This window comes from Alteromonas sp. AMM-1 (assembly GCF_047290655.1).
Lineage (GTDB): Bacteria > Pseudomonadota > Gammaproteobacteria > Enterobacterales > Alteromonadaceae > Alteromonas > Alteromonas mangrovi.
Genome location: NZ_JBLBUE010000016.1, coordinates 1 through 51,234, shown reverse-complemented (window position 1 = coordinate 51,234; position 51,234 = coordinate 1). Strand labels below are relative to the sequence as shown.

Annotated in this window: 49 protein-coding genes and 2 pseudogenes; 34 read left to right on the top strand and 17 right to left on the bottom strand. The window is 49.2% G+C overall.

Features of this window, described 5'->3' with window-relative positions; all coding sequences use genetic code 11:
* Positions 1-499: 499 nt before the first annotated feature.
* Together ACLR2L_RS05425 and ACLR2L_RS05420 are read left to right on the top strand one after the other, a co-directional pair.
* A pseudogene (locus ACLR2L_RS05425) lies at positions 500-1,117 on the top strand (SPFH domain-containing protein); the annotation flags it as partial.
* 5 nt (positions 1,118-1,122) lie between these two features.
* Complete coding sequence (locus ACLR2L_RS05420; protein ID WP_413366364.1) at positions 1,123-1,584, top strand: NfeD family protein; 462 nt, start codon at positions 1,123-1,125, stop codon at positions 1,582-1,584.
* A gap of 11 nt (positions 1,585-1,595) precedes the next feature.
* On the opposite strand, the gene ACLR2L_RS05415 is transcribed toward ACLR2L_RS05420, so the two are convergent.
* The gene (locus ACLR2L_RS05415) at positions 1,596-2,939 is read right to left on the bottom strand and encodes an MFS transporter (RefSeq protein WP_140961116.1); all 1,344 of its coding nucleotides are present in this window, start codon (positions 2,937-2,939) and stop codon (positions 1,596-1,598) included.
* 176 nt (positions 2,940-3,115) lie between these two features.
* Between ACLR2L_RS05415 and uvrA the strand changes: the two genes are divergently transcribed.
* The 3 genes from uvrA to ACLR2L_RS05400 are packed head-to-tail and all read left to right on the top strand — an operon-like array spanning position 3,116 to position 7,051.
* Positions 3,116-5,947: an excinuclease ABC subunit UvrA gene (gene uvrA / locus ACLR2L_RS05410; RefSeq protein WP_413366361.1), complete on the top strand. Its 2,832-nt coding sequence runs from the start codon at positions 3,116-3,118 to the stop codon at positions 5,945-5,947.
* Between the two features lies 1 nt (position 5,948).
* Entirely contained in the window at positions 5,949-6,353 is a 405-nt protein-coding gene (locus tag ACLR2L_RS05405; RefSeq protein WP_140961120.1) for an acyl-CoA thioesterase, read from the top strand.
* A gap of 5 nt (positions 6,354-6,358) precedes the next feature.
* Entirely contained in the window at positions 6,359-7,051 is a 693-nt protein-coding gene (locus tag ACLR2L_RS05400) for a 2OG-Fe(II) oxygenase (protein ID WP_413366359.1), read from the top strand.
* 268 nt (positions 7,052-7,319) lie between these two features.
* On the opposite strand, the gene ACLR2L_RS05395 is transcribed toward ACLR2L_RS05400, so the two are convergent.
* Positions 7,320-8,606, bottom strand: a complete 1,287-nt coding sequence (locus tag ACLR2L_RS05395; protein ID WP_413366357.1) for an ammonium transporter — start codon at positions 8,604-8,606, stop codon at positions 7,320-7,322.
* A gap of 411 nt (positions 8,607-9,017) precedes the next feature.
* On the opposite strand from ACLR2L_RS05395, the gene ACLR2L_RS05390 reads away from it, so the two are divergent.
* On the top strand, positions 9,018-10,646 hold the full coding sequence (locus ACLR2L_RS05390; protein WP_413366355.1) for a family 43 glycosylhydrolase: 1,629 nt from the start codon (positions 9,018-9,020) through the stop codon (positions 10,644-10,646).
* A gap of 21 nt (positions 10,647-10,667) precedes the next feature.
* Here the strand turns inward: ACLR2L_RS05390 and ACLR2L_RS05385 are convergent, their stop codons facing one another.
* From ACLR2L_RS05385 to ACLR2L_RS05370, 4 genes are all read right to left on the bottom strand, one after another.
* The gene (locus ACLR2L_RS05385; RefSeq protein ID WP_413366353.1) at positions 10,668-11,201 is read right to left on the bottom strand and encodes a PH domain-containing protein; all 534 of its coding nucleotides are present in this window, start codon (positions 11,199-11,201) and stop codon (positions 10,668-10,670) included.
* A gap of 80 nt (positions 11,202-11,281) precedes the next feature.
* Entirely contained in the window at positions 11,282-11,707 is a 426-nt protein-coding gene (locus ACLR2L_RS05380) for a DUF3299 domain-containing protein (protein ID WP_413366351.1), read from the bottom strand.
* A 128-nt stretch (positions 11,708-11,835) separates the two neighbouring features.
* Complete coding sequence (gene ppa / locus ACLR2L_RS05375) at positions 11,836-12,369, bottom strand: inorganic diphosphatase (RefSeq protein WP_413366349.1); 534 nt, start codon at positions 12,367-12,369, stop codon at positions 11,836-11,838.
* 118 nt (positions 12,370-12,487) lie between these two features.
* Positions 12,488-13,456, bottom strand: coding sequence for a class 1 fructose-bisphosphatase (locus ACLR2L_RS05370; RefSeq protein WP_413366347.1), 969 nt, complete (start codon positions 13,454-13,456; stop codon positions 12,488-12,490).
* Between the two features lie 202 nt (positions 13,457-13,658).
* Between ACLR2L_RS05370 and mpl the strand changes: the two genes are divergently transcribed.
* From mpl to ACLR2L_RS05355, 3 genes are read left to right on the top strand one after another with little or no spacing between them, the layout of a single operon-like run.
* Positions 13,659-15,011, top strand: coding sequence for a UDP-N-acetylmuramate:L-alanyl-gamma-D-glutamyl-meso-diaminopimelate ligase (gene mpl, locus ACLR2L_RS05365; RefSeq protein WP_413366345.1), 1,353 nt, complete (start codon positions 13,659-13,661; stop codon positions 15,009-15,011).
* A gap of 11 nt (positions 15,012-15,022) precedes the next feature.
* A complete protein-coding gene (locus ACLR2L_RS05360; protein WP_140961133.1) occupies positions 15,023-15,643 on the top strand; it encodes a flavin prenyltransferase UbiX in 621 nt (206 codons plus the stop codon).
* 21 nt (positions 15,644-15,664) lie between these two features.
* Positions 15,665-16,462 (top strand): S1/P1 nuclease, encoded by a 798-nt coding sequence (locus tag ACLR2L_RS05355; RefSeq protein ID WP_140961134.1) that lies wholly within the window; start codon positions 15,665-15,667, stop codon positions 16,460-16,462.
* Here ACLR2L_RS05355 and rraA read toward each other — a convergent pair.
* Complete coding sequence (gene rraA / locus ACLR2L_RS05350; protein WP_140961135.1) at positions 16,459-16,944, bottom strand: ribonuclease E activity regulator RraA; 486 nt, start codon at positions 16,942-16,944, stop codon at positions 16,459-16,461. The genes ACLR2L_RS05355 and rraA overlap by 4 nt on opposite strands.
* A gap of 196 nt (positions 16,945-17,140) precedes the next feature.
* Here rraA and ACLR2L_RS05345 point away from each other — a divergent pair, with 196 nt between their 5' ends.
* From ACLR2L_RS05345 to ACLR2L_RS05310, 8 genes are read left to right on the top strand one after another with little or no spacing between them, the layout of a single operon-like run.
* The gene (locus ACLR2L_RS05345; protein WP_181405237.1) at positions 17,141-17,659 is read left to right on the top strand and encodes a phosphatase PAP2 family protein; all 519 of its coding nucleotides are present in this window, start codon (positions 17,141-17,143) and stop codon (positions 17,657-17,659) included.
* A 1-nt stretch (position 17,660) separates the two neighbouring features.
* Positions 17,661-18,728, top strand: coding sequence for an MJ1255/VC2487 family glycosyltransferase (locus tag ACLR2L_RS05340; RefSeq protein WP_413366342.1), 1,068 nt, complete (start codon positions 17,661-17,663; stop codon positions 18,726-18,728).
* A gap of 52 nt (positions 18,729-18,780) precedes the next feature.
* Positions 18,781-18,933 (top strand): LPS translocon maturation chaperone LptM, encoded by a 153-nt coding sequence (gene lptM / locus ACLR2L_RS05335; RefSeq protein WP_219993925.1) that lies wholly within the window; start codon positions 18,781-18,783, stop codon positions 18,931-18,933.
* Positions 18,933-20,183, top strand: a complete 1,251-nt coding sequence (gene lysA / locus ACLR2L_RS05330) for a diaminopimelate decarboxylase (protein WP_413366339.1) — start codon at positions 18,933-18,935, stop codon at positions 20,181-20,183. Before lptM ends, lysA begins: the two co-directional genes overlap by 1 nt.
* Before the next feature lie 36 nt (positions 20,184-20,219).
* Complete coding sequence (dapF, locus tag ACLR2L_RS05325) at positions 20,220-21,050, top strand: diaminopimelate epimerase (protein ID WP_140961138.1); 831 nt, start codon at positions 20,220-20,222, stop codon at positions 21,048-21,050.
* Positions 21,047-21,745 carry a DUF484 family protein gene (locus ACLR2L_RS05320; protein WP_413366336.1) on the top strand — a complete coding sequence of 233 codons (699 nt, stop codon included), beginning with the start codon at positions 21,047-21,049 and terminating at the stop codon, positions 21,743-21,745. Before dapF ends, ACLR2L_RS05320 begins: the two co-directional genes overlap by 4 nt.
* Positions 21,745-22,665 carry a tyrosine recombinase XerC gene (gene xerC / locus ACLR2L_RS05315; protein ID WP_413366334.1) on the top strand — a complete coding sequence of 307 codons (921 nt, stop codon included), beginning with the start codon at positions 21,745-21,747 and terminating at the stop codon, positions 22,663-22,665. Before ACLR2L_RS05320 ends, xerC begins: the two co-directional genes overlap by 1 nt.
* A 21-nt stretch (positions 22,666-22,686) precedes the next feature.
* Positions 22,687-23,406 (top strand): HAD-IA family hydrolase, encoded by a 720-nt coding sequence (locus ACLR2L_RS05310; protein WP_413366332.1) that lies wholly within the window; start codon positions 22,687-22,689, stop codon positions 23,404-23,406.
* A gap of 144 nt (positions 23,407-23,550) precedes the next feature.
* On the opposite strand, the gene cysE is transcribed toward ACLR2L_RS05310, so the two are convergent.
* Complete coding sequence (gene cysE / locus ACLR2L_RS05305) at positions 23,551-24,360, bottom strand: serine O-acetyltransferase (protein ID WP_140961142.1); 810 nt, start codon at positions 24,358-24,360, stop codon at positions 23,551-23,553.
* A gap of 311 nt (positions 24,361-24,671) precedes the next feature.
* Between cysE and uvrD the strand changes: the two genes are divergently transcribed.
* The 4 genes from uvrD to ACLR2L_RS05285 all read left to right on the top strand — a co-directional run bounded on the left by uvrD (position 24,672) and on the right by ACLR2L_RS05285 (position 30,118).
* Positions 24,672-26,840 carry a DNA helicase II gene (gene uvrD, locus ACLR2L_RS05300; protein WP_413366329.1) on the top strand — a complete coding sequence of 723 codons (2,169 nt, stop codon included), beginning with the start codon at positions 24,672-24,674 and terminating at the stop codon, positions 26,838-26,840.
* 10 nt (positions 26,841-26,850) lie between these two features.
* Positions 26,851-28,089, top strand: a complete 1,239-nt coding sequence (locus ACLR2L_RS05295; protein ID WP_413366327.1) for a diguanylate cyclase — start codon at positions 26,851-26,853, stop codon at positions 28,087-28,089.
* A 178-nt stretch (positions 28,090-28,267) separates the two neighbouring features.
* Positions 28,268-28,720: a MarR family winged helix-turn-helix transcriptional regulator gene (locus ACLR2L_RS05290; protein WP_140961146.1), complete on the top strand. Its 453-nt coding sequence runs from the start codon at positions 28,268-28,270 to the stop codon at positions 28,718-28,720.
* A gap of 69 nt (positions 28,721-28,789) precedes the next feature.
* Positions 28,790-30,118 carry an MATE family efflux transporter gene (locus ACLR2L_RS05285; protein WP_413366325.1) on the top strand — a complete coding sequence of 443 codons (1,329 nt, stop codon included), beginning with the start codon at positions 28,790-28,792 and terminating at the stop codon, positions 30,116-30,118.
* A 58-nt stretch (positions 30,119-30,176) separates the two neighbouring features.
* Here the strand turns inward: ACLR2L_RS05285 and ACLR2L_RS05280 are convergent, their stop codons facing one another.
* From ACLR2L_RS05280 to ACLR2L_RS05270, 3 genes are all read right to left on the bottom strand, one after another.
* Complete coding sequence (locus tag ACLR2L_RS05280) at positions 30,177-30,629, bottom strand: nuclear transport factor 2 family protein (protein ID WP_413366323.1); 453 nt, start codon at positions 30,627-30,629, stop codon at positions 30,177-30,179.
* Positions 30,630-30,767: 138 nt separating this feature from the next.
* Positions 30,768-31,649, bottom strand: a complete 882-nt coding sequence (gene rarD / locus ACLR2L_RS05275; RefSeq protein ID WP_413366366.1) for an EamA family transporter RarD — start codon at positions 31,647-31,649, stop codon at positions 30,768-30,770.
* Between the two features lie 38 nt (positions 31,650-31,687).
* A complete protein-coding gene (locus ACLR2L_RS05270; protein WP_413366321.1) occupies positions 31,688-33,025 on the bottom strand; it encodes a magnesium transporter in 1,338 nt (445 codons plus the stop codon).
* A 126-nt stretch (positions 33,026-33,151) separates the two neighbouring features.
* Here ACLR2L_RS05270 and recQ point away from each other — a divergent pair, with 126 nt between their 5' ends.
* From recQ to ACLR2L_RS05255, 3 genes are all read left to right on the top strand, one after another.
* Positions 33,152-35,005, top strand: a complete 1,854-nt coding sequence (gene recQ / locus ACLR2L_RS05265; RefSeq protein WP_413366319.1) for a DNA helicase RecQ — start codon at positions 33,152-33,154, stop codon at positions 35,003-35,005.
* A 201-nt stretch (positions 35,006-35,206) separates the two neighbouring features.
* A complete protein-coding gene (locus ACLR2L_RS05260; RefSeq protein ID WP_413366317.1) occupies positions 35,207-36,826 on the top strand; it encodes an LruC domain-containing protein in 1,620 nt (539 codons plus the stop codon).
* Positions 36,827-36,838: 12 nt separating this feature from the next.
* Positions 36,839-37,372 (top strand): hypothetical protein, encoded by a 534-nt coding sequence (locus tag ACLR2L_RS05255; protein ID WP_413366315.1) that lies wholly within the window; start codon positions 36,839-36,841, stop codon positions 37,370-37,372.
* Between the two features lie 137 nt (positions 37,373-37,509).
* On the opposite strand, the gene ACLR2L_RS05250 is transcribed toward ACLR2L_RS05255, so the two are convergent.
* Positions 37,510-38,184 carry a glutathione S-transferase gene (locus ACLR2L_RS05250; protein WP_413366313.1) on the bottom strand — a complete coding sequence of 225 codons (675 nt, stop codon included), beginning with the start codon at positions 38,182-38,184 and terminating at the stop codon, positions 37,510-37,512.
* A gap of 126 nt (positions 38,185-38,310) precedes the next feature.
* Here ACLR2L_RS05250 and ACLR2L_RS05245 point away from each other — a divergent pair, with 126 nt between their 5' ends.
* The 4 genes from ACLR2L_RS05245 to ACLR2L_RS05230 all read left to right on the top strand — a co-directional run bounded on the left by ACLR2L_RS05245 (position 38,311) and on the right by ACLR2L_RS05230 (position 42,180).
* Positions 38,311-39,735 carry a protein adenylyltransferase SelO gene (locus ACLR2L_RS05245; RefSeq protein WP_413366311.1) on the top strand — a complete coding sequence of 475 codons (1,425 nt, stop codon included), beginning with the start codon at positions 38,311-38,313 and terminating at the stop codon, positions 39,733-39,735.
* Entirely contained in the window at positions 39,723-40,052 is a 330-nt protein-coding gene (locus ACLR2L_RS05240; protein WP_413366309.1) for a DUF3630 family protein, read from the top strand. Before ACLR2L_RS05245 ends, ACLR2L_RS05240 begins: the two co-directional genes overlap by 13 nt.
* A gap of 88 nt (positions 40,053-40,140) precedes the next feature.
* The gene (ribA, locus tag ACLR2L_RS05235; RefSeq protein ID WP_140961171.1) at positions 40,141-40,758 is read left to right on the top strand and encodes a GTP cyclohydrolase II; all 618 of its coding nucleotides are present in this window, start codon (positions 40,141-40,143) and stop codon (positions 40,756-40,758) included.
* A gap of 120 nt (positions 40,759-40,878) precedes the next feature.
* Positions 40,879-42,180 (top strand): DUF3300 domain-containing protein, encoded by a 1,302-nt coding sequence (locus tag ACLR2L_RS05230; protein WP_413366307.1) that lies wholly within the window; start codon positions 40,879-40,881, stop codon positions 42,178-42,180.
* Between the two features lie 75 nt (positions 42,181-42,255).
* Here ACLR2L_RS05230 and ACLR2L_RS05225 read toward each other — a convergent pair whose 3' ends face one another.
* Positions 42,256-43,122 carry an ATP-grasp domain-containing protein gene (locus ACLR2L_RS05225; protein ID WP_413366305.1) on the bottom strand — a complete coding sequence of 289 codons (867 nt, stop codon included), beginning with the start codon at positions 43,120-43,122 and terminating at the stop codon, positions 42,256-42,258.
* Between the two features lie 4 nt (positions 43,123-43,126).
* Complete coding sequence (locus tag ACLR2L_RS05220) at positions 43,127-43,648, bottom strand: DUF1439 domain-containing protein (RefSeq protein ID WP_181405238.1); 522 nt, start codon at positions 43,646-43,648, stop codon at positions 43,127-43,129.
* Positions 43,649-43,764: 116 nt separating this feature from the next.
* On the opposite strand from ACLR2L_RS05220, the gene ACLR2L_RS05215 reads away from it, so the two are divergent.
* The 4 genes from ACLR2L_RS05215 (at position 43,765) to ACLR2L_RS05200 (ending at position 47,870) form a co-directional block, all read left to right on the top strand.
* On the top strand, positions 43,765-44,643 hold the full coding sequence (locus tag ACLR2L_RS05215) for a mechanosensitive ion channel family protein (protein WP_140961178.1): 879 nt from the start codon (positions 43,765-43,767) through the stop codon (positions 44,641-44,643).
* Positions 44,640-45,611 carry a zinc transporter ZntB gene (locus tag ACLR2L_RS05210; protein ID WP_413366302.1) on the top strand — a complete coding sequence of 324 codons (972 nt, stop codon included), beginning with the start codon at positions 44,640-44,642 and terminating at the stop codon, positions 45,609-45,611. Before ACLR2L_RS05215 ends, ACLR2L_RS05210 begins: the two co-directional genes overlap by 4 nt.
* 253 nt (positions 45,612-45,864) lie before the next feature.
* On the top strand, positions 45,865-47,343 hold the full coding sequence (locus ACLR2L_RS05205; protein WP_413366300.1) for a methyl-accepting chemotaxis protein: 1,479 nt from the start codon (positions 45,865-45,867) through the stop codon (positions 47,341-47,343).
* Complete coding sequence (locus ACLR2L_RS05200) at positions 47,343-47,870, top strand: DUF6436 domain-containing protein (RefSeq protein ID WP_140961184.1); 528 nt, start codon at positions 47,343-47,345, stop codon at positions 47,868-47,870. Before ACLR2L_RS05205 ends, ACLR2L_RS05200 begins: the two co-directional genes overlap by 1 nt.
* 28 nt (positions 47,871-47,898) lie before the next feature.
* Here ACLR2L_RS05200 and ACLR2L_RS05195 read toward each other — a convergent pair whose 3' ends face one another.
* On the bottom strand, positions 47,899-48,819 hold the full coding sequence (locus ACLR2L_RS05195; RefSeq protein ID WP_413366298.1) for a LysR substrate-binding domain-containing protein: 921 nt from the start codon (positions 48,817-48,819) through the stop codon (positions 47,899-47,901).
* Between the two features lie 124 nt (positions 48,820-48,943).
* Between ACLR2L_RS05195 and ACLR2L_RS05190 the strand changes: the two genes are divergently transcribed.
* Positions 48,944-49,819, top strand: coding sequence for an SDR family oxidoreductase (locus ACLR2L_RS05190; RefSeq protein WP_413366296.1), 876 nt, complete (start codon positions 48,944-48,946; stop codon positions 49,817-49,819).
* A gap of 25 nt (positions 49,820-49,844) precedes the next feature.
* Here ACLR2L_RS05190 and ACLR2L_RS05185 read toward each other — a convergent pair whose 3' ends face one another.
* Positions 49,845-50,393 (bottom strand): YaeQ family protein, encoded by a 549-nt coding sequence (locus ACLR2L_RS05185; protein WP_413366294.1) that lies wholly within the window; start codon positions 50,391-50,393, stop codon positions 49,845-49,847.
* A 295-nt stretch (positions 50,394-50,688) separates the two neighbouring features.
* On the opposite strand from ACLR2L_RS05185, the gene ACLR2L_RS05180 reads away from it, so the two are divergent.
* Positions 50,689-50,973: a hypothetical protein gene (locus tag ACLR2L_RS05180; protein WP_413366292.1), complete on the top strand. Its 285-nt coding sequence runs from the start codon at positions 50,689-50,691 to the stop codon at positions 50,971-50,973.
* A 13-nt stretch (positions 50,974-50,986) separates the two neighbouring features.
* Here ACLR2L_RS05180 and ACLR2L_RS05175 read toward each other — a convergent pair.
* Positions 50,987-51,234: pseudogene (locus tag ACLR2L_RS05175) on the bottom strand (histone deacetylase family protein); the annotation flags it as partial.

The window sequence follows — 51,234 nt, the reverse complement described above, 5'->3', positions numbered from 1 at the left end:
TGGTTCAACAATAGAAGACTGCTGAGTTCAATCGGTGATATCCCGCCACTGGAATATGAGGAAAACTATTATCGACAATTAGCCGAAGATACGGCAGCATGACTCAAACAAATCCGCCTCCGAATTTACCGGCGCGATTCAAGATGCTTTGGGGAAACAGTGAAAGCTGCTCACCGACCCATTCTTATTAAAAATAACTAGGAATAAAGGCAGGTAATGAGTTAAGTACCGACCGACTAAACAATGTACATCGTGAGAGGTTTGAAAATTATATTGGTGAACATAGCTGTCACTTTAACAACAAAAATGGCTACTAGTTTTACTGTTAGAAACATCCAACATAATCTGATTGTAGTTGAATTTAGAAGAAATTTTCCCATTTTTTTTCTAAAGCGTAACTGAAAGCCCCTGCCTACATAGTTTTATTATAAATTTCAATGCGTTAATTAATCACCCCTTAGAATAGTGGCGAATTCTAGAAAAAAATTTTAGGAGATAAGGCAATGATGACTACGTGTTTGCGGTGACCCAACTGGCCCAAACCACCATGCGTTCCGAGCTGGGTAAAATGGAGCTGGATAAAACCTTTGAAGAACGCGACCAGTTAAATACCAACATTGTTGCTTCGATTAACGAGGCCAGTGGCCCCTGGGGAATTCAGGTACTGCGTTACGAAATCAAAGACATTGTGCCACCCAATTCTGTAATGGAAGCAATGGAAGCCCAGATGAAAGCAGAGCGTGTTAAACGCGCGCAAATTCTGGAATCAGAAGGCGATCGCCAGGCAGCCATTAACCGCGCAGAAGGTGCCAAACAGTCGGTGGTTCTGGCCGCTGAGGCAGACAAAGCCGAGCAGGTATTAAAAGCCGAGGGTGAAGCCCAAGCCATTTTGGCGGTTGCAGAAGCCCAAGCCGAAGCCTTGCGCAAAGTGGGTGCGGCTGCCGATACCGAAGAAGGTCAAAAAGCCATTCAACTGGATTTGGCAACCAAAGCCATTGAGGCCAAACAAGCGATTGCCCGTGAATCGTCAATTGTACTGCTGCCTGATGGGTCAACCGATGCTGCCAGTATGGTTACACAAGCCATGGCAATCATTAACAAAATGAATAAAGGGTAACGGATATGGATTGGTTATCAGACAATTTGGCCTCTACGCTGGCAGTGATTGGTCTGTTACTGTTGGCCATTGAGATTGCCGTTCTGGGTTTTGCTACTTTTGTGCTGTTATTTGTTGGGATTGCAGCGCTGATCACATCCGGACTATTTTACCTGGATATTGTGCCTGCTACGTATCTGAATGCGTTTATCAGCGTCGGGATCCTTACTGCGGTGTCGGCCGCATTGTTGTATCGCCCGTTACTGCAAATGCAACAGCAGGTAGAGAAAAAGCCCGTCACCAGTGATCTCAATGGCGTTCGTTTTGTCTTAGCGGAAGCCATTGGCCCTGCAGCGGTTACTACCCACGCCTATTCCGGCATTCACTGGACGGTGAAGAGTCAGCTTCCCATTCCAGCAGGAACAGAAGTGGAAGTAGTGAATGTGGAAGTGGGCGTGTTGCATGTTGTGCCTGCCCCAGCGGCCTGATTATGTAATGATCAGGCCCACTGTTTGATAAGCGCGCGGGCCTCTAGTTCGTTAAAGTCGCTATCGACTTTCAGGAACAACAGGCCCTGTTGTGCGTCATATAAGCATTCAATAACGCCGGAATGACGCTCAAGTAATTGCAGTTGAGCTGCTGCAACCTGCACACCATTGTCGAGAGTAAGGGTAACCCGCTTAAACTTGTCGGTAGTGCGCAGCCCCATCATAATAAAGGCCCATAAAATCGCCACCACGATGCCACTGATGTATGCCCCTTGGGCACCAAACTTCGTAGCAATTGAACCTGACACCACGCCACCCAGGAAGGCACCGAAGAACTGGAAACTAGCATAAATCCCCATTGCGGTGCCCTTCTGGCCGGCAGGTGCAATACTGGAGACCAGCGCAGGGAGGTTTGCTTCAAGGTAATTAAAGCCGGTAAAAAACACTACCATAGCGGTAACCACAAACCACCAATTCAACATACCGCTGCCCAGCATGGCAAAAGCAACCAGCAGCATGGCAATGGCCGACATCAGCATACGCCTTGGCGCTTTGCCCCGGCTGCTGCGCATCATGCCACCGAGCAACACAACAGATACCAGCAGTACAGGTAAATACAAAGTCCAGTGACTGTCCAGTTGCATACCTAACGCCACCAGCGACAGTGGGATCTGCACAAATAACAGGGTAATCATCATGTGCAGAAGCATCACGCTTACGTTTAAGCGCCATAACTGCGAAGAGACAAACATAGCCCACACCTGGTCACCGCGTGGCAGGGTTTCAGCGCTAACACGCTGCGGGCTGTCTGGCACCGCCCACTTCACCATGGGCAAGCATGCTAAAGCCAGCACACCGGTTACCCAGAAGATACCGGCAATGCCCCAACTATCGGCAATAATGGGGCCGATCAGTACAGCAAGATAAAACGAAAATCCAATGGCAATACCGATAATCGCCATCACCTTGGCGCGTTGTTGTTCGCGCGCAACGTCTGTTGCCAGCGCCATAATTGCACCGGCAATGGCACCCGCGCCTTGTAGTACACGCCCTGCAATCATCCAGGCCATCGTATCAGCCAGTGCCGCAACCAGACTACCCAGAGCAAACACCGACAGACCAAGCAAAATCACCGGCTTACGCCCCCAGCGATCAGACAACATACCCATTGGGATTTGCAGCGCTGCCTGGGTGAGCCCGTACCCCCCAATGGCAATGCCTACCATCATAGGCGAATAATCAGGAAACTGCGCTGCGGCAACGGCCAGTACTGGCATTACCATAAACAACCCTAACATACGCAATACGTAAACTAGCGCCAGTGTGCAAGCGGCCCGGACTTCTAAAGCATTCAAGGCAGTGGATTCTCTGTTGCTTGGTTAAAATGGGCGCGCAGTGTAGCACATTTTACCACTGTGTACCTACCACCTGCCCTTTGTGTACACCTACTGATCTGATTTCGGTAAAGTGGCATATTCAAGAGGTCGCCGGTTATGGCATACTGTTTCTTTTGTCTCGCAATCAGGTTCGAATGGATAACATAGAAGTTCGCGGTGCCCGCACCCACAATCTGAAAAATATCGATATCACTATTCCCCGTGACAAACTGGTGGTGATCACCGGCTTGTCAGGCTCAGGGAAATCATCTCTGGCGTTCGATACATTATACGCTGAAGGCCAGCGACGTTATGTTGAGTCGTTGTCAGCTTACGCGCGTCAGTTTTTGTCGATGATGGAAAAACCCGATGTTGATCACATTGAGGGGTTGTCTCCAGCGATATCCATTGAGCAAAAATCCACCTCGCACAACCCGCGTTCAACCGTGGGTACGATTACCGAGATCTACGATTATTTGCGTTTAATGTTTGCCCGGGTAGGCACGCCGCGCTGTCCGGAGCACGATGTAGCGCTGGATGCCCAAACCATTTCTCAAATGGTCGATCGCGTACTGGAATTACCGGAAGGCACCAAGCTGATGCTGCTAGCACCAGTAGTGCAAAACCGTAAGGGCGAACACGTTAAAACCCTGCAGTCGCTGGCGGCACAAGGTTACATTAGGGCACGTATCGACGGTGAAGTGTGTGATTTGTCGGATCCACCCGAATTAGATTTGCACAAAAAGCACACCATCGAAGTGGTTATCGACCGCTTTAAAGTACGCGACGACTTGCAACTGCGTCTTGCTGAAAGCTTTGAAACGGCGTTGGCGCTGTCTGCAGGAAATGCCAAAGTAGCGTACATGGACGAACCGGATACGCCGGAAATTATCTTTTCAGCTAACTTTGCCTGTCCGCATTGTGGCTACAGCATTAGTGAACTTGAACCGCGTTTATTCTCGTTCAACAATCCGGCCGGTGCCTGTGGCACTTGTGATGGTCTGGGTACACGCCAGTTTTTCGACCCGTTCAAAGTGGTTACCAATGACGAAATCAGTTTATCTGGCGGCGCCATTCGTGGCTGGGATAAGCGCAGCTACTATTATTTTCAAATGCTACAGGCGGTAGCGGATCATTACGGCTTTAGTCTTACGGTACCCCTTAACGAATTATCCGATGAACACAGAAACATTGTGCTGTTCGGCTCTAAGGGCAAGTCGATAAATTTCCGCTATATCAACGATCGCGGCGATATTATGGAGCGCAAGCATCCATTTGAGGGGATTATCCCCAATATGGAACGCCGTTACCGTGAAACCGAATCCAATACCGTTCGCGAAGAACTCTCCAAGTTCCTGAGCCAGCAACCTTGTAACAGTTGCGGCGGCACGCGCCTGCGCACAGAAGCTCGTCATGTATTCATTGAAGGCACTAACTTACCTGCTATTGCAGATATGTCGATTGCCGGTGCTTACGACTTTTTTGAGCATCTGAATTTGTCGGGTCAACGTGCACAGATAGCCGACAAGATATTAAAAGAAATTCTCGACCGCTTGCGCTTCCTGGTAAACGTGGGTCTGAACTACCTGTCTCTGTCGCGCAGTGCTGATACGCTTTCCGGTGGCGAAGCGCAGCGAATTCGTCTCGCCAGTCAGATTGGAGCGGGCCTTGTCGGGGTGATGTATGTACTCGACGAACCCTCAATTGGTTTGCACCAGCGCGACAACGAACGCTTGCTGAAAACCCTCACCCACCTGCGCGATCTGGGTAATACCGTATTGGTGGTAGAGCACGACGAAGACGCCATTAAAGAAGCCGATTATATTATTGATATTGGCCCTGGCGCGGGTGTGCATGGCGGCCAAATCATTGCCCAGGGCACACTGGAAGACATTCTGAATAACGAAAACTCGCTAACCGGAAAATACTTGTCTGGCCGCGAGAAAATTGAAGTACCTGCCGAGCGCAACAAAGCGAAAGACGGCCAATGGCTGGAATTAACCGGCGCAACGGGCAACAACCTGAAAGACGTGACATTGCGTATCCCGATAGGCGTGATGACCTGTATAACGGGTGTATCGGGCTCGGGTAAATCTACCCTGATCAACGATACCTTCTATCGCATAGCACACCGTGAACTTAACAACGCCACTACCAGTGAGCCAGCGCCGTACAAGTCAATTACCGGCCTGGATAAGCTCGACAAAGTGGTCGATATCGATCAAAGCCCGATTGGACGCACACCGCGCTCAAACCCGGCAACTTACGCTGGCATATTCACACCCATTCGCGAAATGTTCGCCGGCACGCAGGAAGCCCGCTCACGCGGCTACAAGCCTGGCCGCTTTAGTTTCAACGTAAAAGGCGGTCGCTGTGAAGCCTGTCAGGGCGATGGGGTAATAAAAGTTGAGATGCACTTCCTGCCCGACGTATACGTGCCGTGCGATGTCTGTAAAGGCAAGCGCTACAACCGCGAAACGCTGGAAATTAAATACAAGGATAAAAATATTCATCAGGTACTGGAAATGACCGTTGAAGACGCCCGCGAGTTCTTCGACCCGATTCCAGCGATTGCCCGCAAGTTGCAAACCCTGATGGATGTTGGTTTGTCTTACATTCGCTTAGGTCAGGCTGCTACCACGTTATCGGGCGGTGAAGCTCAGCGTGTAAAACTGGCCAAGGAACTGTCTAAACGCGATACCGGCCAAACTCTCTATATTCTGGATGAGCCGACTACGGGTTTGCACTTCCACGATATTAAACAACTGTTGGGTATGCTGCACCGCCTGCGCGATCACGGCAACACTGTAGTAGTCATTGAGCACAACCTGGACGTAATTAAAACCGCCGATTATCTGGTAGATTTAGGACCGGAAGGCGGCTCAGGCGGCGGACAGATCATTGCCGAAGGCACGCCGGAAGACATTGCTGAAAGCCCGGTTTCGCACACTGGCCGTTTCTTAAAACCACTTCTTAAGCAGGTGTAGTATGTTTGAAATGACAACCAATGTGCGTTTCAGCGAAACTGACGGCGCAGGACATGTAGGGAATACCGTTATGGTGGTGTGGTTTGAAGAAGGCCGCACCCCCTTGTTCAAAATGTTTACCCCCTCGCTTGAGCTGGAAAGCTGGCCACTGATACTGGCCAGTTATCAGGTAAATTTTCACGCGCAAATTTTCTATGGCGAACCCGTTACCATTAAAACCTGGGTTAAACGCATAGGAAACAGTTCTTTCGAGGCTTATCAGGAAGCCTGGCAGGGTGGTAAGCGCTGTAACTCTGGCACTACCACCATGGTGCACTACAATTACGAGACACAGAAAACCGCAGCAATCCCCGACAATATCAAAGCCGCATTAAGCGAGCACCTGCTGCCAGAAGGCCACGAGTAAGTAACATGACCACATTCATTGAAGTGATTGATAATGCGTTACCCGCCCAGTTGTGCAGCGACATTATTAATACTTTCGATGCCAGCGGGCAATTAGCGCCGGGGCGCACCGGTGGAGGTGTAGACACCGACAAGAAGCGTTCAATGGATGTGTCTTTTTCACAAAACCCGGAATTTCAGGCCTATCACCAGCAGGTATTTCAGGTATGTGGCAATGCCATTTTTAATTACCTGAAAAAGTACTACTTCGCCATTGTAGGGCCGCTTGGACTTACGCTTCCTGATCCCAATACTGGCCAACCGGTAAAACTCACGTCAGAGAACTTTGAAACTCTGGGATTACCGCAATTGCCGATGTTAATTCAGCACTTGTTCCGATTGGGCGATATCAACACCCAGCGCTACGAAAAAGGCCATGGCGGCTATCCTTACTGGCATTCAGAGGTGTTTCCGCAGGCACCACACAACGAAGCCCTGCACCGCATTCTGCTATTTATGTTTTACCTGAATGACGTAGAAGAAGGCGGCAGTACCGATTTTTATTATCAAAATGTATCGATTCAGCCAAAAGCTGGCCGCATGGTGATCGCCCCTGCCTATTTTACTCACACTCACCGAGGCCAAATCCCGGTTTCAGACAACAAATATATCCTCACCTCCTGGGTGCTGTTTAATCGCGCTGAACAGTTGTATGGTTAGCACTGAGAACCCGACTTTCACTCCACAATCTCAGTCTCACAATCAACAGTACACCGGTATTTATACTTAGAGTTCCAGCCCATCGCTGGGCCGTTTGCCTGTTACCTTTTCCATGCAGAAACATCATATGATGTGATTGCGCTCGGTAATCAAATCAAAAAATGATTTGATTAAACACTCAAAGCTCGGCTCAGAATTAATGCCATCGTCTAAAACAACAATGCACCGGCTAGCGGTGCATTGACGAAAAGGAATAACCACAGCTGAATTACAGGTTGTAACCGCGCTCGTCGTGACTGGAAATATCCAGGCCCTGATGTTCTGTTTCGGTATCCACGCGCAACCCTTTGGTTAACACCGATACCACTTTCAGCAGGATCCATGACACCACCGCGGTGTAAGCAAATACGCTTACAATGCCAATGATTTGCACAGTTACCTGATCACCAATACTGGTGTTGTCGCCACCGAAACCATAGCCGCTGAACAGGCCTAGCTCTGGTGAACAGAATACACCGGCAAGCAGTGTGCCTAAAATACCGCCCACACCATGCACCGGGAATACGTCCAGCGAATCATCGATTTTCCACTTTTGCTTAATCAACACAGTACAGTAGAAGCAAATTACGCCAGCCGTTAAACCGATCACCAGACCCGCTGCCGGACTAACAAATCCCGATGCCGGCGTAATAGTGCCTAACCCCGCAACCATACCGGTTACAATACCCAGTACAGACGGCTTACCATATTTCACCCATTCCAGTGTCATCCACGCCAGCGAACCTGCCGCTGCGCTGATGTGCGTAACCAGCATAGCCATGGACGCGTCACCGTTAGCTGCCACAGCACTCCCGCCGTTGAAGCCAAACCAACCTACCCACAGCATACCTGCACCACCAACGGTCATGGTTAGATTATGTGGAATCATAGACGAGCTGCCATAACCGTTTCGGTTACCAATAACCAGTGCGGCCACCAGCGCACCCACACCTGCCGTAATGTGCACAACCGTACCGCCAGCGAAATCCAGCAGGCCCATTTGCGCTAACCAACCGCCGCCCCACACCCAGTGACACACAGGTAAATACACCAGCACCAGCCACACAAGCGCAAAAATCAGCACGGAAGAAAACTTCATACGCTCAGCAAAGCCCCCTACCATCAGCGCAGGCGTGATAACGGCAAAAGTAAGCTGGAACATAAAGAACAATGGTTCTGGAATAGTACCCGACAAACTGTCTTTGGTTACGCCGTCCAGAAACACCTTAGAGAAATCGCCAATAAAGCTGTTGCCTTCAGTGAAAGCCAGGCTATATCCCGCAATTAACCAAATGAGTGATGCGCCGCATGCAATGGCAAAACACTGCATGAGCACAGACAACACGTTTTTGCTGCGTACCAGGCCACCGTAGAAAAACGATAAGCCTGGCAGGGTCATAAATAACACCAGTGCGGTAGAAGTAAGGATCCAGGCAGTGTCACCACTGTCGGCGGATTCCTGCGCGAATGCCGAGCACGGCAAAAGTAAAGCAACAGCTAAAAGCCAGTTACGCATATTGTTGTCCTGAATTGTAATAATGAGTTTTGGATTTATCTGCCTCTATTCAAGGCTTATTTTATTTCTGTGGGACGTTGTTGCCGAAAACTGTTCAGTGATTCGACAAACCCGGCCCGAGCCGCGCGATGTTAGAATTATTTTTTACGAAGCGTATTTTTAGCAAAAATATACCTGACACACGTATTATTAAAAAGTCTAAATTTATGCATATTTATTCATGATTATGCTTTTTTGGTTGAATACATGCCTGACTGGCCGATATTTCCTGCCTCGCAGCGCCGTTCACAATTTTCGCAAACACACTAACAAATTAAGTAAATGAGAAATGCTGGTGGCTTTTTAAGCTGTGCTATTTCATTGTGCCGACCACAACAGTCTGCAAGTCATCAATCAGGATAGTGAGTGCTTATGTCAACCAGCAGACGTAACCTGTTAAAATCGATTGCCGCTGGCGCCACCATTGCGCCTTTTTCATTATTCGCCGCAGGTAACGCAACAGCAAATTGCCAGCCACCCATGCGTGCCTGGCCACCGGGTGTGGAGGGGCAACGCAAAGCCGATTTAGGTAACGGCACCTTCTTAAATCCCATTGTAAGCGGCGATCATCCCGACCCTACCATTTTAAAAGATGGTGATGATTACTACATGACGTTTTCGTCGTTTTATTCTTATCCTGGATTAATTATCTGGCACTCCAAAGATCTGGTTAACTGGGCACCTGTCGGGCCCGCACTGACCACTTCGCTGGGGGTTATCTGGGCGGTAGATTTATGTAAGCACAATGATCGTTACTTCATCTATATTCCCGCCGATCCGAAAGGTGAAGGCTGGTCGATTTATGCTATCTGGGCAGACAACATCGACGGCCCCTGGAGCGAGCCGGTAAACCTGCATATCGACGGTTGTATCGATCCGGGCCATATCGTAGGTGAAGACGGCAAACGCTATCTCTTTGTGAATGGCATCCGCAAAATCAGATTAACCGACGATGGACTGGCTACCGACGGTAAGCTGGAAATGGCCTACGACCCCTGGCGCTATCCAAGCGACTGGGTAGTCGAAAACTTTGCACCGGAAGGCCCAAAGTTATTCCATCATAACGATTGGTTTTACCTGGTTACCGCCGTTGGTGGCACTGCAGGCCCGGTAACTGGCCATATGGTAATCGCCGCGCGCTCAAAGTCCATTCACGGCCCGTGGGAGCATTGTCCGCACAATCCGCTGGTACGCACCCAATCTGAACAAGAACCCTGGTGGTCGAAAGGACATGCAACGGTTGTACAAGGGCCTGAAGGCGACTGGTGGATGGTGTATCACGGATACGAAAACGGCTTCAGAACACTGGGCCGCCAAACCCTGCTGGAACCCATTGAATGGCGCGATGACGGCTGGTTTTATGCAACCGGCGGCGACTTGTCTAAACCATTACCCAAACCTACGCAAAAGGCGCTCTCAAACGCTGGATTTGCCTTATCCGATGACTTCAGCCAAAACAAATTCGGCATTCAATGGAGTTTTCATGATCCGCGCCCTGAAGAAATGTCGCGTGTACGGTATGGCAACCAAGCACTGCATTTAGCGGCGCATGGCAGTTCACCTGCCAACAGCGCACCTTTAACGTGTCCGGTAAGTGACCGGTCCTATGAAGTGGAAGTTGCCATGCAGTTGTCGGACACCCCCGCTGCGGAAGCAGGTATCCTGTTGTTTTACAATCACAAGGCCTATGTTGGACTGGGTTTTACACAACAAGAGTTAAAACTGTATCAGTATGCTGAAGAACTCAAGTGGGCAGGACGTCCCATTAGCAATCGGGATGTGCGGTTTAAATTAACGAATAATCGCAACGTGGTAACGTATCACTTTTCTTTCGATAACGGTAAAACCTGGCACCTGCATGGCACCAGAATGGAAGTGTCTGGCATGCATCACAATGTTTTCGGAGGATTTTTGAGCCTGAAAGTGGCGCTTTACTGCGTTGGTGAAGGTGAAGTCACGTTACGCGACTTCCAGTATCGGGCCATTCCGGAAACGGCATAAACACAGCAGGTGGCACTGCGATTATTTAGCTGCCACCAGCTTTTCCAGTAAGGCTTCTATGCGTTTTACGCTAGCGGTTAATTCCTCCAACCCGGTATCACCTGCATCGTCTGTTGTCTTACTGGATATTGGTTTGGCGGTCATATTGTCTTTTTGCGTTAATATGGCCTCCCGGAATTCGGCAGCATCAACAATACCAATTAGCGATACCAGCGCTCCAGGCCCTGACTGACCGGCGGTTTCGAAGCTCAGGCGCTGCAAATTGAAAGCACGCATGAGTGGCCCCTGACTCATTGCCACGTCGGTTATTTTTTCCAGCGGGATGGATTTCTCCACCTTAAACAATATACCGCGTTTGACTACCAGCTTGCGCTCGGTAAGCGTAGCCGACATTGCGCTGAGCATTTTACCGCTCACCAACAAAAAAATGGGGATAGAAAGAATCAGTAAAGGGATACCTATTAAGGTAAGTACCGACACCAGTAACCAGCTCATCAGCCAGTATTGTTTTACCGCTGGATTAAATGAGGCGCTTAACAGCACGTTTTCCGACATCAGTTTCTCCCTGAACCTGTAGGTATGAATGCCTGTTATCGCACGAGCAGGTGCAATATGCAACGCACAGCCCCGCCTGATTAATATGCCGTTACAGTTTTACCTTGCATGCTATAACCTGCTGCCGCAATGTCGCCCTCCCAACGCACGGTATTGAATACACCCTCTACCCACACCGCGTCATACAGATTTTCTACCGGCACACCTTCGTCCATTTTGACATACACTATTTGATTCGACGCAGGTGGTGGAACGTGAATACAAGCGCCAAAAAACGGTACCAGTAAAAATTCGGTGGTCAGTTCTGCGGTGCCTTCCAACGGTACAATAAATCCGGGCAATTTCACCCGCTTATTATTATATACCTCTACCACTGGCGCATTAGGCTGTACCTGCGCCATTTTATTGTTGTGATCGGTTTTTCCCGGTGCCAGTTCATTAAAGCCCGCTGGAACTAAATCTTCCCAGTACAATTCGATGGGCTCAGCCGCCGTCGCAGCTCCCATGCCGACACACAACCAAAAGATTGATGAAATCAATTTAAAAGACAACAACTTAACCATGAACATCTCAACAATAAAAAAGGCCCGTTTTCACGAGCCTTCAAACAGATAAGCGCAGCGTGCTTAACGGCTTATTCGCCTGCTTCGTAACGCTTAACGCTGTTTACAATTTCAGCTTTAGCGGCGGCGGCGTCTGCCCAACCGTCAACTTTCACCCATTTGCCAGCTTCAAGATCTTTGTAGTGCTCGAAGAAGTGCTCGATTTGCTTCAATAATAGCGGTTGAACGTCAGTCGTTTCAAACACTTCACGGTACAAAGTAGACAGTTTGTCGATTGGTACAGCCAGTACTTTGGCATCTTTACCTGATTCGTCGGTCATGTTCAGAACGCCGATTGGACGACACTTGATTACTGAGCCAGCCAGCAGAGGGAAAGGCGTAATTACCAGCACGTCAACCGGGTCACCGTCTTCAGACAGCGTGTTTGGCACATAACCGTAGTTAGTTGGGTAGTGCATACAAGTAGCCATGAAACGGTCAACGAAAATTGCACCGGTTTCTTTGTCTACTTCGTATTTCACTGGATCAGCATGTGCTGGGATCTCAATGATTACGTTTACTTCATCAGGCAGTTTCTTGCCTGCAGGTACGGCATTCAAGCTCATGCTTAATTGTCCTTTAGTTAATCAAAAAAAAGTGCGTCAAGTATAAGGCCAACACAACAAAAATAAAAACCCATGTGGCTATTTTCAGCCATACTCATGGGCTATTTTTACTAACCAATTAGTCGTAATAACTCAGGCAGGTCTCAACTTCTTCTTTTGAGCCGAGAATAACCGGTACGCGTTGGTGAATTTCTGTGGGCATCACTTCCATGATTCGACACTCACCGGTAGACGCCAACCCGCCAGCTTGCTCCATCAGGAAGGCCATTGGATTGGCTTCGTATAACAAACGGAGTTTACCAGGCTTGGCCGGATTACGCTTATCGAAGGGGTACATGAAAATACCACCACGACACAGCACACGGTGAATATCGCCTACCATCGCGGCAACCCAGCGCATGTTGTAGTCTTTGCCACGCGGCCCCTCTTCACCGGCCAGCAGGTCGGTGATGTAATTTTGCATCGGCGCTTCCCAGTGACGCTGATTCGACGCATTAATTGCGAATTCAGACGTTTCTGCCGGTACTTTAATATTGGCGCTGGTCAGCAGGAAACCGCCATGGGTTTTATCCAGTGTATATAAATGTGTGCCGCGACCTGTTGTCATGGCCAGCATAGTTGACGGGCCATACAGTACGTAACCAGCGGCAACCATTTGCGTACCAGGCTGCAAAAACGCAGATGGATCGTTTGGTTCCATCCACTGTGGTGCGTGAGCAATCGAAAAAATGGTACCAATCAGGCTGTTAATTTCCGTATTGGATGAGCCATCCAGTGGATCAAAGCTCACCAGGTACTTGCCGTCCGGGTGACATGGCACAACATCATCCTCTTCTTCAGAGGAGATGGCTTTAACATAGCCTGATTCTTTTAGAATATCTTTCAGTATCTGGTTGGAAATCACATCCAGTTTCTTTTGCGTTTCACCCTGAACGTTTTCACTCAGAGTAGAACCCAGTACACCTGCCAGAGCACCCTGGCTAACCCGGAAGGAAATTTCCTTACAGCCTGCCAGCAGGGTTCTGATCAACAGAATGAGTTCAAGCGGTGCGCCGTCTTGTTGCAGTTGAGAGTTAAGTCGTTTCATGATTTGCGTAAGCCTTTTTTATGTGTAGGGTAACTTCGCATTAAACGGGAGGCATAATGCTGGCTCTCTCCGTTGCTGCCTGCCAGCAATCGAGCCTGTATAGATTGTAAACTGACTGGGCCCCGAAAGGAAATCAGATGTTTAGGCAACACCGCAGGCTTCTGTTAAAGTATCCGGATATGAAATTACTGCAGGAAGGTTAATGCAAGTACATATTTTGGGGATTTGTGGCAGCTTTATGGGTGGTATTGCCGCGATTGCTAAATCATTAGGTCATACCGTAACCGGTTCAGACCGCAATGTTTACCCGCCCATGAGCACGCAGTTGGAATCATTGGGCATTACCCTCACAGAAGGCTACGACCCGGCACAGTTTAATCCGGTTGCGGATATGGTGATCATTGGTAACGCCATGTCGCGCGGCAATCCGGCGGTAGAATATGTACTGGATCGCAATCTGCCTTATACCAGCGGGCCGCAATGGTTACTCGACAATCTGCTCACCGAACGTTGGGTGATTGGTGTTTCTGGCACCCACGGGAAAACCACTACATCGTCGATGGTAGCCTGGATACTCGAATACGCAGGCTTGGAACCCGGTTTCCTGATTGGCGGTATTCCCCAGAATTTTGGTATATCAGCCCGTGTAGGCGCCAGCCCCTTCTTTGTTATCGAAGCCGACGAATACGACAGCGCCTTCTTCGACAAACGCTCTAAGTTTGTGCATTACCGTCCTCGCACGCTGGTAATGAACAATCTCGAGTTTGACCATGCGGATATATTTGCCGATTTGGCAGCGATTCAAACCCAGTTTCATCATTTGGTGCGCACCGTACCAGCGACGGGTCTGGTATTATCGCCGCAGCACGATGAAAACCTGCAAACCGTGCTGGCAAGGGGTTGCTGGAGCGAACAACAATACCTTGGCCGCCACTGGCATGCAGAACTGATCAATCAGGATGGTTCGGCATTCTCAGTATTTTATCAGCAGGATAAGGTTGGCGAAGTGCACTGGCAGTTACTTGGCCAGCACAATGTGGATAACGCGCTGATGGCCATCGCAGCGGCTCATCACGCCGGTGTAACGCTACCCGATGCCGTTGGTGCACTAAGTGAATTTGTAAATGTAAAACGCCGTATGGAAATCCGGGGCTGCGTTAAAAATATTACCGTATATGACGACTTTGCGCATCACCCTACCGCCATCGACACCACTATTGACGGACTGCGCCGAAAAGTAGGCAACGCACGTATTTTTGCTGTGTTGGAACCGCGTTCAAACACCATGAAAATGGGCGTGCACAAGCAACAACTCGTGGATTCCTGGCAAGCTGCCGACGAAGTGTTGTTATTTGAACCTGACAATTTAGGCTGGTCATTGTCAGAGTTAGCCAAACAAAGCAGTGCACCGTGTCACGTATTCAGAAGTGTAGACGCCATTATTCACCAGCTCACCACGCAATTACAATCGGGCGATCACGTGCTAATAATGAGTAATGGTGGTTTTGGTGGGATCCATCAGAAGCTGTTGGATGTATTAGCCGGTAAAGCGTAAAAAAGGCCATTATGAAAAAGTCTATCACCCTTGCCATTACAGGCGCGTCAGGCGCACCTTATGCCCTGCGCCTGCTGGAACAACTGGTTGCCGCAGGCTATCAGGAAATCTTTGTATTAATTTCCTCAGCCGCAAAAGTGGTATTTGCTACTGAAGAAGATATGAAGATCCCTGCGCAACCAGACGCTGCCAGTGAGTTCTTTACCCGTCGGTTTAACGCAACACCAGGCCAAATTCGCGTATGCGGTAAAGAGGAATGGTTTGCCCCGGTCGCCTCAGGGTCTGCCGCGCCGAAACAAATGGTGGTATGCCCTTGCTCAACCGGCACCCTGTCGGCAATTTCGATAGGTGCCTGTGATAATCTGATAGAACGCAGCGCCGATGTAGTGCTCAAAGAGCGTGGGCAGCTTATACTGGTACCTCGGGAAATGCCGCTGTCGACGATCCATTTGGAAAATATGCTAAAGCTGTCGAAGATGGGCGCAACCATTATGCCGGCGGCACCGGGTTTCTACCACCAACCCAAACAGATCAGTGATTTGGTTGATTTTGTGGTTGCCAGGATTCTCGATCATCTGGGCGTAGACCAATCATTGATGGCACGCTGGGGTTATCAACCCGATTCAAAATAACAAGTATCAAAGGAAGACAGAATGTTCCAACGCGCTATTTCAAAATCAGCCTCACTGGTGTGCGCAGTCTCTATAGTGATGAGTTTACCTGCATTAGGCTGGGGTCAAACCGGCCACCGTGTCACCGGTGAAATCGCCGAGCGTCATCTTACACCATCAGCAAAGCAACAGATTGAAGCGTTAATTCCCAATGAATCGCTGGCCGAAGCATCCACCTATGCCGACGATATGCGTTCTAATCCGGATGTGTTCTGGCAGAAAACCGCCGGGCCATGGCACTACGTTACTGTGCCCGCCGGAAAACACTACCACGAAGTAGGTGCGCCAGAGCAGGGCGATGCCGCTTCAGCGTTAGCGTCTTTCACCAAAACGCTTAAAGATCCAAAAGCATCAAAGGCCGACAAACAATTAGCGCTGCGTTTTATAGTGCATATTATTGGCGATTTACATCAGCCTTTACACGCAGGTAATGGTACCGACAAAGGCGGCAATGATGTAAAAGTGCGCTTTTTCTGGGAAGACTCAAACCTGCACCGCGTGTGGGATTCGCAAATGCTGGAACAACACGATCTGTCGTTCACTGAATGGACTAACTGGCTGGATCGCAAAATCACAGAACAGGACATCAAGAACTGGTCAACAACAGACCCGGAAGTATGGATTACAGAAAGCACGGTGATTCGGGATACGATTTACCCTGAAGACGCGAATCGTATGTCCTGGGATTATCAGTATGAACATTTGCCTACTGCAAAACAGCGTTTGCAGCAGGCAGGCATTCGAATTGCCGCGTATTTAAACGCAGTATTTGCGGATTAATCGATATCCAGTGGCTCAGGCGATAAAATCACGCCTGTGCTGTCGGCATACAGGTGATCTTCCGGCAGGAAGGTCACCCCGCCAAAGTTTACTGGCACGTCTACTTCACCAATACCTTGTGTCTCAGCATTTACCGGAATGGCATTAATTGCAAAAATGCCGATATCAAAATCTTCAAGAAGATCGACCTCGCGTACACAGCCGTAGCAAACAATCCCTTCCCAGTTATTTTCAACCGCTAACTGAGCGGATTCAGAATCGAGTAACGCACGGCGCAATGAGCCGCCACCATCGATCAATAAGACTTTGCCTTCACCAGGTTCGCTCAGTACGCGGTCGATTAATTCACGGTCTTCAAAACACTTAACCGTGGTTATTTCTCCGCCAAACGAATAGCGACCGCCGTAACTAGTGAACATTGGCTCCACCACATCCACATTATCGGCGAATAAATCACATAACTCAGAAGTGTTGTAGTCCATGGTAATACCTTTATCAGAAACATGCGTGTGTACCGCAAGCATAGCACTGGTGTGACCTTCACAGCTAGGCGTTAAATCAATAAATTGTGTGATTAATTTCGTTATTTGACATTGTCATAAAGGTTTCGCAAAAGTGTCACCCACACTTCACAGAGGCTTTTTAACCTGACACAGTCAACTAACAGGAGCCTTTGGTATGGGCCTGAAAAGCGTCACTAAATACGATACTGTCTTGTTTCACTGGCTGTATGGATTAACGCTGAATCGCGACTGTCGCGCAATCATCTGGTTATCCCGCACCGGCGATGGCTATCTGTATTTAGTCATTGGCCTGGCCCTGATGGGATTTGAGCCTCAATACGGTGAATTATTTCTGTACACTGCGTTAATGGCTTATGGCCTGGAATTACCCGTATACGTTATGTTAAAGCGCGCATTTAAACGACCCAGACCTTGCGACTTTATCAGTAACCTTACCGCACACGTCACCCCTTCTGACAAGTTTAGCCTGCCTTCCGGCCACACAGCGGCGGCCTGGTTAATGGCTGCCATGATTGCGCATTTCTATCCGCCCTTTGCGGTGTTGGCGTATTCCTGGGCCACTTTAATTGGTTTGTCCCGCATTTTACTGGGCGTACATTACCCCACCGACGTTATTGCTGGTGCATTGCTAGGTATCACGATTGCACAGCTGAGTCTGACTATTCTGGTTTAATATGAAAGTGTTATATGGCGTACAAGGCACCGGCAACGGCCACATTGCCCGCGCTCGCATTATGGCGGCAGCCATGGCTGAGCGAAATGATATCGACGTAGATTTTGTCTTTTCGGGTCGCGAGCCCGCTGACTATTTTGATATGGAATGCTTTGGGAACTACCGTACTTTCAGTGGCCTGACGTTTGTTACGTCTAAAGGCAAAGTCAGTCAGTGGCAAACCCTTACACAGGCGAAGCCGTTACAGCTTATTCGCGACATTAAGCAATTTGATGTGTCTGGCTACGATGTCCTGCTCAACGATTTTGAACCCATTACGGCCTGGGCGGCCAAACAACAAGGGCTCACGTCAATATCAGTGAGTCACCAGGCTGCGTTTGCTTATAAAGTACCGCGTGAAGGCGAAAGCTTCAGTGACCGGCTGATTATGCGGGCATTTGCTCCTACCGACATCCAGTTGGGCGTTCACTGGTACCATTTTGATCAACCCATAGTGCCGCCGTTTATTATTGATAAACCTGCCATGCATCCCAGTAAAGCGCATACATTGGTTTACCTGCCATTTGAAGAACTTCGGGACATCCAGCAGTTATTGGAGCCCCTCACCGAACAGCAGTTTGTGTGCTTCCACCCTAAAATCAAAGCGCCGTCTGTGCAGGGTCACATCCAATGGAATCCCCCTTCAAAGCCCAGCTTCCGACAAGCACTGCAACACTGCTCAGGCGTGATCAGTAATGGTGGCTTTGAACTCGCCAGCGAATCACTGCAACTTGGCAAAAAACTGCTGGTTAAGCCTTTGCATGGTCAGTTTGAGCAACTCTCCAATTTACGTACCTTAATTACCCTGGGCCTCTGTCAGCCACTGTATCAACTGGATACCGATACCGTGGAAGAATGGCTGGGTGAACCAGAAAACGAAGGCATTGAATTTCCCACCGATCCCACACCAATGCTCGATTGGCTGGTAGCGGGTAACTGGTCTGATACACGACAACTCTGCAATGCGCTGTGGCAACAGGTTAAATTTGGTCCAAAGACGCGTGAAAGGCTGATGTCGCTTGCATTTTAATTTCGCTCTGCGATGATATCGGCTTCTTTTTCTTTGCTCTGGGAGTTGGCGCGTGACCAAACGTGTTTGTATGCTAGTGGCACTGGTAAGTATGCTGAGTGCCTGTGGATATCGGGGTGCGTTGTATTTGCCCAAAGAAGCCCCTGCTACACCCGCCAATAACGCTGCTCAAGCAACTCCCTCTTCATCCGGAGATGTTCGCTAGTGGATCACTTCAGTTATCAAAATCAAACGCTGCACGCCGAAAATGTCAGTGTAAAAGACCTTGCCAGCCAGTACGGCACGCCACTGTACATATATTCCCGCGCCACACTTGAGCGCCACTGGAAAGCATTTGATGAAGCATTAGGCGACCACCCACACCTGATTTGCTATGCCGTTAAAGCGAACTCAAACATTGGCGTATTAAGTGTGCTAGCCAAACTGGGCTCAGGTTTTGACATCGTATCGGGTGGCGAACTGGCGCGCGTAAAAGCTGCCGGTGGCGACATGAGCAAAGTAGTGTTTTCGGGCGTAGGTAAAACGCCGGAAGAAATCGAATTTGCGCTACAGGAAGGCATTCATTGTTTTAACGTGGAATCGGAGCCGGAACTCCACCGCATCAACGATGTAGCAGGCAAACTGGGCAAACAAGCCCCCATTTCCCTCCGTATTAATCCTGATGTGGATGCGAAAACCCACCCGTATATCTCTACCGGTTTGAAAGCCAACAAATTCGGTATTGCCCGCGAACGCGCCATCGCTGTTTACGAGCTGGCTAACAGCCTGCCACACTTAAATGTAGTGGGTATGGACTGCCACATTGGTTCACAGCTTACCGAAACAGGCCCGTTTGTAGATGCGCTGGAACGCTTGTTATTACTCATCGACGAGCTGGCTGCTAAAGGTATTCATATCAAGCATTTAGACGTAGGTGGTGGTTTAGGCGTAACGTACCGTAACGAAACACCGCCGCATCCACGTGAATACGCTGCCGCGATTGCAGAAAAAATGAAAGGCCGTGAAGCACTCACACTCATTATGGAACCCGGCCGGGCCATCGCAGCGAATGCCGGTATTATGGTAACCAAAGTAGAGTTTGTGAAATCCGGTGTTGAAAAGAACTTTGCCATTGTAGATGCGGCCATGAACGACCTTATCCGCCCTTCATTGTACTCTGCCTGGATGAACATCATTCCGGTTGAAGAAGGTTTAGCGCGCGAAACATACACTTACGACGTTGTAGGACCGGTGTGTGAAACCGGTGATTTTATTGGAAAAGACCGCGAGCTTGCCATCGAAAGTGGCGACTACTTAGCCGTAAGAAGTGCCGGTGCATATGGCTTCGTTATGGCCTCTAACTACAATAGCCGCTGCCGTCCCGCAGAGCTAATGGTGGAAGGAAATACCGTTCATGTTGTGCGTGAACGAGAAAATCTAAAAGATCTCTGGAAAGGAGAGCACAAACTTACGTAAACTAGGGGGAATTCTAATAATTATTGTTGCGCTGAAATGCTGGTAAATTTTTCTAAAATGCACGGGCTGGGTAATGACTTTATGGTCATTGATAACGTTACCCAGAATGTTTTCTTTTCCAAAGAGAAAATTCAGCAACTCGCCGACCGTAATTTTGGTATTGGGTTCGATCAGTTACTAATGGTTGAACCTCCCTACGATCCCGACCAGGATTTTCACTACCGTATTTTTAATGCCGATGGCTCCGAAGTCTCTCAGTGTGGCAACGGTGCCCGTTGTTTCGCCCGTTTTGTAAAATTAAAGGGGCTCATCAACCGCAATAAAATTGTGGTGAGCACCAAAGCAGGTAAGATGATCCTGTACCTCGAAAAAGACGGCCAGGTTACAGTGAATATGGGCATTCCTAACTTCACACCGGCTGAGATACCGCTGAAAGCCAATAAGGAGGAAAAAACCTACCTTATTCGCGCCGACGACAACACGCATTTTTGCGGTGCGGTATCCATGGGTAATCCACATTGCGTGCTGGAAGTAGACAATGTAGATACAGCCGAAGTGGGTACGATTGGCCCTACGTTAGAACGCCACGAGCGCTTTCCTGAAGGCGTTAACGTTGGCTTTATGCAAATTGTGAATGAAGAACATATTCGCCTGCGTGTTTTTGAGCGCGGCGCGGGCGAAACACTGGCTTGTGGCAGCGGCGCATGCGCAGCAGTTGCAATAGGCCAGATTCAGGGTAAATTAGGCAAGGACGTTCGGGTTGATCTGCCCGGCGGCAGTTTACGAATTCGCTGGCAGGGTGCGGGTACCCCGTTAAAAATGACAGGCCCAGCCGAGCATGTATACGACGGAACAATAACTATATGAATGATTTAGCAGGTCAGGGCAATACCTCATTACAGTTCGATACCGAATTTCCGGAAGTCGGCGATGTAACGGCGGAGCAAGTTAGCCAGTACTTAATCGAGAATCCTGATTTCTTCATTCAACACCCCAGCATACTGGAACAATTACAGGTTCCTCATGCTCAAAAAGGCAGCGTTTCGCTGGTAGAAATTCAAAGCGAACAATTGCGTAAGAAAGTGCGTTTGCTTAATTACAAACTCACTCAGCTAATTAGCATTGCCAAGCAAAATGAAAAAATATACCGCGCCTATGCCGACTTAAACCTCCGGTTATTAACCTGTCACACCCTGGCCGATATCTTATTAGCTCTACAGGAAACCCTGCAGGAAGACCTTGGCCTGGCCACGGTTGAATTTAAATCATTCAAAGGCCCCAACGCTTTGCCAGAACTGCAACGCCGTTTGTTTCTGGAAAAACGCTTTAAAGACTCACCGTATTTCTTTGGCCGCCTGAGTGAGCACGAACGCCAGTTAATGTTTGGTGGTCAGGTAGCAGAATCTGCCGCACTGATCCTGTTGGGCAATCTTCGCGACATGGGTATTCTGGCTGTTGGCAGTCGCAATGCTGATCATTTCACACCGGATATGGATACACTGCTGCTGAATCAACTTCGCGAAGTGCTCAATTACGTTTTACCTACCAAACTGCCCTACTAATGCGCAAAGAAGCCGCAGTGCCTGACCTGCAGCTTGCTCCCGATTGCGCGCACTGGTTGCAGAAATTTCTGGCATTTTTGCGCTATGAGCGCGGCCTGTCGTCTCATACACTCAGTAACTATCAGCGCCAGCTGACTCAGGTAGCACTCTCTCTGGATCTGCAACACTGGCAGGCACTCACCCAATCCAAAGTGAAACAGGCACTGGCAAGCGCGCGAAAGCAACACTTACATCCACGCAGCATTGCACTGCGACTCTCAGCATTAAGGACGTTCAGCAACTACCTTATGCAGCAGGGTGTGTTAGATAGCGACCCGGTAGACGGCGTTTCCGCACCCAAGGCTGATAAACCCTTACCAAAGCAACTCTCGGTAGACGATATGGCCGTGTTGCTCAATGAAGATGAAGACGAAGACCTGCTGATCCGCGATCAGGCAATGTTTGAACTCATGTACGGCTGTGGTTTGCGTTTGAGTGAACTGACCTCTCTCAATGTATTCGATTTCACCCGTGATCATCAGGTACGCGTTACTGGTAAAGGCAACAAGCAGCGCATGTTGCCAGTGGGACGAAAAGCCCGCGAAGCCGTTGCCAGGTGGCTACCTGTGCGCCGCAACTGGCTGACTACAGAAACCTCAGCGCTGTTTATCAGCAAACGGCAAAATCGCATATCAAACCGTCAGGTAGCCAACCGGTTGAACGAAATGGCCAAGCGCCAGGCTATGGGACAAGGCGTAAATCCACACAAGTTGCGCCATTCTTTTGCAACGCACGTATTAGAGTCGAGCGGCGATTTGCGGGCTGTACAGGAGTTGTTGGGGCACGCCAATTTATCCACCACTCAGGTCTATACGCATCTGGATTTCCAGCATCTGGCCAAGGTATACGATAACGCGCATCCGCGGGCGCGCAAAAAGTAGTTTTTTATTCTGGAGTTTGTAATGCAATGTTATCGTCCGATCTATCCGGTTAAAGCCTTTACGTTTGATCTTGACGACACCCTTTACGATAACGAACCCGTTATCCGTCACGCCGACGCCGAACTGAATAAAAAAATTCATCAGCGCTACCCGGCACTGCGTTCAATGACGAACGACGATTGGTTTGCCATTAAAAAAGCACTGATAAACAACAATCCAAAGCTGGCATCGGACATGGGTAAACTGCGCTGGCAAACCCTGTTTACCGCTCTGGGAAAAACGGGTCTACCGGACGACGAACGCGCCCAGGCAGCAAGTGAATTGTTTGACTTTTTCTACGCCGTACGCAGTGACTTCGAGGTTGCGCCAGGTGTTAAAGCCGTAATGCAAAAGCTCGCAAACAAGGTCCCGTTGGTGGCTATAACCAATGGCAATGTGGATACCCATAAGATAGGCCTGGCACCGTATTTCAGTTTAACCTTACACGCCAGTGTAACCCGTCCCCGCAAGCCTTATCCTGATATGTTCGAGGAAGCCATAGCATACCTTTCCCTGCCATCGCAGCAGATCATGCACGTAGGCGACAATCTGATTAAAGATGTCCTGGGAGCGCATCGGACAGGCATGCAAACCTCGTGGTTGGCCTGTAATCGTAAAATGGATTTGCGCTCGGAAAAACTGGCTGTGTTACCAGGCATTCAATTGTCGTATCTGGACGAATTATTAACGCTGGTTGAGTAATTCCCGCTTTCCCGGCATTGCAAATCAACGTTCGGGACCTCAACAACTCACGTCTTCCCGGAATGGCAAAGCAACGTTCGGGACCTAAACAACTCACGTCTTCCCGGAATGGCGAAGCAATGTCCGGGACCTCATTAGCTGCGCCTAATCAACAGGCTGATTATCTTCCAGTACGTTCTGTTGCATGGAGTCGCACGGGCGGCTACAACAGGGTCGGCCCACCACTTTGGCAGGTACACCTACCACTGTAACGTGCGGAGGTACATCATTGAGCACAACGCTTCCGGCGCCCACTTTAGACCCTTCGCCAATCTCAATATTGCCGAGGATTTTCGCGCCGGAGCCCAGCATTACGCCCTGACGGATTTTTGGGTGACGGTCACCGCTTTCGTTACCGGTACCACCCAGCGTTACGTTTTGCAGTATCGACACATTGTCTTCTATCACTGCCGTTTCGCCTACCACAATGCCGGTTGCATGGTCGAACATCACGCCTTTGCCAATCGTGGCAGCGGGGTGAATATCTACCGCGAAGGCCTCAGAATTGCGACTTTGCAGGAATAACGCTAGCTGATAGCGTTTGTGTTGCCATAAATAATGCGCCAGACGATGCACTTGAACCGACTGAAATCCCTTAAAGTGAATTAGCACAGTAAGGTAATCCTTTACCGCTGGATCGCGATTAAATATCGCCCGGATATCTTCAATGGCGGCATCAACAATGGCCGGTTCAAGCAAATAGGCTTCGTCAAACACTTCGCGAATCGCCAGTGCGGGCATCACATCGTCGGCCATTTTATTCGATAAAATAAAGCTCAGCGACGACTCAAAATTATGGTGGGTGAGAATACAGGCATGAATAAAGCTCGCCAACAGCGGTTCCTGCTCAACAATACGTTTGGCTTCCTGCTTTAGCGTAAGCCAGAAATCGGTTGTTGCGGTCATTGCTTGCATATTACTTTCCCAATGTTTAAAAGCGGACAAAATACCGGATAACCCCGCGAAGATAGTAACTGTTACTTAAATTTCAAGTACACCAACCCATCACAAGCGATAAACCGCGTGGTTTTCTGCTCATTTAATGGCTAACTACATTGAATACGCGTGAGCATATCATAAAGATGACTATATTTTCACCGTGTTGTAGTGATAACAATTGCCTAACCGCGTTATTCACGAAGGCATTAAGGTTTATCGCACAACGCATTAATGGCATACTCTCATCATTAACTAACCCCTGAATAAAAATACAGGCATTTTTCTCTATGGATGTCTCCGAGTTACTCGACGAATTAAACGATAAACAACGCGAAGCCGTTGCCGCGCCATTGTCTAACAGCCTGATCCTGGCGGGTGCCGGCAGTGGTAAAACCCGTGTACTGGTGCACCGTATTGCCTGGCTAATGCAAGTCGAGAACATCGCACCCTACAGTATTTTAGCGGTCACCTTCACCAACAAGGCAGCCAAAGAAATGCGCGGGCGCATTGAAAGCCTGATGGGGCGTCCGCTCAATACCATGTGGATTGGTACCTTCCACGGCTTGGCTCACCGTTTATTGCGCGCACATTATGCCGAAGCGAACCTGCCAGAGAACTTTCAGATCCTCGACTCCGATGATCAATACCGTTTGGTGCGCCGTGTTCTAAAAGCCATGAATCTGGATGAGAAGCACTGGGCACCACGGCAAATTCAGTGGTATATCAACGGCAATAAAGACGAAGGCCTGCGGCCGCAGCATATCGAAACCCATGGCGACCACACGCAGCAAAAAATGCGGGATATTTATGCCGCTTACCAGGACGCCTGCGACCGTTCAGGGTTAGTCGATTTCGCAGAGCTGTTGCTGCGTGCCCACGAATTATGGGTAAAGAACCCGGACTTACTGAGCCACTATCAGCGCCGATTCCGAGCGGTATTGGTAGACGAATTCCAGGATACCAACAACATTCAGTACGCCTGGCTGCGCCTGCTTTGCGGTCACGACAACAATATTATGATTGTAGGCGACGACGACCAGTCCATTTACGGCTGGCGCGGCGCCAATGTAAACAATATTCAGCACTTCCTGCGCGACTTTAACGATGCTGCAACTATTCGTCTGGAACAAAACTATCGCTCAACCGGTACCATTCTCAAAGCAGCCAATGCGGTTATCGAACACAACCAGGGGCGCCTGGGTAAAGAGCTATGGACAGAGGGAGACAGCGGCGAACCCATTTCCATTTATGCCGGCTTTAATGAACTGGACGAAGCGCGGTTTATTATTTCGCAAATAGCAGACTGGCATAACCAGGGCAATCAATTGCGCGAGAGTGCCATTTTATACCGCAACAATGCCCAGTCCCGGGTACTTGAGGAAGCGTTATTACATCAGGGGCTGCCATACCGGATTTACGGTGGTTTGCGATTTTTCGAACGCCAGGAAATCAAAGACGCCCTGGGTTACATGCGACTGGTGAGCCACGCCCATGACGATGCGGCATTTGAGCGGGTTGTGAATACGCCAAGCCGGGGACTGGGTGAACGCACCCTCGCCACTATTCGCGAACACGCCAGAATTCAAAACTGTTCAATGTGGCAGGCCAGTCTGAAGTTGCTTCAGGAAAAAGCGCTGACTGGGCGGGCTGCTAACGCACTTCAGCAGTTCATAAATCTGATCACATCCATGGACGAAGCCTGCGCCGAACTGCCACTGGAAGAACAAGCCGCATACGCGTTCAAACAGTCGGGCTTGTACGCCATGTACCAGGCTGAAAAGGGTGAAAAGGCCCAGGCAAGACTGGAAAACTTAGAAGAACTGGTAACCGCCTGTAAGCAATTTGTGGTGCCGGAAGAAGCCGATGAAATGACACCATTAGCAGCCTTCTTGGCGCATGCCTCTTTGGAAGCAGGTGAAACTCAGGCAAGCGGCGAACAGGACGCAGTGCAACTGATGACTATCCACACCGCCAAAGGGTTGGAATTTCCGCTGGTGTTTATGGCCGGAGTAGAGGAAGGCATGTTCCCCAGCCAGATGACTAACGAAGAGCCCGGTCGCATGGAAGAAGAACGCCGTCTTTGTTACGTAGGCATGACCCGGGCGATGAAAAAACTCTTCATGACCTACGCTGAAATGCGCCGCCTGTATGGCCAGGAAAAATACCACACAGCGTCGCGCTTTTTGCGCGAAATCCCGGTGAACTGTGTTGAAGAAATTCGCCTTAAAACCACTGTATCACGGCCCGTGCCCAATCGCTTCAGCCGCGCCGTGTCTCACGAAAGTTTCGAGCAAAGCGGGTTCTCGTTAGGGCAGCGCGTAAGACATCGCAAGTTTGGTGAAGGAGTTGTGCTAAACTATGAAGGGAGCGGGGATCATGCCCGTGTTCAGGTTAATTTTGACGAGTTTGGCAGTAAGTGGCTGGTGTTAAGTTTCGCGAAACTTGAACCTGCATGAGGGTTTGTCGATGCAACAAAAGGTCCTGGTTATTGAAGACAGCAGCACCAGTCTGGCGCTGCTTCGCAAACTTGTAGAACAAGCAGGGCTTAAACCGGTAGTGGCCACTACGCTGGCCGAAGCCCGGCATATATTTTTACACAGCGATCCCGAAGACTACCTGTGCGCCATCGTAGATTACCATTTGCCCGACGCCCCTCATGGCGAAGCCATTGATTACGCAATAGAAAGCTTTATTCCCACGATTGTCTCTACGGGTAGCGTTGACGCCGAAACACGCAGTGTGATCCTGGCCAAAGACGTGGTGGATTATATTCCCAAAGAAAACGCACAGGTGTTCGATTACCTGATGCGGCTACTTGCCAGACTTGAAAAAAACAAGGGTATTGGCGTGATTGTGGCGGATCCCAAACGGCAAAATCGCACTGCCATGGCCGCACTGCTGCGACGCCACAATTTTATTACGTTTGAATGCGCTAATACGTCTGACATTGAAGATTTGCTGTCGACTTACTCAAACGTGAAATTACTGCTGATCGACAGCGAAGTAAAAGGCGAATTACCGACTCAGTTTGTGGCACATTTGCGCAAAACCCACAACAAGGAATCCCTGGCGATCCTGGGGCTGTCTGAAGACGAAAATAACCTGCTGTCGGCCCGGTTCATCAAAAGCGGTGCCAATGACTTTGTGCGCAAACCCTTTTGCCACGAAGAACTGCTCTGCCGGATTATGCTAAACATTGATTTAATCGAAAAAGTGGAAACCATTCGTCGTACCGCGAACACTGATTATTTAACCGGACTTCCCAACCGTCGTCATTTTTTCTATACCGTAGAACAATGCCAGCAATCTGTAATTAAGCACCAATCCGTTGCCCTGCTCGACCTCGATCACTTTAAACGAATTAACGACACCTATGGCCATGACGCGGGTGATCTTGTGTTAAAAGCGATAGCCAAGCGCATTGCGCAAAGTTGTAGCGACCTGATTGTGTCGCGCTTTGGCGGTGAAGAATTCTGTATCTACTTACCCAATTTATCCGCACAGGAAGCCATTAAGCGTATAGAGCAGCTACGTCAATTCATTGCCGCCAAACCGGTAAATGCAGAAGGGCAAGTCTTGCATATTACCGCCAGCATCGGCCTGACTACGGTTTCCTCGCCCAACATTCATGACATGCTCACCCGTGCCGACCAGTTGCTCTATCAGGCTAAAACCGGAGGGCGTAATCAGGTGGTTCACGACTAACTCACGTCACTCATCAGGCACATTGTCTACCCATTCCCCTTATCGTATTTAAGCATCCCTGCGTCAGCTCCTTCATTCTCTACTCTGCAATGAAGATTAAAAAACGTTCAATAATTAGCTTGCAATAAACTTGATTACTCAAGTATTATGCAACAAATTTAGTAATGAGGAACTTTCAATGTCATCACTGACACATCCAATGCAATTGATTTTGACCTTGGTAAAAACACACAATCAGGCGCTCAAACCACTGGAGAACACCCTGTCTGTTCATGGTCTGAGCTTTACAGAATGGCTGGTTTTGCATCGCCTGAGTCAGTCCAGTGATCACACCATCAAACGGGTATCTCTGGCAGACAGTATTGGTGTTACAGCTTCTGGGGTTACGCGTTTACTGTTGCCCATGGAAAAGGTGGGCTGGGTTGAACGCGTTGCCAATGCCAGAGATGCCCGGGTGAGTTTAGTCAGGCTTACCCATGGCGGGCTTGAAGCGTATCAGCAGGCCACCCAAAGTATTGAGTACGCTGCCGAGCGGGTAACCAATATGATGAATCAACAACAGGTAGAGCAATGCATGGGCCTGTTATCGAGCCTGCATCTGTCTGCAATCGATGCATCCCAGTTGTCGTAAGGCGGCTTAACTGGGTCAACCTAATCCAAAAGCAACAAAGAAATACAAGAGAAAACACCTGAGACAACCATGGAAGATCTTACGCAGGGTTCAATCCCTAAACACTTAATTAAACTGGCTGTGCCAATGGCGATGGGCATGCTGGTACATACCCTTTACCTGATGACGGACTTGTATTTCGTAGGTCAGTTAGGCGACACATCCTTAGCCGGGGTAAGCGCTGCCGCTAATATCTCTATGTTTGTACTGGCCCTCACGCAAATGCTAAACGTTGGTACTGCCACGTTAATCTCGCATGCAGTTGGTCGCAAAGATCAGAATGACGCGAATCATCTGTTCAATCAGTCTTTGTTTATTTCCCAGTTACTGGCCATTGCCGTATTGGCAGCAGGCTATCTGCTTACCCGGCCGTACATGGACAACATGACGATGGACCCCGAAGTAAAAACAGAAGGCGCGCAGTATCTTTACTACTTTTTACCCAGTCTGGCTTTGCAATTTTGTATTGTGGCAATGACTGCAGCAATGCGTGGCACAGGGATCGTAAAGCCTGCCATGCAGGTACAAATGCTGTCTTTACTTCTGAACATACTGCTAACGCCCGTTTTGATTCACGGCTGGTTAACCGGTTACGCGATGGGCACCGCAGGTGCGGGTCTTGCCAGTTCACTCTCTGCACTATTTTCTGTATTGCTGCTATGGCGCTATTTTCAGCGAATGGAACAGTATGTATCGGTGAATAAGGTGCAACTTAAACCGCAGCTCCATACATGGAAACGGTTATGGAAAGTTGGCTTCCCTGCTGGCGCTGAATTTTTTCTGATGTTCACCTACATGGCGCTGGTGTATTGGGCAATTCAAGGGTTTGGAGCAAGTGCCACAGCAGGATTCGGATTGGGATCAAGAGTGATGCAAGCGCTGCTACTGCCAGCAATGGCTATCGCGTTTGCACTGCCCGCCGTCGCTGGGCAAAATTACGGGGCCCAGCAGCCTCATCGGGTAAAAGACGCCTTTCGCTACGCGCTGATAATCAGTTGCGGATTGATGACAGGATTAACCCTGCTGTGTTTATGGCAGCCCCAGTTATTACTTGGCAGTTTTTCTGACGACGCGAGCGTCATTGCGGTTAGCACCGTGTTTCTTACCACGATTTGCTTTAACTTTATTCCATCGGGGATCATTTTCAGTTGCTCGGGCATTTTTCAGGGGGTCGGCAATACCTGGCCGAGCTTGTGGAGCTCTGCCACACGACTGGTCACCTTTGCGGTGCCGCTTATGTGGCTAACCGCTCAGCCAGACTTTTATATTGAGCAAGTCTGGTACCTCTCGGTAACCACAGTATGTGTACAATCGGCCTTGTCTTTGTTTTTAGTGAGACGTGTTTTGCGCCCGCTTTAACGTGACACAGGTTCGGTATCGACTAGCGCCAGTTGATACTAATTCGCATAGGTGTTCGCTATTTTCGTACCGGCGTGTAGTGCGCCGACACAATTGTGGCGACGCCTTCATGCTCAGCTATTACCCAACTGCCGGTCATGGTAAAGCGGTTTTCTTTACCGTCCGGCATCGTCATAGCAAATACGACATGCCCGGTCACCACCGCGGTTTGTTGATAAACTCGCACATTGAGATCGCTTAGTGTCGCTGCAGGTCCTGGGCGCTTTTTTGCGGGATCGTAAAACGCCACAACTTGCTCTTTGGTGTCAATTTCACCGACGGGAGAAACTTCAAGGTAGCTATCATGCAAAATACGTTTCAGCGTATCGGCGTCAAACGCAAGTTGTGCGTCAATTTGTTGCTGCACCAGCGTTTTAGCCTGTTCCGGCTCTAGTTCAGCGGCGTGCACAAACGACGTCCAAAGCGCCGCAACAACCCATGCCAGTAAACCCCATCGTTTGGTCTTCATCATTTGGCTTCCTTTCTTCAAGCAGAAATAGTAAGCCAGAAGCTAAACGCTATTACGCGGACTGTAAACTGACGAACTGTTACCAATCATGTCGCTAGCAACACGCTGAAACGAGTGAGTTTGATCTGCTATGGCGACGATTTACTCCACCACGCTGGCAATTACTTTGCGCTGTTTTTTAAAACCGCGCCAGGCATCCACGCTGAATAACAGCAACCCGGTCCACACCACTGCAAATGTAATCAGGCGCGCAGGTTCCAACGGTTCCTGATATAGCCAAACGGCAATTATAAACATCAGCGTTGGACCGATATACTGAAACAGCCCAAGGGTGGTAAACAAAATGCGTTTTGCGGCGGCATTGAACGCCAGGAGAGGCATTGTGGTTACCACACCTGCTGCAAGCAGCCAGCCATTTAACGCCCAGTCGTTGGTAAGCATATTGCTCTGCTCGCTGGCAAACATTACCCAGTACAACAATGCAAAGGGCAGTAGTACCAACGTTTCCATAAAGAGTCCGGGCATCGGCTCTACTGGAATTTGCTTGCGAATAAGGCCATATACACTGAACGTGCAGGCCAGCGTAAGCGCAATCCAGGGCAAGGTACCATGTGCAATAATGATATTTGCCACACCAGCAATCGCCAGTAACACAGCAAATTTCTGTAATGGCCGCAGGCGCTCCTGCAAAATCAACCGCCCGAGGAATACGTTAATAATGGGGTTGATGTAATAACCTAAACTGGCTTCCAGCATGTAGTTACTGTTAATCGCCCAAATGAACAGCAGCCAGTTTGCGCCCAGCAGTACGCTGGCCCCGGATAAGCTATACATAAGTCGTTTACTGGCAAAAACAGCTCGCATTTTGCCCATCTGCCCCAATGCCAGTAACAACACACACAATAACAAGGCAGACCAGATTACCCGGTGCATCAGAATATCCGTAGGGGGCACCTCAACCAGTTGCTTAAAATAGAGCGGTGCTACCCCCCACATGGTATAGGCCGCGATGGCATACAACATACCCGATAAGGCAAACGGCTTGGCTGACACAGCAACTCCTACAGTAAAAACAGACTACCTAAACCTAAAAATGCAACAAACCCAACAATGTCTGTAACCGTTGTCAGGATCACCGAACCCGACAGCGCCGGGTCAATTTTCAATTTATCCAGCACCACTGGCAGCAACACGCCTGCCAGCGCAGCAGCCAGAATGTTCAAAAATATCGCCAGGCAAATCACTACGCCCAGCAACGGATCACTAAACCAGAAAAACGCTACAATGCCTATCACCAACGCCCAGATCACCCCGTTTACGCCACCCACCTTCAGTTCTTTGGTCATCAGGGCTTTTAAGTTTGCTCCGGTCACCTGACCGAGGGCCAGGCCCCGCACTATAAGCGTAAGCGTTTGACTACCGGCAATTCCGCCCATACTCGCGACTACGGGCATCAGTACCGCCAACGCGACCACCTGCTGTAGGGTGGCTTCAAACAAGCCAATAAACCACGAGGCTAAAAAAGCAGTGAGCAGGTTAATTCCCAGCCACAAGGCGCGATTACGGGCGCTTTTTGCGACTGGCGCAAATAAATCCTCGTCTTCGTCCATACCGGCGGTTGCCATCACCTGACGTTCGTAATCTTCGTTTACCAGTTCACTGGCACCCAGAATATCCAGCCTGCCGAGTAACTTATTGTTGTCGTCCACCACCGGCAAAGCCGCATAGCCACTGCGTTGAACCTGAAGCGAGCCTGACGTACTGTCGTCGGTTCCCTTAATAACCGGAATAAATTCTTCGGTTAACTCCACCAGCGGTAAATGTTCCGGCGCACCAAACACGCGGGTTAACTTCACTGCCGCAGAAAATTGCCCGGAGCGGTTTACCAGAAAAATAGTGTCGCAGTGCATCGGCACATTGCGGCGAATACGGCGCAAACCATCTCGCACTTTGGCGTTTAACGGCATGGTCAGGCCATCGCGACGTATCCAGTGCCCCACTTGCTCGTCGGGATATTGTGTTGCGTCGCGGAAATACCCCTGCTGCTGATCATCCAGCGCCTGATACGCCAGTTCCATCAGTTTGCTGGGCAGTGAGTCCATCAACTCCAGCAGGTCTTCGGCATCAATACCGGTTAGAATTTTACTCCACTGATGATCTTCGGTGGCCGAAATCAGCACTTCACGCGGATCGCTACGCATTTCAACCAACACGTCGATTTTGCGATCATCGGGCAAGGCATTCCACAACAACAGTCGGTCGCCAACCGGCAAAGATTCGAGGAGTGTCGCTATTTCTATGCTTTCGGCACCCAGTAAGGACTCCGCTACCGATTCCATGTCGTCTTTCTTTTTGTCGGCAACAACTTCTTCAATCAGGGTAGGTAAGGGTTCGGCCATGGAAAACTCCGCCTTGGACAGAATATCTGGGCGCAACTATAGCACTTTTAATCAAATTCCGAATGAGAAAAACTGATCTTAAAAAGGCCTGATAATTTCCACAAAAACGCGTAAAATCGACGCCCAATGACAGCGACATCTCTATCTTCACTCCCACAGCAAAACGTACCCACGGACAATTCCGAGGCGTTAAACCGTGCCCAACAGGTTCTTGAAGATACGTTTGGTTACCGCGAATTTCGCGATGGTCAGGCGCAAGTGATTGCCCAGTTGATAAACGGGTCTGACGCGCTGGTTTTACTGCCTACCGGTGGCGGTAAATCCCTGTGTTATCAAATCCCGGCAATGGTACGCGACGGCACGGGTATTGTGGTGTCGCCCCTGATTTCGTTAATGCAGGATCAGGTAGAGCAGCTAAAAGAAGCCGGGGTAAACGCCGCTTTTATCAATTCCAGTCTTGAACCCGAGACACTGCACAGCACTACGCAAGCGTTGAAAGACGGCGAGTACGATATGGTGTACGTTTCACCTGAACGCCTGTTGCAACCGTATTTTCTGAATATGCTGTCTGAACTGCCCATTGCACTATTTGCTGTGGACGAAGCGCACTGCGTATCGCATTGGGGGCATGATTTCCGCCAGGACTATCGTGGACTAGGCTTGCTTAAACAGCGTTTTCCTACCGTACCCTTAATTGGTTTAACCGCCACAGCCGATACCGCCACTCAGCAGGATATATTGGTTCAGTTGGGATTAACCGATCCGTTGGTGTACCGGGGCAGTTTCGACAGGCCCAACATCCGCTACCGCGTGGTACCCAAATACAAAGCGTTTGATCAAATAGTTACTTACATAAAGCAGCAGGAAGGCAGTGGCATCATTTACTGTAACTCTCGCGCCAAAGTAGATGATCTCAACGCCAAACTCTACCGTCAGGGCATACGCTGTGCTGCTTACCACGCGGGTATGGATGCCGACGAACGCGCCTTTGTACAGCGCCAGTTTATCACCGACAAAATTGATATCGTGGTCGCGACTGTGGCGTTCGGGATGGGTATAAACAAGTCCAACGTTAGGTATGTCGTTCATCACGATGTACCGCGCAGTATTGAAAGTTACTATCAGGAAACCGGCCGGGCCGGGCGGGATGGGCTACCTGCAGAAGCCATGCTGTTATTCGATGAAAAAGACAGTGCCCGGGTGAAGCAATGGATAGAACAAGGCGAAAATGCCGAGCGCAACAATATTGAACTGCAAAAGTTCAGCGCCATGGAATCCTTCTCTGAAGCACAAACCTGTCGTCGTCAGGTATTACTCAATTACTTTTCACAGTTTAGCGACAAAGCCTGCGGCAACTGTGATATTTGCCTGGATCCACCGCGCCCCTTCGACGGACTGGTGAATGCCCAAATGGTTTTGAGCTGCATTTTGCGCCTGGAGCAACGCGTGGCGACTCAGTATGTTATCGATGTGCTGCGTGGAAAATCGCTTAAGCGTATACAGGAGTCTGGACACGATAAACTCTCTACCTGGGGAATTGGCAAATCGCAAAGTGATCAGTACTGGCACAACATAATCAACCAGTTAATCCATCGCGGCTATGTGCGTATTGATGTAACAAACCATGCCGTATTGCGTCTTACCGAAGCCGCCAGAGCGGTGTTAAAGGGCGAAATACCGGTAGAGCTGGCAACCCCAAGGCTCGAAATCAAGCAGGATAAGCCGGCAAAAGTTGCTCTGAAAAATTATGACAAAGCCCTGTTTGCCCGCTTAAAGCACCTGCGCAAAGTACTGGCTCAGGAACACGATGTGCCACCATTTGTTATCTTTAGTGACGCCACACTGGCAGAAATGTCAGATGCCAAACCTGCCAATGCCAATGAACTTCTGGCGGTAAGTGGGGTTGGGCGTACCAAACTTGAACGCTACGGCGATGCCTTCTTGCAGTTAATTCGGGATTATTCAGAGCGCGATAACTAGCCTGACGAATGTAAAGTACTTTTAATGACAATGGCGACACTTTTAACAGCAGTGCTCGCCTCACACTGCATTGCAATATGCAAAATCCCACCCAACACCTTTCACCAATAAGAATTAACAAATTGATTTAATTGACATATTTTATTTGGCACACAAATCGCTTTTATCGGGTATTGATTTTACTACCCACTAGGAAATGCGATGAAAGCAAAGCATGCCATCTACACTGCCATAACCCTGGCCCTGGTAGCCCCAACCACACCGGCAGTAGAAACGGTTAACGGCCAGTACGTCTGGCAGTTTTTAAACGGCGAAGCCTGGCCGCAAGGCTATAACCAGACAACCGGAAAACCCGATAATGTTGTTTTTATTGACACCTACCCCACTGAATTTTTCGATCGTATCGCTAATGCCTTACCCGAAGCCGAACTCAATGAAGCGTTTATCATTGACGATGCCGGTTCTACTATTCATCTGGCAGAAGAAGGTGAGGTGTTTGTTACATTTCTGCACGAAGGCGCAGGCTATTTAAACTCATTTGGTTATTTTACCTTTGACGCCAGCAACCCGCCGGCGTCTAAAAACGAAGTAAGGGAAACCATTGTATTTCCCAACCTGTCTTATCCGCATCTGCGTCAGGGTGACAGAGTCAGTCTGGGCACATTCCCCGCTGGTACCAGCATTGGCTTTTTTCTGGCAGCGAATGGCTTTTCCAGTAGCACAGGCGTAAAAGCTGGCGCTGTACCTTATTATTACTCGCTTAAACATTTAAACCCGGAATCGACTGATAGCTTGCGTCAGCACATGGCCGCATTGTACGACCCCTATGTGGATGAAGTGGTGTTAGGCTTTGAGGATCTTCCCCGTACCTGGGGCGACAACGACTTTAACGACGCCGTGTTCTCGGTAAAAACCACCCCCAGCACTGCGCTCGATAAAAGCAGCTTAATTGTAATGCCCGAAGCCAACGACAGCGATGCCGATGGTATTGCCGATGCCCTGGATCAGTTCCCGAATAATTACCAACGGGCGTTTAGCAGTTACTATCCGTCAAACGGTGAATACGTGTCGTTGGCCTACGAGGACAAATGGCCTCAACTGGGCGACTACGATATGAACGACCTGGTGATCCGCGAACAATTGCAAACCATTTACAACGCAAATGGCGACATTACCGGATTCAAACTCAGTGGCTTCATCGACGCACGCGGTGCTGACTTTAACAACGGCTTTGCCGTGCGTCTAATGGGTAGCGTACCATCATTGTTTAAAGAAGGGTCCATACAGGTTGGCAGCAGCTCGTATACGCTGAAAGCAGAACAAGGCCAAACCAACATGGTGGTGGTGTTGTGGGATGACACCCATGACTTCACAGCCTCCGGTGATGCTGGCTGCAAGTTCTTTAATACCGAAAAAAGCTGCCCTGAGTACGATCCTGTGCCGTTCACAGTGGATATTGCATTCACCAGCGGTATCAACTCGTTACTGCATTCGGAACTGGACTTCTTTATTTACCGTACCGCCAAGCGGGGACATGAAATTCACTTTGCTGGCTATCCGCCGACAGACAAAATGGATACCAGCTTATTTGGTAAACACGCTGACACGTCCGACCCGGCAACCGGCCGCTACTATCGCAGCGAAGCCAACCTCCCCTGGGGTCTGAAAGTCAGTGGTGCCTGGTACTACCCACAGGAATACAAAGACATCGTGTGGTGTTACCCCCAATACGAAGCCTGGGTAGAAAGTTCGGGCGAACAAGCCCAGGACTGGTTCCGCACCAGCCCCCACGACCACCTTTACTATGTACCAACCCGTTAGGAGATTCAGGCCATGACAATGCAAGTGAACAAACAAACAATACAGATTGCTGCGATATGCCTAAACCTGAGTTTACTCACAGCGTGTGGCGGCGGAGGAAGTGATAGCGGTAGTAGTGCGCCACCACCCAGCGCGCCAGCACCAACCAGTGCACCAGCACCCGATTACACGCCTGACGCCACGGCATTGGATTCGTCAGCGAATAAATCAACGGATTTGTATGTGGAAACAGACTTTACCTTTGATACCTACAAAGTGGTTACGCTGGATATCAGTGCTACTGATCCCAATGGCAACGCACTGGGCAATACACTGATGTTCATCTCGGTTATCGACAGCGAAATTACCGAACTGGACGACGAGCGATTACAGAACAAAGAGCTGCTGTCGGTGGCAAAAACCGATGAAAATGGCAGTATGTACAGGCAAGTTGAAATTGCCAGTACGGTGACCAAATTGCTCATTGAATTAAATACGCTGGGTATCGAAAACGAAGTGATTGTTACCATTAACGCCGATAACTACGTGAGTTATCAGTTCAAGTAGTTAACTTACTTTGGCGTTAATTTGCCGGGGAAGATTTCCAGGGACGTTCAAAAATAGGCCAGAACAACACCGAAAAGTCACTCAACGCGCTCTGAACAATCAGAGCGCTTTTTTTCATGGTAATTAAGCCAATTTACTTACGCATAAGCGTATTTACCGCCTTTTTCCAAACCGCGCTGATAGGCTTCCCGGGCATGGATTTTTTGCACAAAGGCATCGATATGCGGATATAACCCTTTCCCTACCCGCCCTTGCATGGCCTCAAGCGGAAAGCTCATCTGAAAATCGGCGCCGCTCAAGGCGTCTCCTGCAAACCACTCATTATTTGCCAAGTGAGCGTTTACATACTGCAAGCTCTGCTCCAGGTTGGGCCCGTAGTAAGCAGCAATAATTCCATCCACCAATTTATTCACGATGGGTTTAATAAAAAAGGGGCCAGCCTTTTCACGGGCTTTACCCAACACCAGGCGCGCCACCAGCGGCGGCATCAAGCTACCTTCAGCAAAATGCAGCCAAAAGCGGTATTGAATTAATGCCTCAGGTGATGACGGTTTAAATTGTGGCGCGTAGGTTTCGGTAAGGTATTCAATGATGGCACCAGACTCAGCCAGCACTAATGTTCCGTCGGTCAATACGGGAGAACGCCCGAGCGCGTGAACCTGCTTAAGTTCGGCAGGGGCAAGATTGGTTTTTGCATCACGCTGATAATGCTTAACGGTATAAGCGACGCCCATTTCTTCCAGAAGCCAAAGAATGCGCTGCGAGCGACTGTTGTTCAAGTGATGTAACACGATATCCTGTGGGGTTTTCATTATGGCTCCTGGTGACTAAACCTGTTGTATACGCATTCTATCGGCATACAGATCATCACATTGTTTGGTTACGAAAATGACGCGCTCAATGGTACGATACGTCCATAATGCGTTTTTGGGTTTTCTATGCAGTTAAGTCATCACTATGCCAGTGAACTGACCGATACAGTCAGTTTGGTCAGGCCACAACCACTTAGCGATATATCGCTTCGTATGACCAATCACGCACTGGTGCAGCAGTATCAGTTGCCTGATGCATGGTTTAGCCACCAGGGCATTATAGAGCAGCTTTTTAATGAGCAGGGCATGCTGGCCCAACACGCCGTGGCACAAAAATACGGCGGGCATCAGTTCGGTCAGTGGAATCCTTACCTTGGCGATGGCCGCGGTCTGTTACTCGGCGAAATTACCGACCCCAATGGCAATCAAATGGATCTGCATTTAAAAGGGGCCGGACAAACCCCTTACTCACGCCATGCTGATGGAAGGGCGGTACTGCGCTCCACCTTGCGTGAATACATTGGCTCTGAAGCGCTGCATCATTTGGGCATTCCGTCCTCCCGGTCGCTTTGTTTGTTCAGCAGTAGCGAGCGGGTATACCGCGAATTGCCCGAGCCCGGTGCCATGATGATAAGAATGGCGCCCAGCCATTTGCGCTTCGGCCATTTCGAATATTACTTTCACAGTAAAGCGTTCGATACGCTCGACAAGCTCATGGATTTTACCTTAACCCGGCACTTTCCGGATTGCGCAGCGCACGCAGAGCCGCATAAGGCACTGCTGAAAGCGATTACGCTGCGCACGGCGCGGATGGTTGCGTTGTGGCAGGTACACGGCTTTGTTCACGGCGTAATGAATACCGATAACATGTCGATTCACGGCATTACGTTTGACTATGGTCCCTATGCTTTTATGGAACAGTTTAAGTCTGACGCTGTGTTTAACCACTCTGATCACGAAGGTCGCTATGCCTTCGACCGTCAGCCTGGTATTGCGCTGTGGAACTTAAATGCGTTGGCCTATGCGTTTTCCCGCTATATCAGCGTTGACGACATTAAAGCTTGTTTAACCCAGTTTGAGCCTGCATTTTTAGCGGTGTACCGGGAAACCATGCTAGCCCGCATTGGTCTGGATAACGACAAAGAACACGAACCTTGTCTGAACATGTGGCTGGCGATGTTAGGGCAAAACCCAATCGACTATACGCAAAGCTTCCGCTGGCTGGCAGAGGCCGATCCTACGCAATCTGTGTCTTCGCTGCGCGACCATTTTATCGATCGCAACAGCTTTGACGGATGGTGGCAGGATTACCGTCAACGCCGTCTGTCTGCAGCCCATACCCCGGACTCGCTACTTGCCAGCAATCCGCTGGTTGTAGCGCGAACGCAATCGTTGCAGCGCGCTATTGAAGCGGCGGAACAAGACGATTACTCGGTGGCAGAGCAACTACTACTGGCACTGAATACGCCGTATCAGGCTACCGACGCCAGCGCACCATTTGAACAGCCTGGTAACAGCGATGACACAGTGAGTTTATCATGCAGCAGTTAACGCAATCTGAACTGTATAGCGCCCTGCGCATGTCACCTGATGGGTTGCTAATGATTGATCTTCCGTTGCCCACCACACCACTGGCCTTTACCCGCCTTTGCGACAAACTGGGTACCTTACTGGGCAAATCGCATACCGAATTAGAATGGGGCGCAGACCGTGCACAGGCGCGATATTCCCTGCACGACATGGATTTGTTATTACAGGCTGAATGGTTGTGTGAAGCCATGTGGTTAACGCCATCGGGCTACGCGCATGGCTACCCAAGTGCTCACGATGCGCTTAGCGCGCTACTTTCCCGCGTGGCTTCCGGGTGAAAAAATGCTATATTGTATCAATTGTGGGCTTGCAAACCCTGTCTCGACCCCCATATAGCACTATCAGTTTTAACCGGCATTGAGTTTCATGACCAGTAAATCCTCACAGTATCGCTTTGTTAGCGCGGCCAAACTCCCTACCCGAAAAGGTGAGTTTACCATTCATGGTTTTGTTAAAGACGGTGACACCGAGCACGTTGCGTTGTCTTATGGCTCATGGCAACCCGACGACGTAGTACCTATTCGCATTCACTCCGAATGCTTAACCGGCGACGCTTTGTTTTCTACCCGTTGTGACTGTGGCTTTCAGTTAGAACGCGCCATGGAAAACATCGTTGAACGCGGCTTTGGCGTCTTATTGTACTTACGTCAGGAAGGCAGGGGCATTGGCCTGATCAACAAGATCCGCGCCTATCACCTGCAAGACAACGGCATGGATACCGTTGAAGCTAACGAACATTTGGGCTTTGACGCCGACATGCGCACTTACGATATGTGTAAGGTGATGTTAGATACCCTGAAAGTAAAAAACGTAGAGTTGATGACCAACAACCCACGTAAAATCGCTGCATTAAAAGCACTGGGTATCAATGTAGTGGCGCGTAAGCCAATTGATCACGGCGTTACCCAGGACAACAAGCACTACATCCGTACTAAAACTGAAAAGCTCGGTCACGCTTTCGATCCACACGTTCTGGGCGACTAACCAGCCATACCTGAACTTACCTGAACCAACGGGTTGTGATTGGTTCAGGTAAAGTTAATTTACACTTGCGTATAACGATATACAGACCAACTACACAGCGCCAAGGCGCGAGGAGTCTGTATGCACAAACGCATCCTGTCATTACTATTTATTTCACTGCTGGGCGGCGGCCAGGTTCACGCGATGACTGCCCCGGAAACCGTTGATTTGGTTCAGCAACAACGTGTATCTGAAGCCGAGTTAGACGCCCTATTGGCGCCCATTGCACTGTACCCTGATTCAGTGGTCACGCACATTCTGATTGCCAGCACCTACCCGTTGCAGGTGATTGACGCCCAACGCTGGCAACAAGCCAATTCGCAACTGAGCGATGAAACCCTTAGCGCCCTGCTGGAAGAAAAAAGCTGGGATCCAAGCATAAAAGCACTGATGCCATTCCCGGATATTTTGTCGCGTATGAGTAATGACCTGAACTGGCTGGAAACCCTGGGCGATGCGGTCCTTACCGATGAAGACTGGGTGTTAGATCGGGTACAGGCGCTGCGTTTGCAAGCCTGGCAGCAAGGCAACCTTGAAACCAATGACTATCAGCAAGTAAGCTATGAAGACCGGGTGATTGTAATTGAACCCCGTCAGCCCCGCGTAGTGTACGTACCTTATTACGACCCGTTGATTACCTATGGTCACTGGCATCACCCCATTGCGCCGGTTATTTGGCCAGGCTACGCCAATGTGCATCTGCACCATGGGTTTTATTGGGGTAGTCGGGTAACCATTGGGGCAGGTTTTTACTTTGGCCACATCTTTTGGCCCGAGCGTCACATTGTGATAAGCCACAGAACGGTTCATCATTACCCCAGCGTGTCTTATCGCCAGCGTTATAATGTTCGCGAATATCACAGATGGCAGCACAACGGCGCAAACCGTCATGCTCGCTACTCACACCGTGTGGCAGAGCGCAATCCAGCTATAGTGAAAGAGCACAAAACAGTACGTTACCAACAGCTACCCACGGCACATGCTCAACGCGATAACGCTGTCCATCAGCAACGGATTGAGAAAAAGTTAAATCAGCAACCTCATGTCATGCCACACAGGCGCGAGCAGGAAAAACGTTACACTCAGGGCAACAAACCGGAACGTCATGGACAGGCAACCGACAGGCAACGTGAACATGCCCAGCTTGCACAGCGTGATGAGGCTGGATCAGAACGTTCTGCACAGGCTGCGCAAGTGAAGCCCACTGTTCAGCCCGACAGGCAACATTACAAACAGGAAAAACACGAGAATAAAATGAATCGCGAAACAGCTATGCAACGACAACCCACTCAGCAACGCCAATCGCATTCAAATAACCAGGCAAGATCGCACCAGCGCGACATGGCGTCCCACCAGGACAAACAACGCACAAAACAACACTAAGCACATCTCAACAAGGCACCAACTGCATCGAGGCATACCAAGGTATGCCTCGATTTATTAGGGGCTGTTGACCCGCTATTTATCTTCCGTATATCGTAAGTAAGCGTCTACAAACTTTTGCGGCGAGGTATCGTCCAGATTAAAGTAGAGCGAAGGTTCAATCAGTTCCAGTTCAATAATGCACCACTTGCCCTGATGCTGCAGCAAGTCCACTCTGGCATACAAATACCCGGTTGGCATTGCACTCAATGCCTGCTCAGCACTCGCAATCACCGCCTGTTCAGGCGTGATCACTGCAAGTGTGCCACCGTGTTCTTCCTGTACCCTGAAGTCGCCTTGTTTGGGCGTTTTTAGAATCGCATGGCTCAATTCACCGGCAAAATAAAACAGCGACACTTCACCTTGCTCTACAACACTCGTTACGAATGGCTGAACCATAGCTGGACGCTTTGAAAACACCTGTGCCAGTTGCGCTTGCCTGAGATCCAGATCAGCGCGGCTAAGGCGGAATGTATCGTCTGCATTTGCACTGATACAAGGCTTTATAACAATCTCATCACAGCCAAACGCTTCGAAGGCATTAACGAGTGTCTCATGGTGATAGTCATCCAGCCACAAGGTAGGCAGTACGGCGACATCGGCACTGGCTAATTCGCGTAAATAACGTTTATCTACATTCCACTGCATCAGCGCTAGCGGATTCATCAACCGTGTTTGAGAGTCGATTTGTTCAAGACACGCCATAAAGGCTTGCGGCGCTTGCTGATAATCCCAGGGGCTACGAACGATCACCGCCTCATAACCGCTGTAGTCTTGTTCTGAGTTGCGCCAGGAGACCGTTTCGACCTGATATCCAACCTGACCAAAAGGGGCAATGAGCAAGTCATCATAAACAAAGAAATCGTCGAGGCTGTCCATCGACAAAAAGGCAATTTTCTTCATAGGGCTAAATTTCAATTAACAGGCCGTTTGGCGTAATCTCAACGCGCTTGGGTTGGCGAATTCCCCAGGCAGACAAATCGAGCTGGTCAAAGTCCAGCAGCAATATCAGCGGGAAACGCTTGCCTTCCATGCGCTTTACACTGCTCAACAACGATTCCGGTACCAGGTTGGGATTATCTTCCCAATACAATTTTTCCAAAACCGGTTCTTTGATTTGTACCTGAGATGACTCTGCGTCATAAAAAAGCTGCCCCGACAGCGTGGCATTGGCTCTTAATTGCAGTGTGCCGCGCTCCGCGAGTACGGTTACGTTTACACTGATTTCATCGTTCGACCGGCCCAGCTCAATCCGCGGGTTAGAGAAAGTGAATATAGTGTCTTCGTAAATACGGGTTTGCGGAAATACCGCAGACACCATTGAATTCAGCTGAGTTTCAGACAGTGTTAAAGTAAACGCATTAGCCTGATTCACTCCGGCTGCGGCCCACAACCACAATATTACAACGCCAGCAAATATGTACTTCATAAACAAATAGACACCAGTAAATTTGCCGCATACTAACATAATTTTGTATAAAAGAATTGCCCCGCTTTAGGGTGCGCCTTTATTATGTGACGCAAATTCTAACAACGGTTTTACCCATGCAAACTTTTGAACAAGTTAAAAACTTTCTGTCTACGGAGTTATTTACCCTGTTCGACGTTACGTTTACGGCAGGCGACTTAATTATTGTCCCCCTGCTTTACGTCGTGGGCATCTGGGCTATCGGTAAACTCGCCCACCTTGCCACCTACCGGTTAAGAAAAACAGGGGCTAGCCCCGACACCATTCATTTGTTTAAGCGGTTATTTTACATACTGGCCATGGCCATTCTGGTGATCACGTCACTGGATTTAATGAATGTACCGTTAACCGCCTTTGCATTTTTATCAGGCGCGGTAGCAATTGGTGTAGGCTTTGGTGCCCAGAACATTATTAACAACTTTATCTCCGGCTGGATATTAATGTGGGAGCGGCCTATTCGCATTGGCGACGTACTGGAAGTCGATAACGCCAGGGGTGTGGTTGAAGCCATTAACACCCGCTCCACCCGCATTCGCCGTGTGGATGGGGTACACATGCTGATCCCCAACAGCAAGCTGTTGGAAAACACCGTAATCAACTGGACCCTCATCGACTTACTTACCCGTACTACGGTTAAAGTAGGTGTGGCTTATGGCTCAGACTGTCGCCTGGTTGCGAAATTAATTGAGCAGGCGGTACTTGAACAAACTGAGATTCTACCCGAACCAAAACCCATCGTTATTTTTGATGACTTTGGTGACAACGCGTTAATTTTTGAGGTGTATTTTTGGATAAATGCCACTGCAGAACGGGATTTACGCAAAATCCGCAGCGATATTCGCTTCACAATTGATGCCTTGTTTAATCAACACAACATCGTGATTGCCTATCCTCAGCGCGATGTCCATTTGGACGGAACGCTACAGTTAGTAAAAGCCCCCGAGGATAAAGCATGACCAACACAGAGCCAGCCTTTTTGTGGGCTTATGATATAAGCAAAACGGGCCAGATTAACGCAATCAGTGAAGCAGAATTACACGCGCCAATTGCAGAAAGCAGCTACCGCTGGGTGCACCTTCAATCTGATGAACCCGATGCTGAACAGGTATTAAGTGCACTTGCACTGCCCTCATCGGTAGCCGACAGCCTGATGACGCTGAAAACCCGCCCCAGAGTAATTCCGCTTAAAGAAGGCGCACTCATATTTTTGCGCGGCATTAACGTTAATCAGGGGGCAGACGCCGATGACATGGTTTCACTGCGTCTGTGGCTTACGCCAAACCTGATCGTGACGGCGCGGCGCCACAATCGCAGAGTCATGAGTGTGCAAGATACCCGGGCCATGTTAGAAAGTGGCGAAGCACCGGTTGGTACGGCGGAACTCCTGATTGCACTCCTCACCCGTTTGGCCGACCGCATTCACGACAAACTTGAAGAGATCGATGAGCAACTTGGACAGTATGAGATTGCGGATTCACTGAACAAGCAGGACCGTCAGCAACTTGCTATGTTGCGTCGTCAAACGGCTAATATTCGTCGTCACCTGGCTCCCCAGCGCGATGCTCTGGACACCCTGATTCGGCTACCCAACCTTATCCACGACACTTTACTGTTTGAGTTGCGCGACCAGGCCGACCGGATGACACGTTATGTGGAAGACTTAGACCTCGCCCGTGAACGTTCAATTGTATTGCAGGACGAATTACGCAACCAAATTGCCGACCAACAGGGCATTCGCATGTACTTGCTGTCGATGATCACGGCGATCTTCCTGCCGTTATCATTTTTAACTGGCGTATTCGGTATGAACGTAGCGGGATTGCCCGGCACAGAAACACCTGATGCGTTTAACACCTTAATGATGTCAATGGGCGGCATTGCCGTGGTAATGCTGATAGCCATGCTCTGGAAACGCTGGCTGTAGTTGTAATTTCACCATCATACTGGGGCCTGCCGCGCCCCACGTATTAAACTTTTAGCCAATCGACTGATCTTTTCTTTTATTTAATAATTACTTATCTGCTTTATTACCTTCGTGTTCAGTTAGAAAGTTTCTTTAACCATTGATAGCAATCAAACCACATTTTTGGAATGTGAACTATCCTTTACAAATTAACTGGCGCGTTATAAATGCTGTCCTACACTTAGCGTGTAAAAGGCAAATTGGAGTGAGTTGTATGTTCGCATGGGTGAAAGAAGGCCATCAAATATTCCGGGTTATTTTGATTGTTCAGTGGGTTATTGCTGTAATAATTGGATTAATCACTGGCGAACTGATGATTGCATTTTGGCTGGGTATTCCTATTATCGCACTGCCACTCTTTTTGAGTTACAGCAATCCGGAATCAGAAATGAGCGGTCACGCCGTGGGGATTGGTGTGCAGTTAATGACCGCACTTCACATCCATCAGGCATTCGGACTCATTGAGATCCATTTTGAAATATTTGTGCTGCTGGCCATGCTCGCCTATTTCCGCAACTGGCGAATTATTGCGACGTCAACTGCTACAGTAGCCGTTCATCATATAGCCTTTTTCTTTATGCAGTCGGGTGGCGCGGGCGTATTCATTTTTGAAGAAAACCACATTAGCTTCTCGATTTTACTGCTGCATGCAGCCTTTGCGCTGGCAGAAGGCTTAACGTTAATGTACATGACCAAGCGCAGCCACGAAGATGGTGTGGGTGGCGCCTTACTTGAATCTGCGATTGCAGAGATTATTCGTGACAAAAACAGCCTGAACCTTGCGGTGAAAATCGACAAATCCGTACCGGTTATGCGAACTTTCGATGAATTATTGGGTGCAATACGGCAACTGGTAAGGGATGCATCCAAGCTGGCTGATGATGTTGCGGACACCAGTGTGTTTATGCAGAATGCGACGCGTGAACTGAGTCATCACGCTCAGCAAAGTCAGCATGAAATTGGCAGTATTTCCGCGGCGTCTGAAGAAATTGCAGTCACCATGCAGGACACGTCAGAGCGCACCAATGCCGCGAACGACATTACCCAGGAAGCAAAATCCAATACATCAGAATCACGCGCTTCTGTAGAGGGCACCAAAAAGACAATCAGTTCGTTACGCGACAGACTAAACAGTGCAGCCAAAACCAATCAGGAACTCAACGAGCGCTGCGCCAACATTTCCGATGCCATGCGGTCGATCACGGCAGTGGCCGACCAAACCAACCTGCTGGCACTGAATGCGGCTATTGAATCTGCCCGCGCCGGCGAGCACGGCAGAGGCTTTGCGGTGGTGGCAGACGAAGTTCGCACCCTGGCAATCCGCTCGAAAGAAAGTGCCGATGAAATCACTACCATCACGGAGCAACTGGTTTCCAGTACCGCCTCGTTGGTAACGCAAATGAAGCTGTGTATTGAATTGGTTGATGAAGCCGTAGGTGCATCAGATCGCGCTGCCAGTCATATGCAGGGCATTGAGGCGAAAATCCAGGAAGCATCCAACAACATGATGGAAGTTGCTACCTCTGCGGTGGAACAGGAATCAGCCTCATCGTCAATTGCTTCCAGCACGGCCAAAATTTACGAGCTGGCATCACATGAAGCGCGCACCGCCGCTGAGCTTGAGCAAAAATCCAAGGAACTGGCAAGCTTGTGCCAAAACCTGCAATCCATGGTTAGACGCTTTGTAGTGTAATGAACAGCCGGATTGTAGTTATTCTGATTGGACTATGGGCAACCTCAATAATGGTTGCCCTGTTAATGGCTAACGGGAATCAACTAAAAGACTTCGACCCGGACCTCACCCTGGCGCAGGCTGCCAGCAAACAACATTTTGATGAGTCCTTTGCAGATATCCTGCAGGACGCCGGTATCGGACACGGTACTGTTGTGCATTTCACTGCCAATACCCGCTGTTTTTGCAATCAACTGAGCGAATCACATCAACTGGAAATATCAAACTCACTTGCCAATAGTGGCTATGGTTTTAGTACAGTTTCAATTAGCGAACACCCTGCCATTGGCAATGTAATAAACCATTTTCCCGCCCTGGCTGTTATCGATAAACTCGGTAAGTTACGTTATCTTGGCCCTTATGCAACGGGGTTGGGCTGTTTCACCGGTAACAATCTGGTGGCTGATATTGCCCGTATCGCCACCTCGGAACAATACCTCGGCGCAACGGTGAACACCGAAGCCCGCGGCTGTTTTTGTGCGGCGTAAACACTATTCTGCTGCGTAGAGAATCACATTAAACAAACGTATCTGCCTGTAACATCGACATTTTATTCACTAAATAATCTACCAACACCCGTACTTTTGCCGGTAATTGACGGCCATGTGCAAATACCGCATGTATGGGTAACCCCGCCGGTTCCAGCGGATATTGTGATAGTAATGCTACCAGTTGATTGTTCACTAATGCGTCTTTTACTGCCCACTCCGGCACCATAACTACGCCAACAGAATCTATCGCAAGTGCTCGCAATAACGACACGCTATTGGCCTGAACGTTACCCTCTACATCTACGGATAGGATATTATTGCCCTCTTTGAACGTCCAAATTCGTCGGCCAGCTCTTACTTTAAACGACAAGCAATTGTGCTCTTCCAACGCTGTGGGATGATGAATACTCCCGTTCCTGGCCAGGTATTCCGGGCTTGCGCATACTACCGATTGTCCTTCACCCAGTTTTCTGGCATTCAAGCTGGAATCTTCCAAATGCCCCAATCGAATAGCCAGATCCATTTCACCTGCAACGAGATCCACCAGATCGCTACTCATATGAATTTGGACAGAAATATCAGGGTACAATCTCAGGAACTCCGCCAATAAGGGTGCCAAACAAACCGTCGCAAAATCGGCTTCCGCTGAGAGCTTAACAACGCCGGATGGACGTTTCGAAAGCTGACTGAGCATGTGTTTTGTTGTGTCTATTTCCGATAACACTTTCTCTGCATGCCGAAAATATAGCTGTCCGCCTTCAGTAAGTCGCTGAGTTCGGGTGGTTCGCTGGAACAGCAAAATACCTAACTCTGCTTCAAGCTGCGACATCTGCCTTGAAACGCCTGATGGCGTGCTTCCCAGCGTTCGGGCTGCAGCAGAAAAGCTACCGTCTCTCACCACCCGCACAAACACTTGCATGGCCGAAAATTCATTTATCTTTGACATTTCCTCACAAATCCTTTGACCGAATACCTATTTTTCCCATTCTGCGCACAAATCATAATGCAATCAACCAAACACATTACCCGTTCTTTGTGTTTGCATTTTTCAACAAACAAGGAAACATCACATGACTAAAGTTGTTTTAATCACAGGTACATCAACTGGCTTTGGGCGCGATACCGCCAACACACTGGCTAAGGAAGGCTTTGCTGTTTTTGCTGCAATGCGCGACATTACCGGTAAAAATAAGCGGCATGCTGACTCACTGCGAAATAGTGGTATTCAGGTAGTAGAACTGGATGTAACCAATGTGCATTCGGTTAATCAAGCGGTTGATGAAGTGCTTCGTCAGGCTGGGCGTATTGATGTACTTATCAATAATGCGGGGGTGGCCTATGCAGGCGTGTCCGAAGCGTTTACAGATGAACAGGTTCAGCAACTTTTCGACGTTAATGTAATTGGCGTTCACCGGGTCTCGCGCGCAGTTTTACCCATTATGAGAGTCAGGGGAACAGGCTTGATTATTAACATCGGCTCCATACTGGGCCGTGTTACCTTCCCCTTTTTCGGACTTTATGGCGCTACCAAATTCGCCCTGGAAGCCATAACAGATAGCCTTCGATACGAACTGTCACCGCTTGGTATCGACGTAGCTTTGGTACAACCAAGCGCTTATCCCACGCAAATGTACGCAAGTGTAAGCCAGCCAAATGACAGCGCACGAGCAAATGACTATGGCCAGGTAGGTGAGATTCCCTCGTCGATGTTTGCCAGCTTTATGGCAATGTTTGCATCAGATAATGCGCCTGACCCACATGATGTTGCAGAATCCATTCTGCAACTGGTTCAAACGCCACATGGTCAACGACCTGATCGAACCGTGGTAGGTGAAGGATTCGGAGCCAACCAGGTAAACGATGCTGTATCCTCGATTCAGTCGGCAACCATTAAAGCACTAGGGTTACAGCAGTTGGAACCTAAACACGCCGCCTCACAAGGCTAAAGCCGCGCCTGAAGCGCTTGGTACTTTACAAGCGCTTCTCTATATTCACTTCCACGCTGGAGGTGACATCGGCCCCTTCTATAGTGAGCCACATTTGACCATCCTGAATGGTGGCCTGAATTTGCATAGAACGCTGCACGGCTTTCACCAACGCATCGGCCAGTTCTTCCGGAACCGTAAACACTGACAGGTTTTTCCTGACTTGCAGTTTGGTTTGTTCTTTCTTCCACCACATATCAAAACTGTTATCGGCATAGGCAAAAATCTGCATCTGCTGACTCTGATTACAGCCCTTTTTGATACGTTGCTCTGACGGCTGGCCCAATTCAATCCATAGCTCAATTTCATCGCTGTAACTCTTTTGCCATAAGTCGGGCACCTCATCATCGGATAGCCCTTTGGTGAACTGTAACCGCTCATGCGCATTGGCAATAAACGCTATGATGCGCAGCATCATTCGCTCATCGTTTTCCGACGGATGACGGGCTATCGTGAGACTGTGGCTTTGATAATAGTTGCGATCCATATCCGAAATGGATATGTCAGCTTTAAAGATGGTTGCTTTGAGTGCCATGAAGGGTGTTCCCAGGTTAGAGATTACGCCAGCAATACAAGGTAAAAGTTAACCTGTCTCTGGTAAATTTCGCCGGTATGGTAGCAGCTTTTATAGCTTGCCGTCTTTAACCTTGCTGCTACGCCGGTTGAATTCTGTAAGCCTTTATTTTGCGTTTTACGGATTGCCATCATGGATTGCAGTCAAAGCTAGCCGTGCATTTTCCGCTGAGTTATTGTGAGTAGCAGCGTACAGTACTTTTAGCCTGTCTGGCTGAATTCAGGTAATCGTTACCTCAGGAATAGTGAGTGTTAGGATGAAACAGCACAATCGGGTTCAATTAAGCTTTCCCTCCATTATTAAGATATTTGCCGTGTATGGCCTGGCTTTGGATGTTGTTTTCATCCTGTTATATCTGCCCACTACGCTAATCGGCTCTGATATCGCGGCATGGGTTGAGTTTACGGGCGCACTGATTTTATGCCCTTTACTATTCTTTCTGGTGGCAACGTTAGGCTACCCGTTTTTTGCACTCATTAACCGCGCCCGTGGCGGTTTGATGTTAACCGTTGTTCGCAAACAGGATAAAAGCGGTAATTAACCCTTGTTGCCCGTTAATGGTTCTGCTCATCGCCGTGCAGGCCTTTTATATGCGCCACCACACTGCGTCCCAGTGCACTTAAGTTATAACCACCTTCCAGCATACTCACAATGCGGCCATGACACACTTTGTCGGCGACTTTGCGCAATTGCTGGCTGATCCAGTGGTAATCGTCCTCTCGCAGGCGAAGCTGGCCCATGTGATCTTCAGCATGGGCATCAAAGCCCGCGCTTATCAGAATGAGTTGAGGCTGATAGTTTA

What these genes read in the sequence shown, in the direction of transcription:
- ACLR2L_RS05420 (WP_413366364.1), top strand. Translation starts at nt 1,123, where the DNA reads ATGGATTGGTTATCAGACAATTTGGCCTCTACGCTGGCAGTGATTGGT.
- uvrA (WP_413366361.1), top strand. Translation starts at nt 3,116, where the DNA reads ATGGATAACATAGAAGTTCGCGGTGCCCGCACCCACAATCTGAAAAAT.
- ACLR2L_RS05405 (WP_140961120.1), top strand. Translation starts at nt 5,949, where the DNA reads ATGTTTGAAATGACAACCAATGTGCGTTTCAGCGAAACTGACGGCGCA.
- ACLR2L_RS05400 (WP_413366359.1), top strand. Translation starts at nt 6,359, where the DNA reads ATGACCACATTCATTGAAGTGATTGATAATGCGTTACCCGCCCAGTTG.
- ACLR2L_RS05395 (WP_413366357.1), bottom strand. Translation starts at nt 8,606, where the DNA reads ATGCGTAACTGGCTTTTAGCTGTTGCTTTACTTTTGCCGTGCTCGGCA.
- ACLR2L_RS05390 (WP_413366355.1), top strand. Translation starts at nt 9,018, where the DNA reads ATGTCAACCAGCAGACGTAACCTGTTAAAATCGATTGCCGCTGGCGCC.
- ACLR2L_RS05385 (WP_413366353.1), bottom strand. Translation starts at nt 11,201, where the DNA reads ATGTCGGAAAACGTGCTGTTAAGCGCCTCATTTAATCCAGCGGTAAAA.
- ACLR2L_RS05380 (WP_413366351.1), bottom strand. Translation starts at nt 11,707, where the DNA reads ATGGGAGCTGCGACGGCGGCTGAGCCCATCGAATTGTACTGGGAAGAT.
- ppa (WP_413366349.1), bottom strand. Translation starts at nt 12,369, where the DNA reads ATGAGCTTGAATGCCGTACCTGCAGGCAAGAAACTGCCTGATGAAGTA.
- ACLR2L_RS05370 (WP_413366347.1), bottom strand. Translation starts at nt 13,456, where the DNA reads ATGAAACGACTTAACTCTCAACTGCAACAAGACGGCGCACCGCTTGAA.
- mpl (WP_413366345.1), top strand. Translation starts at nt 13,659, where the DNA reads ATGCAAGTACATATTTTGGGGATTTGTGGCAGCTTTATGGGTGGTATT.
- ACLR2L_RS05360 (WP_140961133.1), top strand. Translation starts at nt 15,023, where the DNA reads ATGAAAAAGTCTATCACCCTTGCCATTACAGGCGCGTCAGGCGCACCT.
- ACLR2L_RS05355 (WP_140961134.1), top strand. Translation starts at nt 15,665, where the DNA reads ATGTTCCAACGCGCTATTTCAAAATCAGCCTCACTGGTGTGCGCAGTC.
- rraA (WP_140961135.1), bottom strand. Translation starts at nt 16,944, where the DNA reads ATGGACTACAACACTTCTGAGTTATGTGATTTATTCGCCGATAATGTG.
- ACLR2L_RS05345 (WP_181405237.1), top strand. Translation starts at nt 17,141, where the DNA reads ATGGGCCTGAAAAGCGTCACTAAATACGATACTGTCTTGTTTCACTGG.
- ACLR2L_RS05340 (WP_413366342.1), top strand. Translation starts at nt 17,661, where the DNA reads ATGAAAGTGTTATATGGCGTACAAGGCACCGGCAACGGCCACATTGCC.
- dapF (WP_140961138.1), top strand. Translation starts at nt 20,220, where the DNA reads ATGCTGGTAAATTTTTCTAAAATGCACGGGCTGGGTAATGACTTTATG.
- ACLR2L_RS05320 (WP_413366336.1), top strand. Translation starts at nt 21,047, where the DNA reads ATGAATGATTTAGCAGGTCAGGGCAATACCTCATTACAGTTCGATACC.
- xerC (WP_413366334.1), top strand. Translation starts at nt 21,745, where the DNA reads ATGCGCAAAGAAGCCGCAGTGCCTGACCTGCAGCTTGCTCCCGATTGC.
- ACLR2L_RS05310 (WP_413366332.1), top strand. Translation starts at nt 22,687, where the DNA reads ATGCAATGTTATCGTCCGATCTATCCGGTTAAAGCCTTTACGTTTGAT.
- cysE (WP_140961142.1), bottom strand. Translation starts at nt 24,360, where the DNA reads ATGCAAGCAATGACCGCAACAACCGATTTCTGGCTTACGCTAAAGCAG.
- uvrD (WP_413366329.1), top strand. Translation starts at nt 24,672, where the DNA reads ATGGATGTCTCCGAGTTACTCGACGAATTAAACGATAAACAACGCGAA.
- ACLR2L_RS05295 (WP_413366327.1), top strand. Translation starts at nt 26,851, where the DNA reads ATGCAACAAAAGGTCCTGGTTATTGAAGACAGCAGCACCAGTCTGGCG.
- ACLR2L_RS05290 (WP_140961146.1), top strand. Translation starts at nt 28,268, where the DNA reads ATGTCATCACTGACACATCCAATGCAATTGATTTTGACCTTGGTAAAA.
- ACLR2L_RS05285 (WP_413366325.1), top strand. Translation starts at nt 28,790, where the DNA reads ATGGAAGATCTTACGCAGGGTTCAATCCCTAAACACTTAATTAAACTG.
- ACLR2L_RS05280 (WP_413366323.1), bottom strand. Translation starts at nt 30,629, where the DNA reads ATGATGAAGACCAAACGATGGGGTTTACTGGCATGGGTTGTTGCGGCG.
- rarD (WP_413366366.1), bottom strand. Translation starts at nt 31,649, where the DNA reads ATGTTGTATGCCATCGCGGCCTATACCATGTGGGGGGTAGCACCGCTC.
- ACLR2L_RS05270 (WP_413366321.1), bottom strand. Translation starts at nt 33,025, where the DNA reads ATGGCCGAACCCTTACCTACCCTGATTGAAGAAGTTGTTGCCGACAAA.
- recQ (WP_413366319.1), top strand. Translation starts at nt 33,152, where the DNA reads ATGACAGCGACATCTCTATCTTCACTCCCACAGCAAAACGTACCCACG.
- ACLR2L_RS05260 (WP_413366317.1), top strand. Translation starts at nt 35,207, where the DNA reads ATGAAAGCAAAGCATGCCATCTACACTGCCATAACCCTGGCCCTGGTA.
- ACLR2L_RS05255 (WP_413366315.1), top strand. Translation starts at nt 36,839, where the DNA reads ATGACAATGCAAGTGAACAAACAAACAATACAGATTGCTGCGATATGC.
- ACLR2L_RS05250 (WP_413366313.1), bottom strand. Translation starts at nt 38,184, where the DNA reads ATGAAAACCCCACAGGATATCGTGTTACATCACTTGAACAACAGTCGC.
- ACLR2L_RS05245 (WP_413366311.1), top strand. Translation starts at nt 38,311, where the DNA reads ATGCAGTTAAGTCATCACTATGCCAGTGAACTGACCGATACAGTCAGT.
- ACLR2L_RS05240 (WP_413366309.1), top strand. Translation starts at nt 39,723, where the DNA reads ATGCAGCAGTTAACGCAATCTGAACTGTATAGCGCCCTGCGCATGTCA.
- ribA (WP_140961171.1), top strand. Translation starts at nt 40,141, where the DNA reads ATGACCAGTAAATCCTCACAGTATCGCTTTGTTAGCGCGGCCAAACTC.
- ACLR2L_RS05230 (WP_413366307.1), top strand. Translation starts at nt 40,879, where the DNA reads ATGCACAAACGCATCCTGTCATTACTATTTATTTCACTGCTGGGCGGC.
- ACLR2L_RS05225 (WP_413366305.1), bottom strand. Translation starts at nt 43,122, where the DNA reads ATGAAGAAAATTGCCTTTTTGTCGATGGACAGCCTCGACGATTTCTTT.
- ACLR2L_RS05220 (WP_181405238.1), bottom strand. Translation starts at nt 43,648, where the DNA reads ATGAAGTACATATTTGCTGGCGTTGTAATATTGTGGTTGTGGGCCGCA.
- ACLR2L_RS05215 (WP_140961178.1), top strand. Translation starts at nt 43,765, where the DNA reads ATGCAAACTTTTGAACAAGTTAAAAACTTTCTGTCTACGGAGTTATTT.
- ACLR2L_RS05210 (WP_413366302.1), top strand. Translation starts at nt 44,640, where the DNA reads ATGACCAACACAGAGCCAGCCTTTTTGTGGGCTTATGATATAAGCAAA.
- ACLR2L_RS05205 (WP_413366300.1), top strand. Translation starts at nt 45,865, where the DNA reads ATGTTCGCATGGGTGAAAGAAGGCCATCAAATATTCCGGGTTATTTTG.
- ACLR2L_RS05200 (WP_140961184.1), top strand. Translation starts at nt 47,343, where the DNA reads ATGAACAGCCGGATTGTAGTTATTCTGATTGGACTATGGGCAACCTCA.
- ACLR2L_RS05195 (WP_413366298.1), bottom strand. Translation starts at nt 48,819, where the DNA reads ATGTCAAAGATAAATGAATTTTCGGCCATGCAAGTGTTTGTGCGGGTG.
- ACLR2L_RS05190 (WP_413366296.1), top strand. Translation starts at nt 48,944, where the DNA reads ATGACTAAAGTTGTTTTAATCACAGGTACATCAACTGGCTTTGGGCGC.
- ACLR2L_RS05185 (WP_413366294.1), bottom strand. Translation starts at nt 50,393, where the DNA reads ATGGCACTCAAAGCAACCATCTTTAAAGCTGACATATCCATTTCGGAT.
- ACLR2L_RS05180 (WP_413366292.1), top strand. Translation starts at nt 50,689, where the DNA reads ATGAAACAGCACAATCGGGTTCAATTAAGCTTTCCCTCCATTATTAAG.